Annotated in this window: 56 protein-coding genes and 2 tRNA genes (1 of these 58 cut by a window edge); 33 read left to right on the top strand and 25 right to left on the bottom strand. The window is 61.9% G+C overall.

The features are described from left to right. The 3 genes from AAHE99_RS21160 to AAHE99_RS21150 form a co-directional block, all read left to right on the top strand. A protein-coding gene (locus tag AAHE99_RS21160; RefSeq protein ID WP_342119339.1) for a substrate-binding periplasmic protein crosses the window boundary here: on the top strand, positions 1-34 show its final stretch. It extends 698 nt beyond the left edge of the window; the window shows 34 of its 732 coding nt (coding positions 699-732); the start codon falls outside the window, past its left edge; it ends in the stop codon at positions 32-34. 79 nt (positions 35-113) lie between these two features. Then, positions 114-1,166, top strand: coding sequence for a sensor histidine kinase (locus AAHE99_RS21155; protein WP_342119338.1), 1,053 nt, complete (start codon positions 114-116; stop codon positions 1,164-1,166). After that, positions 1,163-1,861 carry a LytR/AlgR family response regulator transcription factor gene (locus tag AAHE99_RS21150; RefSeq protein ID WP_342119337.1) on the top strand — a complete coding sequence of 233 codons (699 nt, stop codon included), beginning with the start codon at positions 1,163-1,165 and terminating at the stop codon, positions 1,859-1,861. Before AAHE99_RS21155 ends, AAHE99_RS21150 begins: the two co-directional genes overlap by 4 nt. On the opposite strand, the gene AAHE99_RS21145 is transcribed toward AAHE99_RS21150, so the two are convergent. The 6 genes from AAHE99_RS21145 to AAHE99_RS21120 all read right to left on the bottom strand — a co-directional run bounded on the left by AAHE99_RS21145 (position 1,858) and on the right by AAHE99_RS21120 (position 9,768). After that, positions 1,858-5,376: an ABC transporter permease/M1 family aminopeptidase gene (locus tag AAHE99_RS21145; RefSeq protein WP_342119336.1), complete on the bottom strand. Its 3,519-nt coding sequence runs from the start codon at positions 5,374-5,376 to the stop codon at positions 1,858-1,860. The two genes, AAHE99_RS21150 and AAHE99_RS21145, sit on opposite strands and share 4 nt — an antisense overlap. A 10-nt stretch (positions 5,377-5,386) precedes the next feature. After that, entirely contained in the window at positions 5,387-6,256 is an 870-nt protein-coding gene (locus AAHE99_RS21140; RefSeq protein WP_342119335.1) for an ABC transporter ATP-binding protein, read from the bottom strand. 183 nt (positions 6,257-6,439) lie between these two features. Next, positions 6,440-6,515 (bottom strand) — tRNA-Lys (locus AAHE99_RS21135). Between the two features lie 55 nt (positions 6,516-6,570). Further along, the gene (locus AAHE99_RS21130) at positions 6,571-8,334 is read right to left on the bottom strand and encodes a GspE/PulE family protein (RefSeq protein ID WP_342119334.1); all 1,764 of its coding nucleotides are present in this window, start codon (positions 8,332-8,334) and stop codon (positions 6,571-6,573) included. An 8-nt stretch (positions 8,335-8,342) separates the two neighbouring features. Further along, complete coding sequence (locus tag AAHE99_RS21125) at positions 8,343-9,140, bottom strand: spermine/spermidine synthase domain-containing protein (protein ID WP_342119333.1); 798 nt, start codon at positions 9,138-9,140, stop codon at positions 8,343-8,345. A gap of 118 nt (positions 9,141-9,258) precedes the next feature. Then, on the bottom strand, positions 9,259-9,768 hold the full coding sequence (locus AAHE99_RS21120; protein ID WP_342119332.1) for a glycine zipper 2TM domain-containing protein: 510 nt from the start codon (positions 9,766-9,768) through the stop codon (positions 9,259-9,261). A 308-nt stretch (positions 9,769-10,076) separates the two neighbouring features. Here AAHE99_RS21120 and AAHE99_RS21115 point away from each other — a divergent pair, with 308 nt between their 5' ends. From AAHE99_RS21115 to AAHE99_RS21095, 5 genes are all read left to right on the top strand, one after another. After that, positions 10,077-10,475 (top strand): barstar family protein, encoded by a 399-nt coding sequence (locus tag AAHE99_RS21115; RefSeq protein WP_342119331.1) that lies wholly within the window; start codon positions 10,077-10,079, stop codon positions 10,473-10,475. Between the two features lie 80 nt (positions 10,476-10,555). Then, positions 10,556-11,164 carry a phosphoribosylglycinamide formyltransferase gene (purN, locus tag AAHE99_RS21110; protein ID WP_342119330.1) on the top strand — a complete coding sequence of 203 codons (609 nt, stop codon included), beginning with the start codon at positions 10,556-10,558 and terminating at the stop codon, positions 11,162-11,164. 15 nt (positions 11,165-11,179) lie between these two features. Further along, positions 11,180-12,478: an RsmB/NOP family class I SAM-dependent RNA methyltransferase gene (locus AAHE99_RS21105; protein WP_342119329.1), complete on the top strand. Its 1,299-nt coding sequence runs from the start codon at positions 11,180-11,182 to the stop codon at positions 12,476-12,478. 140 nt (positions 12,479-12,618) lie between these two features. After that, positions 12,619-13,911: a mechanosensitive ion channel family protein gene (locus tag AAHE99_RS21100; protein ID WP_342119328.1), complete on the top strand. Its 1,293-nt coding sequence runs from the start codon at positions 12,619-12,621 to the stop codon at positions 13,909-13,911. Positions 13,912-14,001: 90 nt separating this feature from the next. Beyond that, complete coding sequence (locus tag AAHE99_RS21095; protein ID WP_342119327.1) at positions 14,002-15,198, top strand: DesA family fatty acid desaturase; 1,197 nt, start codon at positions 14,002-14,004, stop codon at positions 15,196-15,198. 42 nt (positions 15,199-15,240) lie between these two features. Here AAHE99_RS21095 and AAHE99_RS21090 read toward each other — a convergent pair whose 3' ends face one another. After that, a complete protein-coding gene (locus AAHE99_RS21090; protein ID WP_342119326.1) occupies positions 15,241-16,053 on the bottom strand; it encodes a hypothetical protein in 813 nt (270 codons plus the stop codon). Positions 16,054-16,166: 113 nt separating this feature from the next. Here AAHE99_RS21090 and AAHE99_RS21085 point away from each other — a divergent pair, with 113 nt between their 5' ends. Further along, positions 16,167-16,643, top strand: a complete 477-nt coding sequence (locus tag AAHE99_RS21085; RefSeq protein WP_342119325.1) for a hypothetical protein — start codon at positions 16,167-16,169, stop codon at positions 16,641-16,643. Positions 16,644-16,727: 84 nt separating this feature from the next. Further along, complete coding sequence (locus AAHE99_RS21080) at positions 16,728-17,540, top strand: substrate-binding periplasmic protein (protein ID WP_342119324.1); 813 nt, start codon at positions 16,728-16,730, stop codon at positions 17,538-17,540. Between the two features lie 45 nt (positions 17,541-17,585). On the opposite strand, the gene rpmG is transcribed toward AAHE99_RS21080, so the two are convergent. From rpmG to AAHE99_RS21060, 4 genes are all read right to left on the bottom strand, one after another. Next, positions 17,586-17,756 carry a 50S ribosomal protein L33 gene (rpmG, locus tag AAHE99_RS21075; RefSeq protein WP_028101815.1) on the bottom strand — a complete coding sequence of 57 codons (171 nt, stop codon included), beginning with the start codon at positions 17,754-17,756 and terminating at the stop codon, positions 17,586-17,588. Between the two features lie 11 nt (positions 17,757-17,767). Continuing rightward, positions 17,768-18,004, bottom strand: coding sequence for a 50S ribosomal protein L28 (gene rpmB / locus AAHE99_RS21070; protein ID WP_008451488.1), 237 nt, complete (start codon positions 18,002-18,004; stop codon positions 17,768-17,770). A 117-nt stretch (positions 18,005-18,121) separates the two neighbouring features. Beyond that, entirely contained in the window at positions 18,122-18,796 is a 675-nt protein-coding gene (gene radC, locus AAHE99_RS21065) for a RadC family protein (protein WP_342119323.1), read from the bottom strand. 78 nt (positions 18,797-18,874) lie between these two features. Then, positions 18,875-20,779: a sialate O-acetylesterase gene (locus AAHE99_RS21060; RefSeq protein ID WP_342119322.1), complete on the bottom strand. Its 1,905-nt coding sequence runs from the start codon at positions 20,777-20,779 to the stop codon at positions 18,875-18,877. 229 nt (positions 20,780-21,008) lie between these two features. On the opposite strand from AAHE99_RS21060, the gene AAHE99_RS21055 reads away from it, so the two are divergent. The 6 genes from AAHE99_RS21055 (at position 21,009) to AAHE99_RS21030 (ending at position 26,200) form a co-directional block, all read left to right on the top strand. Further along, entirely contained in the window at positions 21,009-21,452 is a 444-nt protein-coding gene (locus AAHE99_RS21055; RefSeq protein ID WP_342119321.1) for an FKBP-type peptidyl-prolyl cis-trans isomerase, read from the top strand. A gap of 6 nt (positions 21,453-21,458) precedes the next feature. Continuing rightward, positions 21,459-22,409, top strand: a complete 951-nt coding sequence (gene ispH / locus AAHE99_RS21050) for a 4-hydroxy-3-methylbut-2-enyl diphosphate reductase (RefSeq protein WP_342119320.1) — start codon at positions 21,459-21,461, stop codon at positions 22,407-22,409. Positions 22,410-22,541: 132 nt separating this feature from the next. Beyond that, positions 22,542-23,471 (top strand): branched-chain amino acid ABC transporter permease, encoded by a 930-nt coding sequence (locus AAHE99_RS21045; RefSeq protein ID WP_342119319.1) that lies wholly within the window; start codon positions 22,542-22,544, stop codon positions 23,469-23,471. Between the two features lie 13 nt (positions 23,472-23,484). Further along, the gene (locus AAHE99_RS21040) at positions 23,485-24,696 is read left to right on the top strand and encodes an ABC transporter permease subunit (RefSeq protein ID WP_342119318.1); all 1,212 of its coding nucleotides are present in this window, start codon (positions 23,485-23,487) and stop codon (positions 24,694-24,696) included. An 11-nt stretch (positions 24,697-24,707) separates the two neighbouring features. Then, positions 24,708-25,478, top strand: coding sequence for an ABC transporter ATP-binding protein (locus AAHE99_RS21035; RefSeq protein ID WP_342119317.1), 771 nt, complete (start codon positions 24,708-24,710; stop codon positions 25,476-25,478). Next, positions 25,478-26,200 carry an ABC transporter ATP-binding protein gene (locus tag AAHE99_RS21030; protein WP_342119316.1) on the top strand — a complete coding sequence of 241 codons (723 nt, stop codon included), beginning with the start codon at positions 25,478-25,480 and terminating at the stop codon, positions 26,198-26,200. The genes AAHE99_RS21035 and AAHE99_RS21030 overlap by 1 nt, the downstream gene beginning before the upstream one ends. Positions 26,201-26,324: 124 nt before the next feature. Here AAHE99_RS21030 and AAHE99_RS21025 read toward each other — a convergent pair whose 3' ends face one another. The 3 genes from AAHE99_RS21025 to AAHE99_RS21015 are packed head-to-tail and all read right to left on the bottom strand — an operon-like array spanning position 26,325 to position 28,899. Then, on the bottom strand, positions 26,325-27,281 hold the full coding sequence (locus AAHE99_RS21025; protein ID WP_342119315.1) for a threo-3-hydroxy-L-aspartate ammonia-lyase: 957 nt from the start codon (positions 27,279-27,281) through the stop codon (positions 26,325-26,327). Between the two features lie 12 nt (positions 27,282-27,293). Then, entirely contained in the window at positions 27,294-28,277 is a 984-nt protein-coding gene (locus AAHE99_RS21020) for an ornithine cyclodeaminase family protein (protein WP_342119314.1), read from the bottom strand. Beyond that, positions 28,267-28,899: a helix-turn-helix transcriptional regulator gene (locus AAHE99_RS21015; protein WP_342119313.1), complete on the bottom strand. Its 633-nt coding sequence runs from the start codon at positions 28,897-28,899 to the stop codon at positions 28,267-28,269. The genes AAHE99_RS21020 and AAHE99_RS21015 overlap by 11 nt, the downstream gene beginning before the upstream one ends. Before the next feature lie 66 nt (positions 28,900-28,965). On the opposite strand from AAHE99_RS21015, the gene AAHE99_RS21010 reads away from it, so the two are divergent. Together AAHE99_RS21010 and AAHE99_RS21005 are read left to right on the top strand one after the other, a co-directional pair. After that, positions 28,966-29,130 carry a hypothetical protein gene (locus AAHE99_RS21010; protein ID WP_342119312.1) on the top strand — a complete coding sequence of 55 codons (165 nt, stop codon included), beginning with the start codon at positions 28,966-28,968 and terminating at the stop codon, positions 29,128-29,130. 185 nt (positions 29,131-29,315) lie between these two features. Then, positions 29,316-29,591 (top strand): hypothetical protein, encoded by a 276-nt coding sequence (locus AAHE99_RS21005; protein ID WP_342119311.1) that lies wholly within the window; start codon positions 29,316-29,318, stop codon positions 29,589-29,591. A gap of 330 nt (positions 29,592-29,921) precedes the next feature. Here the strand turns inward: AAHE99_RS21005 and phaP are convergent, their stop codons facing one another. Beyond that, positions 29,922-30,476: a TIGR01841 family phasin gene (gene phaP / locus AAHE99_RS21000; protein WP_342119310.1), complete on the bottom strand. Its 555-nt coding sequence runs from the start codon at positions 30,474-30,476 to the stop codon at positions 29,922-29,924. Between the two features lie 230 nt (positions 30,477-30,706). Here phaP and AAHE99_RS20995 point away from each other — a divergent pair, with 230 nt between their 5' ends. The 3 genes from AAHE99_RS20995 (at position 30,707) to AAHE99_RS20985 (ending at position 33,472) form a co-directional block, all read left to right on the top strand. Then, on the top strand, positions 30,707-31,576 hold the full coding sequence (locus AAHE99_RS20995; RefSeq protein ID WP_342119309.1) for a DMT family transporter: 870 nt from the start codon (positions 30,707-30,709) through the stop codon (positions 31,574-31,576). Next, positions 31,573-32,268: a nitroreductase gene (locus AAHE99_RS20990; RefSeq protein ID WP_342119308.1), complete on the top strand. Its 696-nt coding sequence runs from the start codon at positions 31,573-31,575 to the stop codon at positions 32,266-32,268. The genes AAHE99_RS20995 and AAHE99_RS20990 overlap by 4 nt, the downstream gene beginning before the upstream one ends. A gap of 154 nt (positions 32,269-32,422) precedes the next feature. Continuing rightward, positions 32,423-33,472, top strand: a complete 1,050-nt coding sequence (locus AAHE99_RS20985) for a serine hydrolase (protein WP_342119307.1) — start codon at positions 32,423-32,425, stop codon at positions 33,470-33,472. Here the strand turns inward: AAHE99_RS20985 and AAHE99_RS20980 are convergent. After that, positions 33,457-34,239 (bottom strand): IclR family transcriptional regulator, encoded by a 783-nt coding sequence (locus AAHE99_RS20980; RefSeq protein WP_342119306.1) that lies wholly within the window; start codon positions 34,237-34,239, stop codon positions 33,457-33,459. The genes AAHE99_RS20985 and AAHE99_RS20980 overlap by 16 nt on opposite strands. Positions 34,240-34,326: 87 nt before the next feature. Here AAHE99_RS20980 and AAHE99_RS20975 point away from each other — a divergent pair, with 87 nt between their 5' ends. The 3 genes from AAHE99_RS20975 (at position 34,327) to AAHE99_RS20965 (ending at position 36,448) form a co-directional block, all read left to right on the top strand. Then, positions 34,327-34,710, top strand: a complete 384-nt coding sequence (locus tag AAHE99_RS20975) for a diacylglycerol kinase (protein ID WP_342119305.1) — start codon at positions 34,327-34,329, stop codon at positions 34,708-34,710. Between the two features lie 93 nt (positions 34,711-34,803). Beyond that, a complete protein-coding gene (locus tag AAHE99_RS20970) occupies positions 34,804-35,817 on the top strand; it encodes a sulfate ABC transporter substrate-binding protein (RefSeq protein ID WP_342119304.1) in 1,014 nt (337 codons plus the stop codon). A gap of 10 nt (positions 35,818-35,827) precedes the next feature. Then, positions 35,828-36,448, top strand: a complete 621-nt coding sequence (locus AAHE99_RS20965; RefSeq protein ID WP_342119303.1) for an RBBP9/YdeN family alpha/beta hydrolase — start codon at positions 35,828-35,830, stop codon at positions 36,446-36,448. Positions 36,449-36,500: 52 nt separating this feature from the next. Here AAHE99_RS20965 and AAHE99_RS20960 read toward each other — a convergent pair whose 3' ends face one another. Next, a complete protein-coding gene (locus AAHE99_RS20960) occupies positions 36,501-36,827 on the bottom strand; it encodes a hypothetical protein (RefSeq protein ID WP_342119302.1) in 327 nt (108 codons plus the stop codon). Positions 36,828-37,041: 214 nt separating this feature from the next. On the opposite strand from AAHE99_RS20960, the gene AAHE99_RS20955 reads away from it, so the two are divergent. From AAHE99_RS20955 to AAHE99_RS20925, 7 genes are all read left to right on the top strand, one after another. Then, positions 37,042-39,459: a TonB-dependent receptor plug domain-containing protein gene (locus AAHE99_RS20955; protein WP_342119301.1), complete on the top strand. Its 2,418-nt coding sequence runs from the start codon at positions 37,042-37,044 to the stop codon at positions 39,457-39,459. A gap of 127 nt (positions 39,460-39,586) precedes the next feature. Further along, positions 39,587-40,360, top strand: coding sequence for a sulfite exporter TauE/SafE family protein (locus tag AAHE99_RS20950; protein ID WP_342119300.1), 774 nt, complete (start codon positions 39,587-39,589; stop codon positions 40,358-40,360). 86 nt (positions 40,361-40,446) lie between these two features. Further along, positions 40,447-41,325, top strand: a complete 879-nt coding sequence (gene cysT, locus AAHE99_RS20945; RefSeq protein WP_342119299.1) for a sulfate ABC transporter permease subunit CysT — start codon at positions 40,447-40,449, stop codon at positions 41,323-41,325. Continuing rightward, positions 41,322-42,194, top strand: coding sequence for a sulfate ABC transporter permease subunit CysW (gene cysW / locus AAHE99_RS20940; protein ID WP_342119298.1), 873 nt, complete (start codon positions 41,322-41,324; stop codon positions 42,192-42,194). Before cysT ends, cysW begins: the two co-directional genes overlap by 4 nt. 1 nt (position 42,195) lies before the next feature. Next, positions 42,196-43,266, top strand: a complete 1,071-nt coding sequence (locus AAHE99_RS20935) for a sulfate/molybdate ABC transporter ATP-binding protein (RefSeq protein WP_342119297.1) — start codon at positions 42,196-42,198, stop codon at positions 43,264-43,266. Beyond that, positions 43,263-44,195, top strand: coding sequence for a CysB family HTH-type transcriptional regulator (locus tag AAHE99_RS20930; protein WP_342119296.1), 933 nt, complete (start codon positions 43,263-43,265; stop codon positions 44,193-44,195). Before AAHE99_RS20935 ends, AAHE99_RS20930 begins: the two co-directional genes overlap by 4 nt. 15 nt (positions 44,196-44,210) lie before the next feature. Continuing rightward, positions 44,211-45,914 carry a methyl-accepting chemotaxis protein gene (locus tag AAHE99_RS20925; RefSeq protein ID WP_342119295.1) on the top strand — a complete coding sequence of 568 codons (1,704 nt, stop codon included), beginning with the start codon at positions 44,211-44,213 and terminating at the stop codon, positions 45,912-45,914. 20 nt (positions 45,915-45,934) lie between these two features. On the opposite strand, the gene AAHE99_RS20920 is transcribed toward AAHE99_RS20925, so the two are convergent. Beyond that, positions 45,935-46,981 carry an aldo/keto reductase gene (locus AAHE99_RS20920; protein WP_342119294.1) on the bottom strand — a complete coding sequence of 349 codons (1,047 nt, stop codon included), beginning with the start codon at positions 46,979-46,981 and terminating at the stop codon, positions 45,935-45,937. A gap of 2 nt (positions 46,982-46,983) precedes the next feature. Continuing rightward, positions 46,984-48,024, bottom strand: coding sequence for a quinone-dependent dihydroorotate dehydrogenase (locus tag AAHE99_RS20915; protein ID WP_342119293.1), 1,041 nt, complete (start codon positions 48,022-48,024; stop codon positions 46,984-46,986). A 60-nt stretch (positions 48,025-48,084) separates the two neighbouring features. Here AAHE99_RS20915 and AAHE99_RS20910 point away from each other — a divergent pair, with 60 nt between their 5' ends. Further along, positions 48,085-49,398: an amidohydrolase gene (locus tag AAHE99_RS20910; RefSeq protein ID WP_342119292.1), complete on the top strand. Its 1,314-nt coding sequence runs from the start codon at positions 48,085-48,087 to the stop codon at positions 49,396-49,398. Here the strand turns inward: AAHE99_RS20910 and AAHE99_RS20905 are convergent. From AAHE99_RS20905 to AAHE99_RS20895, 3 genes are read right to left on the bottom strand one after another with little or no spacing between them, the layout of a single operon-like run. Then, on the bottom strand, positions 49,367-50,125 hold the full coding sequence (locus AAHE99_RS20905) for an arginyltransferase (RefSeq protein WP_342119291.1): 759 nt from the start codon (positions 50,123-50,125) through the stop codon (positions 49,367-49,369). The two genes, AAHE99_RS20910 and AAHE99_RS20905, sit on opposite strands and share 32 nt — an antisense overlap. A 26-nt stretch (positions 50,126-50,151) precedes the next feature. Beyond that, positions 50,152-50,859, bottom strand: a complete 708-nt coding sequence (gene aat / locus AAHE99_RS20900; protein ID WP_342119290.1) for a leucyl/phenylalanyl-tRNA--protein transferase — start codon at positions 50,857-50,859, stop codon at positions 50,152-50,154. After that, positions 50,856-51,434, bottom strand: coding sequence for an NUDIX hydrolase (locus AAHE99_RS20895; protein ID WP_342119289.1), 579 nt, complete (start codon positions 51,432-51,434; stop codon positions 50,856-50,858). Before AAHE99_RS20895 ends, aat begins: the two co-directional genes overlap by 4 nt. A gap of 124 nt (positions 51,435-51,558) precedes the next feature. Between AAHE99_RS20895 and AAHE99_RS20890 the strand changes: the two genes are divergently transcribed. Beyond that, positions 51,559-51,635: transfer RNA gene (locus tag AAHE99_RS20890), tRNA-Met, on the top strand. A gap of 379 nt (positions 51,636-52,014) precedes the next feature. Here the strand turns inward: AAHE99_RS20890 and AAHE99_RS20885 are convergent. From AAHE99_RS20885 to AAHE99_RS20875, 3 genes are all read right to left on the bottom strand, one after another. Beyond that, on the bottom strand, positions 52,015-53,028 hold the full coding sequence (locus AAHE99_RS20885; protein ID WP_342119288.1) for a MerR family transcriptional regulator: 1,014 nt from the start codon (positions 53,026-53,028) through the stop codon (positions 52,015-52,017). Between the two features lie 59 nt (positions 53,029-53,087). Next, complete coding sequence (locus AAHE99_RS20880) at positions 53,088-53,996, bottom strand: DNA-3-methyladenine glycosylase 2 (RefSeq protein WP_342119287.1); 909 nt, start codon at positions 53,994-53,996, stop codon at positions 53,088-53,090. Then, positions 53,993-54,916 (bottom strand): DMT family transporter (locus tag AAHE99_RS20875; protein WP_342119286.1); only part of this gene is annotated, 924 nt, incomplete at its 5' end. The genes AAHE99_RS20880 and AAHE99_RS20875, both read right to left, overlap by 4 nt.

Genomic DNA, 54,916 nt, shown 5'->3' with positions numbered 1-54,916 from the left:
GATCTACAAGCGCTATGGGTATGAGGAGAAGTAGCTTACTGTCCTTGGGGTGGTAGTAAATTTGCAAGCCTGCTGCTACCATTCCGCAGGATTGAACTTCCCTCGACAGGACCATGCAGGATCATTCAACGCAGCGCGATTACTGGCTTTGCCAACTGGCGGGGTGGGGCGGCATGACGGCCATTGCCCTGCTGTCTTCCTCGCAAAGCAATTTCAAGGTGGCCATGCAGTTCGCGATGGCCAAGACCTTTTGCATGGTGACTGGCTTCGGCTTATCCCACTTGTGGCGCTGGCGCCTGAAGCGCGGCGCCTGGTTGTCCGCGCCCGAGTTGCCGTTCGGACGCCTGCTGGCAGGCTTGTCCGTGCTGGCGGCGTTGCAGACCGGCTGCCTGCTGCTGGCCGACATCCTGTTCCGCAACGGCGCGCTGGTGCGCGATCCCGATACCGGCCTGGCCGACTACGCGCTGCTGCTGGTGATGTGGTTCCTGGTTTTTTCCGGCTGGACCTTGTGCTATGCGGTAGCGCTTTCGCGGCGGCGCGCGCAGCAGGCCGAACTCGCGCGCCTGGAGCTGGAGGTCAACGCCAAGGACGCCGAGCTGCGCGCCTTGCAATTCCAGGTCAACCCGCATTTCTTCTTCAATAGCCTGAACAGCATACGCTCCCTGGTCTATGACGACGCGCAGGCTGCGGCGCACGCGCTGGGCCAACTGGCCGGCATGATGCGCCAGCGTCTGCAGGCCGGGCAGGCCGGCACCATCACATTGGCGGAAGAGCTGGCTGCCGTCAGCGCCTACCTCGGCATCGAAAAGCTGCGTTTCGATGAGCGCCTGGCGGTGTCGATCGACGTCGATCCGGAGCTGGCTGCCACGCCGCTGCCGCCGATGGTGGTGCAAACCCTGGTGGAAAACGCGGTCAAGCACGGTGTCGAGCGCATGGTGGCGCCGTGCCAGGTGCAGATCAGCGCGCGCCGCGCTGGCGATGGCCTGGTGCGCGTCGAAGTGCGCAATCAGGGCCGCCTGGCGGCCGACAGCACCTCCACCCGTCTGGGATTGGCCAACGCGGTGCGACGGCTGGCGCTGCAATGCGGGCCACGTGCCGGCTGCGTGCTCGCCGAACAAGAGGGCTGGGTCCTGGCCACCCTTACCTTACCGGAGGCGGCAGCATGAGAGTCGCGATCATTGATGACGAACGCTTGGCCCGCAATGAGCTGCGCCGCCTGCTCGACGCCTACCCTGAAGTGGATGTGGTGGCCGAAGCGGCCTGTGTGGCGGATGGCCTGCATGCCATCCGCGCCATGGCGCCCGACCTGGTGTTCCTGGATATCCAGATGCCCGATGGCAGCGGCTTTGACCTGCTGGCCGCGCTGGAGCAGGCGCCGGCCGTCATCTTCACCACCGCGCACGACCAGTTCGCGCTGAAGGCTTTCGATGCCAACGCGATCGACTACCTGCTCAAGCCTATCGAAGCGCCGCGCCTGGCACAGGCGCTGCAAAAGCGCAGCCCGGAGATGGGGCCGCGGCCGTCCAAATCCAACGACGGCAAGGTCTTCATGCAGGACGGTGAGCGTTGCTGGTTCGTCGACCTGGAGCAGATCGTACTGTTTGAATCGGAGGGGAACTACACGCGGGTCTACTTCGACAACAACCGTCCGCTGCTGCTTCGTTCACTGAGCCAGCTGGAGGAACGCCTCGATCCGCAGCATTTCATGCGCGTGAACCGTCGCCATATCGTCAACCTGCGTTTCGTGCGCGAGGTCGGGCCTTCGCAAGCGGGCGGCCTGGTGTTGACTTTGGAAGGCGGCTTGAACGTGGACATGTCGCGTCGCCGCGCAGTCCAGTTCAAGCAGCTCAAACGCCTTTAATTGGCGACTTCGACGGCCTTGCGGTTATCGCCCGGCACGCGGTCGATCAGCAGCTGGCGCGGATCGAGCGCTACTTCGGTCGGCCGCTCGGCCACCGTCAGCACCAGCCGCGATTCGCCTGAAGGCAGCGTGTGCCGCGCCGATTGCAGCTGGCGCTGTCCCGCAAATACGGCCACCTCCACCGGCTCGTCGTAAGCACGCGCCGTTTCCTTGCCCTGGCCGGCGGCCTCGGTCTTCGCCAGGCGTAGCGCTACTTCCACATCCCAACGTCCGTCCGCACGCCGGCTGGCTTGCGCCGCAGTGATGCGGTTGTCGTAGAACACGATGCGTTCGAACAGGTCCGTCACCAGCGCCTGGCTGGCGGCCGGAGTCTCTGCGCGGATGAATTCCAGCAGTTCAGCGGCGGTGGTATATGGTGTGCTGCGGTAGCGCGTCGCCTCCAGGAAGCGCCTGATGGCGCGGTTCAGCGCCGCCTCGCCAATGGCATCGCGCAGGCGGTAGAACGCCAGGCTGGCCTTGCGGTACTGCAGGTAGGTCTGGCTCTCGTTGCGCACCAGCGGCTGCTCCTCCGCGCCTTCGGCGGCGCGGCCGCGCAGGTATTCGTCCAGGTCGAAGCGCAGGATGCTGCGCACCTTATCGGCGCCGTGGCGCTGCTCCATGACCATCAGCGCGGAATACTCGGCCAGCGATTCCGTCACCAGGCCGCCGCCCTGCATATTGGCCGCGATGGCCTGGTCGCCCCACCACTGGTGCGCCAGCTCATGCGCCGTGACGTAGTACACGTGGTCGGCGGCGGTCTGGTCGCGCAAATCGCTGATGAAGCCGAGCGATTCGGAGAATGGCGTCAAGGTCGGGAAGGCGCGCGCATAGCTGGTATACAGCGGCGTTTCGGCAATGCGCACCTGGCCGAAGGGATAAGGGCCGAAGTTGCTGGTGTAGTACTGCAGCGCATCCTTGGCGCCGGCGATCATGCGCTCGACGTTATAGGCGTGGCGGGCGTCGTAGTAGACCTCGATCGGTATGCCGCGCCATTGGTCGCGCTTGACTTGCCAGCGCGCCGACAAATAGCCGAAGAATGGCAGGGCCGGGCGATCCATCTTGTAGTGGTAGAAGTTGCGGCCATCCTTTTGCCAGCTTTTCTGCAACGCGCCAGGCGCCAGGGCCACCTGGTCGGCGCTGGTCGAGACGGTGGTTTCGAAGTCGACCATGTCGGCATCGATGCCAAACAGCTTCCAGTAGTTCTTCGACTGCGCCTGGCGCTCTTCCAGCTTGGGCATGCGGTGGGCTGGGCCCAGACCGCGCTCCTTGCGCGCCTTGTTGTCATCCAGCTCCATCGATTGGTTGTAGCCGAATTTCGGGAAATAGTCCTCGAAGGCGAAGGCGGTACCATTCTCGCTGACCAGTTCCGGCTTGCCGTCGGCGCTGAAGCCCTTGCGCGCCACCTCGACGGTGAAGTCGAGCTCAAGGCGTGCGCCGGGCGCCAGTGGCTGCTCCAGCTTCCAGTCCATCACGCCGTACTGCTTGTCGTCGCGCACCATGCGGCCCGCCGGCAGGCCGTAGAACCGCGTGGCGCCGCGCAGGTCGGTCTGGATGCGCAGCACCTGCAGCGCGGCCTGTGTCTTGTTCTGCAGGACGTAGTGGCCGCGGATGCGCAGCGCCTGGGTGGCAGGGTAGATGTCGACGTCGGCGCGGATGGCGGTCAGGCTTGGCATCGGCAGATTCATGTCCTGGCGGTAGGCCTTCTCGTATCCGGCGCGGTAGTCGAGCCAGGCCTGGCTTGACCGGTACTGGTTGAGGGTGTTGGTGTTGTGGTAGATCCAGCTGCCGCTGGCGCCGGCGGCGGCCAGGCACAGCATGCAGGCCGCGCGGGCAGCACGGGCGGCACGCGCCTGTGTTGCGCACAGCAGGGCTGCCGCCAGCAGGGCCCAGTACACCACGAACCAGGACCAGCCGGCCAGGTAGTGGCCGTAGCCGTTCATATCCGAGTAGCGCAGCGATGGCAGTGCGGCGAAGACCGCCAGCGGATGGTCGATGCCCATGCCGCGCAGGAGCGGGCCGGATGCCAGCAGGGCGATGCCCAGTGCGTAGCCGGCGAACTTGTTGCCGGTCGCCAGTTGCAGGGCCAGCAGGGCCATTGCCAGCAGCAGGAAATAGGCCGAGGCGATCAGCGTGCCCTGGACGTAGAGCCCGAGCTCGATCGGTGCGCCGCCCACCACCAGCTGGATGCCGATGGCAGCTGCCACGCCCACCAGCAGGAAGGCCAGCACCACGGCAGCCAATGCGCCGCATTTGGCCAGCAGCGGCGCCCAGGCCGGCACCGGCAACGCGCGGGTCAGGCCATCGATACGTGTCTGGCGGTCGCGGTGCACCAGTTCACCGGCGAAGAACAGCAGTACGATGACCAGCATATCGTTCATGCCGCCGGCCAGCTCCTCCAGCATCAGGCGGGTGAGCGGATAGGGCACGCTGTCGAAGCGCATGCCGCCAATCGTATAGTTGGCGAAGAAGTTTGCCAGGGCCAGCAACAGCATGACCAGGAAGGGCAGGCTGCGCAGGATGGCGCGGGTGTCGGCGCGCAGCAGGCTGGCCGCTTGCTGCCATGCGGCCAGGCCACCGAAGCGCGGCAGCTTGCGCGGCAAAGTACGCGCGGCAAAGGCGGCGGATGCCGATGCCGCCGGCGCGGCGCTGCGGAACAAGCGCCACGCACGGCCGGTGCCTGCACGGACAGGCTTGAACAGCAGCAGGGTCAGGCCGAACATGCCCAGCGCCAGGCCGCTCCACAGTACGCGGTTCGCGAGCAATGCGCCTTCCAATGCCGGCAGGTGCGCATTGGTATCCGCGCTGGTGAAATAGCGCGTGGCTTGCGCCAGAACGCGCACGCCGAACGGGTCGAGTAGCACAGCCAGCGCCGCACTGTCCGCCCGTCCGCCGAGAAAGCCGGCGATACCCCACAGCGAAATGAAGCCCAGCACGCCCACGTACACCATCATCATGGAACGCGTGGTGGCCGCCAGCAGCATGAGCAGCGCCGATACGAACAGCAAGTTGGGCGCGGCATAGACCAGGAAAGCCCAGGCATAAGGCTGGAACGAGAATGGCCCGACACGCGCCGGATCGATGCCAGGCATTTGTGCGCCAGCCATCATGGCAACCGTGATCAGCGCGAACACCAGCAGGCAAACCGAGAAGCCGGCCAGGAAGCGGCCCAGCAGGTAGTCGGCCTTGCGCATCGGCGTGGCGAACAGCAGGTCGGCGATGCCGGCCTCGTTATCGCGCAGCAGCGCGCCCGCCACGAAGAAGGTCACCAGGAACAGTGCCATGATGCTCAATACGCCCACCTGGTTGGCGATCACCACCGGCGCATTCAGGTGCGCATTGCCGATTGAGCCGCCAATGCGGGCGGTGTCGCTGCCGGCGGACATGAAGGCCAGCAGCACCAGGGGCAGGGTGCTAAGCCAGAGCAGTGGCTGGCGCAAGTGGTAGCGCAAGTCGAACGTGAAGAATGATTTCCACATGATGCGATCCTCAGGCGGCAGCGCGCAGTTGCAGGAAGTAGACGTCCTCCAGGCCGGGTTCCACCTGGCTGAAGCCCGAATCCGGCTGGCTGTCCGCATAGATATTGATTTGCGGCTTGCCACCCACCAGGCGCGAGGACAGCACGGTGAAGCGCTGCTGCAGCTCCGGCAATTGCGCATCGTTGACCGCGCCGCGCCAAATGCGGCCGCGCAGGGTGGCGATGGCCGCTTTCGGCTCGCCCTCCACCAGCACACGACCCTTGCCGATCACCGCCATGCGCGTGCACAGGTCCGTCACGTCTTCCACGATGTGGGTGGACAGGATGACGATCACTTGCTCGCTGACGCGGGCCAGCAGGTTGAGGAAGCGGTTGCGTTCATCGGGGTCGAGGCCGGCGGTCGGCTCGTCCACAATCACCAGGCGCGGCGCGCCCAGCAACGCCTGGGCGATGCCGAAGCGCTGGCGCATGCCGCCCGAATAGCTGGCCACGGCACGCTTACGCGCATCCCACAGGTTGGTCTGCTGCAGCAGCGCTTCCACCATTTCCTTGCGCTCGCCGCGCTGCACCAGGCCTTTGAGGATGGCGAAGTGGTCCAGTAATTCAAGTGCGCTGACCTTGGGGTAGACACCAAAATCCTGCGGCAGGTAACCGAGCTTGCGGCGCAGCGCCTGCGGATCGCGCAGCACATCGACGCCGTCCAGATGAATGGAGCCGCTGTCCGGCTCCTGCAAGGTGGCGATGGTGCGCATCAGGGTCGACTTGCCGGCGCCATTGGGTCCCAGCAGGCCAAACAGGCCGGTCGGGATATCAAGGCTGATGTCGTTGCTGGCGTGGACGCCGTTGGCATAGGTTTTGTTCAGGTGGCGAAGCGAGAGCATGGCTGTTTCCAAAGAGTGGGACACAGCATGCAGGCTACGGGGCGCGCCATTCGTCCGCCAGCGCGCCGATACGAACGCTCGCAAGCCGTGACGAACGGCAAAAATCAGGGATGAACGGCGAGGGGGGAAATGAAAACGGAAACAAAAAAGCCTCGTCCGAAGACGAGGCTTTTCCGTTCATTCTGGTAGGCCGTGCGGGGCTCGAACCTGCGACCAACGGATTAAAAGTCCGCTGCTCTACCAACTGAGCTAACGACCCGAAAGAGGCCGTATTATATACAAGGTTCCCGGCATTTGCCAAGTGGGTTTTTACATCACCCCAAGGCGGTGACTTTGAGCACTTCCTCCGCCGTGGTGACGCCGTCGCGTACCTTGAGGGCGCCGGCGATGCGCAGCGGCTTCATGCCTTCGGCCACCGCCTGCTTGCGCAGGGCGTTGATATCGGTTTCCTCCTCCACCAGGGCGTTGAAGGCTTCGCTGGTGGTGAGCAGCTCGTAAATGCCGGTTCGGCCGCGGAAGCCGGTCTGGCGGCACTCCGGGCAGCCCACCGGGCGGTAAACCTGCTCCGGCTTGGGGATATCCCAGCCGCTGCTCAGGCCCTGCCAGATATCGTCGGCGATCTCGCCGCCGGCTTCCTTGCAGTCCTCGCACAGGGTGCGCACCAGACGCTGCGCCATGATGCCGATCATGGTCGCTTCCAGCATGTAGTAGGGTACGCCCAGCTCCAGCAAGCGCATCACGGCGGACGGCGCGTCGTTGGTATGCAGGGTGGACAGCACCAGGTGGCCGGTCAGCGCGGCCTGGATCGCCATTTCCGCCGTCTCCAGGTCGCGGATCTCGCCGACCATGATGATGTCCGGGTCCTGGCGCATCAGCGCGCGCACGCCGTCGGCGAAGGTGAGGTCGATGCCGGGCTGCACCTGCATCTGGTTGAACGAGGCTTCCACCATCTCGATCGGGTCTTCCACCGTGCAGACGTTGACCTCCGGCGTCGCCAGCGCCTTCAGCGTGGTGTACAGCGTGGTGGTCTTGCCCGAGCCGGTCGGACCGGTGACGAGGATGATGCCGTGCGGGCGGTTGGTCAACGCATCCCAGCGCGCCGCGTCTTCCGGCGGGAAGCCCAGCTCGGGTAGCGTCTTCACCACTACGTCCGGATCGAAGATACGCATCACCAGCTTCTCGCCGAAGGCGGTCGGCAGGGTAGACAAACGCAGCTCGATTTCCTGCCCGCCGGCGGTGCGGGTCTTGATGCGGCCATCCTGCGGGCGGCGCTTCTCGATCACGTCCATGCGGCCCAGCAGCTTGATGCGCGCCGTCATGGCGATCATCACCACCGCCGGCACCTGGTAGACCTGGTGCAGCACGCCGTCGATGCGGAAGCGGATGGTGCCGAGGTCTCGCTTGGGCTCCAGGTGGATGTCCGACGCACGCTGCTCGAAGGCGTACTGCCACAGCCAGTCGACGATATTGACCACGTGCTGGTCATTGGCATCGACCGTCTTGTTGGTCTTGCCCATCTCGACCAGCTGCTCGAAGTTATTGCGCAGCGCGAGATCCTGGCCGGTGTTCTTGTTGGCGATCTTGATCGACTTGGCCAGCGAGAAGAACTGCGAGGTGTACTGCGAAATATCGAGCGGGTTAGAAATCACGCGCTTGATGATGCGGCGCGACACCTTGGCGATCTCCGCCTCCCATTCCAGCGCGAAGGGATCGGCGGTTGCCACCGTCAAAGTATCCAGCGTGATCTCCACCGGCAGGATATTGAAGCGCGCCGCATAGCTGGCCGACATCACGTCCGCCACCTTGGTGAAGTCGATCTTCAGCGGATCGATGCGGTAGAAGGGCAGGCGCGAACGCTGCGCCACCCATTCGGTCAGCGCGTCCAGTGTCAGCAGCTTGCCGCTGGTGAGCGAAACCAATTTGCAGTGCGCCACGGCGCTGAGGGGATGCATCGAGCCCGGGGTGTTGCGCATGATGCCCTGGGCTTGCGCGTAATGCGCTTTGACTTCGGCTTTCTCGACCATTCCATCAGCCAGCAGCCAGGTGAAGATAACTTGAAGATCGAGAGCTTTTGCCATGTGGGACCTTATGCGAGTGCGGCTTTCAGTCCCTTGATCCAGGACTTGGCGGGCAATTTGGTATCGGCGGCGATCTGCGCGGCGCGTTCGGCCAATGCTTCCAGGTCGATTGCGCGGCGTGTCTTGAAGGCGATCGCCACCACGTTCCCGTCATGCACCTGCGGCAGCGGGATCACCTGGGCGAAGGCGAACTTCATCGCCTTCAGGTTCTTGGCATAGCTTGGGTGGTCGCCGAACAGGTTGATGGTCATGATGCCATCGTCCGCCAGGCAGGCGGCGCAGGCCTGGTAGAACTCGGGCGTATCAAGCACCGGGCCGCGCGCGGTGGCGTCGTACAGGTCGGCCTGCAGCGCGTCCAGGGTGCCATGGTTGTCCGGGTTGGTGACGTAATCCATTGCATCCATTTCCACCACGTTCAGGCGGCCGTCGTTATCGGGCAGCTTGAACATGGAGTAGCAGATGCTGATTACCGAGGGATTGAGCTCGATGGCGGTGACTTGCGCTTCGGGGAAGGTCTTGTACGAGAATTTGGTCAGCGCGCCCGTGCCGAGGCCCAGTTGCGCGATGTGGCGCGGCGCGTCGTTCCACAGCATCCAGGCCATCATCTGCTGGGCGTATTCCAGCTCCGGCCAGTCCGGCTTGCGGATGCGCATGGCGCCCTGCACCCACTCGGTGCCGAAATGCAGGTAGCGCACGCCGTCCAGCTCGGACAGGGTGACGGGGGCGAACTTCGGCTTGCGCGTGGCAGGCTTGGAGGCCGGGCGCGAAGACTCTTCTTTTTCGATGGATTTACGTTTGATCAGCATAGCGGCATTATCCTTGCTTCCCAGCAAGCGCACAAACGAAAAACGCAAAACCGGGACGGAACAGGTTTTCCGCTAGGGGAAAACCTGTTCCGTCCCGGGTTTGCGTTATTCGGCCGACTTAATTGTGCATCGGCTCGACCGAAACCCGCAGGCGGATGCGCTGGCCCGGGTCGTAGCTCATGAAGTTGGTATAAACGCGGCCGCGATAGTCGTACTCCACGTTATAGCCGGTGGTACGGGTTTCGTAGGCATCCACCATGCGGCACTGCTTGACGGCCTGTTCCTGCACCGCGCCCGGCTGTACGTTGGCATTGGCGCTGCGGTCGCCGATCACGGCGCCGGCAATGGCGCCGGCGGCGGTGGCGGCGGTCTTACCGCTGCCGGAGCCAACCTGGCTGCCGACCACGGCGCCCAGCACGCCGCCCAGGATCGCGCCGCCCGGGCTGCGCTCGGCCGGCTGCTGCACCTGTACGTACTCGGTACGGCACTCCTGGCGCGGACGGTTGATCTGCTCGGTCACCGGGGTGACGCGGGTAACGCGGCCATAGTCTTCAAAATCGGTCGCTTGTGCCAGCGGCAGAGTGCCGAGGCTCAGGGCTGCAAAAAGCAATTTAGTTTTGGCGTTCATTTTGTTTACCTCGTTTTCTGATTTTTGGCAGTTCGCTTTGGATAAATAGGAATTGCACGTCTTAATAGTAACGCCGGCGTCTGTATCCTTGGGGGAAGTAAGGCAACAAAATGTAACCCCATGCTTTTGGGTTAATATGGTAAGTTTTTAACAAAACTTGCGTTAGGACTCACTTTCGGGTTGATTCATAGAGTACAACACGTTACCCTTATGGCGTGGAATCAGATTGACAGGGAGAAACGAAAGCTCCGGCCCCGGCGCATTGACCCGCCTGCGGCTTGTATTTGATAGGTCGATTTGAGGGAAAGATGAGTTTGTTGATAACTGTGCCGCCTAATTTAGTCCAGTCTATTCGCGCTTTTCGCGTGGCAGAGCTGCAGGACGAGGCAGCGCGCCTGGGGCAGCACTTCTTATATGCGCATTGCCATGCCGGCCTGACCAAACAGCAAGTCCTGGGCATTATTGGCGAGTCTTTCCATATTCCTAAGCCGCACAGCAAGAATTTCGACACCCTGCGTGAAACCCTGACTGAAACGATGGCCAAGGCAGGCGAGCAGCCCGGTTTCCTGATCGTTCTCGAGCAATTGCCAAATACACAAAAGTTTGACCGCGAAGCCCGCGAGTGCCTGCTCGATGTATTCCGCGATGCGGCCGATTACTGGGCCGAAAAGAAAGTCCCGTTCCGCGTCTTCTACTCCTTCGAGTAAGCCTTAAATCCCTCTTGCATTGCTTGCTGCGCCGCAGCATAATGTCGCCTTGGCTCGCCTGAGCAGGTACAATGGCGGCCATGAAAAACATCGTCATCCTCATTTCCGGACGCGGAAGCAATATGGAAGCGGTGGTCCGTGCAGCAAAGGCCGAACAATGGCCAGCGCGCATCGCCGCCGTCATCAGCAATAAGGCGGACGCCAAAGGGCTCGAATTCGCTGCCCAGCACGGCATCCCGACCGCAGTAGTCAGCAACAAGGATTACCCAAGCCGCGAAGCATTCGATGCTGCGCTGCAGGAAGTCATTGACGGCTTCAGCCCCGACCTGGTCGTGCTGGCCGGCTTCATGCGCATTTTGACGCCGGGTTTCGTGCAGCATTACGAAAACCGCATGCTGAATATCCACCCATCGCTGCTGCCGCTGTTCCCAGGACTGCACACGCACGAGCAGGCGCTGGCATCGGGCGCAACCACGCACGGCGCCACCGTGCACTTCGTGACCGCCGAGCTGGACCATGGACCGCTGGTGGACCAGGTGTCCGTACCGGTCCTGCCGGGCGACACCGCCGATGTGCTGGCGGCGCGTGTGCTGGAACAGGAATGGGTTATGTACCCGCGTGCTATCCGCTGGTTCGTCGAAGGCCGTTTGCAGGTCGAGGATGGCAAGGTCAATATTGACCGCAACTAAATAAGAAAGAACATCATGCGTTTGCCTCCATACGTCCTCACCAACGCGGAAAACGTGCTGCGTGAAATCATGCGCTTCACCGCGCCGGCCGACACCGTCCTGTCGCACTTCTTCAAATCGCACCCGAAGCTGGGCGGCCGCGAGCGCGGCGCCATTGCCGAAGCGGTCTACTGCGTGCTGCGTAACAAAGCCTTCTTCACCGACCGCGCCGAAGCCGGCTCCGGCGGCGCCACCATGCGCCGCCTGGTGCTGCTGGGCATGGCCGATGCCGTCGGTTTCGACGCGCTGCCGGGCCTGAGCGAAGACGAATCCGAATGGCTCAAGCGCCAGCTGGAAATCGACCGCTCGCTGCTGCACAAGTCGATGCGCGCGAATATGCCGAAGTGGCTGTTCGACAAGCTGGTCGAGCAATACGGCGAAGACGAAACCCTGGTGCTGGCCGATGCGCTGAACACCCCGGCGCCGCTGGACCTGCGCGTCAACGCCATGAAGACCGACCGCGACGCCGTGATCGCCGAACTGGCGACGGCACCGATCATTGCCGAGCCGACGCCTTTCGCCCCGCTGGGCCTGCGCCTGAAGAAAAAGCCAGCGCTGCAGAATCTGCCGCTGTTTAAATCCGGCGCGATTGAAGTGCAGGACGAAGGCAGCCAGCTGCTGGCCCAGATCCTCGGCGCCAAGCGCGGCGAGATGGTGGTGGACTTCTGCGCCGGCGCTGGCGGCAAGACGCTGGCGCTGGGCGCGCAGATGCGCAATACCGGCCGCCTGTATGCGTTCGACGTCTCCGAAAAGCGCTTGAGCAAGCTGAAGCCGCGCCTGGCGCGTTCCGGCCTGTCCAACGTGCACCCGGTGGCCATCGCCCACGAAAAGGATGCCAAGGTCAAGCGCCTGGCCGGCAAGATCGACCGCGTGCTGGTCGACGCGCCATGCTCCGGCATGGGCACGCTGCGCCGCAATCCCGACGTGAAATGGCGCCAGCCGGAAAGCGCGATCGCCGAAATGCACGAGAAGCAGATCTCGATCCTGGACGGCGCCGCCCGCCTGGTAAAAGGCGGCGGCCGCCTGGTGTACGCCACCTGCTCGCTGCTGAACGAAGAGAATGACGCCGTCGCCAAGCAGTTCATCGAAACCCACCCGGACTTCGAGCTGGTGCCAATGAGCAAAGTGCTGGCCGAGCAAAAGATCACCGGTCTTGAGATGGACGACTACCTCAAGCTGCTGCCGCACAAGCACCAGACCGACGGCTTCTTCGCCGCCGTCTTCGAACGCAAGCCAATGGCCAAAGCCGCCAAGGCCGACGCCGACGAAGAGTAACAGCCGAGCCCGTGTCCCACCTTGGGGTCACACCCCAATCGAGACACGGGCTCGAGCGCAACGCTGCTGGGCCCGTGTCCCACTTGGGGTGTGACCCCATGGTGGGACACGGACTGAACCATTAAGGAGAGTCTCGAACGATGCCGCTGGCGAATTTGCTGAATGATTTGTTGGGGGATCTGCGCGATCCGGGTTTTGTGTGGCAGGTGGGGGCGATTGCGCTGTCTATCTTGCTGGGCTGGGCCTTGTCGCGCTTCCTGCGCCGGAATGTGGCGTCGCATGAGGCCAGCACCGGCGTGGCGCGCTTTGGCGTGGAGAGCTTCAGCCGCGTCGTCGGTCCGCTGGCCATCGTGGTGCTGCTGTGGACGTCGCAGAAGATCCTGGGCCGCTGGCACCATACCAACCTGTTCAGCCTGGCGCTGCCGATCTTCAGCTCGCTGGCCGTGATCCGTTTCGGCTTTTACCTGCTGCGCCGCGTCTTTGTGCGCGATGGCGTGATGGGCGAGGGCATGCAAACCTTCGAGAAGGTGTTCCAGCTGCTGGTGTGGCTGGCCTTCGTGCTGTACATCACCGGCCTGTGGCGCGAGATCTTCGACTTCATGGAGAGCACCAAGCTGCCGATCGGTAAGCCGCGCATCTCCATTGCGGATGTGGTGCAGGGCGCGATCTCGGTACTGCTGCTGGTGGTGCTGGCGCTGTGGGCCGGCGCTGCGTTGGAAGAGCGTCTGATGAACGTGCCTTCCATGCACTCCAGCCTGCGCGTGGTGCTGGCGCGCGTGGTGCGTGCGCTGCTGATCGTGGTGGCAGTGCTGGGCTCGCTGGCGCTGGTGGGGATCGACCTGACCGTGCTGTCCGTATTTGGCGGTGCACTGGGTGTCGGCCTTGGTCTTGGTTTGCAGAAGATCGCCAGCAACTATGTCTCCGGCTTCATCATCCTGCTCGATCGCAGCCTGACTATCGGCAATGTGATCACGGTCGATAAATACAGCGGCCAGGTCACCCAGATCAACACCCGCTACACCGTGCTGCAAGGTACCGACGGTGTGGAGGCCATCGTGCCGAACGAAATGCTGGTTTCCGGCGCCGTGCAGAATTCTTCGCTGACCAATAAATCGGTGGTGATCACCACCCGTGTCACCGTCGGCTACGAATGCGATGTGGACTTCGTGATCAAGCTGATGGAAGACGCCGCGCTCTCCATCGAGCGCGTGATGAAGGACAAACCGCCATCCGGCATGCTGCAAGCCTTCGGCGCCGATGGCCTGGAAATGGCGCTGGCCTTCTGGATCAACGATCCTGAAAACGGCCGTGGCGGCGTGACCTCCGATGTCAATCGGGCAATCTGGAAGGCTTTGAAAGAAAACGGGATATCTGTACCGTTCCCGCAACGTGAGGTGCGCGTGCTGGGCGCTATGCCGGGCGCCGTCGCCTAAAAAATAATCAGTTCCGAAGGGCAACCTTCCGCTAATCACTATCGAATGCGCGTACAATGACGGCATTCGTCGTAATCACTTGGAGTTGTAATGGATTTAAGTGCAGTTCTTGATTTCTTCAGTAACGGTGTGACCGGCCTGGGCGTTTGGGGCACGGTAGCAGTCACGCTGATCCTGACCCATATCACTATCGCCAGTGTGACGATCTTCCTGCATCGCCACCAGGCGCACCGTGCATTGGAACTGCACGCGATCCCGTCGCATTTCTTCCGCTTCTGGCTGTGGCTGACCACCGGCCAGGTGACCAAGGAGTGGGCTGCGATCCACCGCAAGCACCACGCCAAGTGCGATACCGAAGAAGATCCGCACAGCCCGGTGACCAAGGGCATCAAGACCGTGTTCTGGCAGGGCGCCGAGCTGTACCGCGCTGAGTCCAAGAACAAGGAAACCATGGAGAAGTACGGCCATGGCACTCCGGACGACTGGATCGAAAAGAACCTGTACACCCGCTTTTCCTGGCAGGGCGTGGCGCTGATGCTGATCCTGGACGTGATCCTGTTCGGCGCCAAGGGCATTACCGTATGGGCGGTGCAGATGCTGTGGATTCCTGTGACCGCCGCCGGCATCATCAACGGCATCGGCCACTGGTGGGGCTACCGCAATTACGACTGCTCCGATGCAGCCACCAACATCATCCCTTGGGGCATCATCATCGGCGGCGAAGAGCTGCACAACAACCATCACACCTATGCGACTTCGGCCAAGCTGTCGTCCAAGTGGTATGAGTTCGACATCGGCTGGGGCTATATCCGCGCGCTGGAAATCGTGGGCCTGGCCAAAGTGAAGAAGATGCCGCCGAAGGCCAAGTTCGACACCACCAAAGTGAAGGCAGACTTCGAAACCCTGCAGTCCGTGATCGCTAACCGCTACGACGTGATGGCCAAGTACGCCAAGTCGGTCAAGTCGGCCTGGAAGGAAGAGTTTGAACACCTGAAAGACAAGGCGCAATTGGAATCGCGCTTCCTGAAGTCCTCGCGCAAACTGCTGCAGCGCGAGCCAGCCAAGCTGGCAGAACCGCAACAGCAGCAGCTGGTGGAACTGTTCCGCCACTCGAAGGCACTGGAAACCATGCACAATATGCGCGTGGAACTGGGCGTGCTGTGGGAGCGTTCGCACTTCTCGCGCGATGAGCTGGTGCATAAGCTGCAAGATTGGTGTGAGCGCGCGGAAGCGTCGGGCATCAAGTCGCTGCAGGAGTTCTCCCTGCGCCTGCGTAGCTACGCTTAAGCTGCAAAGCGCTTCACTGAAACGGCCCTGCGGGGCCGTTTTTCATTTCGCGATGCCGTGTTCGGCCAGCACGGGCAGCCAGTGCCGTTCGAAGATCTTCCGGAAACCAGCACTGGTCGGATGCAGTTCGTTAGTCCAGTCTGTCTTGTGGTTGTCAGGGAAGTGCTTCAGCGTGCCGCGGCTGTCGATGTGGTAGATCTCGTTGTCGTCCGAATCGAACTGGGAGAAGACTTCGTCGTTCAGGCGGTCGATCAGGATTTTCATAATGCCGAAGCGCAGCGCCATATCCTGTGCGACGAACTTGGCGTCCATCGCCGGCGCCAGCCATGGGCCGGAAGCGAAGCCGGCGCCGCGATTGTCCGGGGTCGGGTAGTCATAACCATGGATGAAGATGGGGCGCGTCAAACTGTCGTTGCGATAGGCCCAGCGGATATTGTGAATCAGCGCGCCCAATGCTTCGGATACTTTGCGCAGCAGTTCATCCATGCCGGCCTGGTCGATGCAAGCGCTTGGCGTGGTGATGCCAGTGCAGTTCGGTTTGAGGGCGAGCTTGTAATCGACCGCATCATTGCCGGCCCCGCTGATATAGAACTCGGAGAAGCCGTCGTTGAAGTTGGGCGACAGCCAATGCCGCACTTCCTTGGCGTAGCGCCCGCTGCCGATGTAGTCCTGTAGCAGGGCGCCGTTATAGCCGACGCGGCGGATGTTGGCGTGGTCCCCCGACGTGTGCTGATGCCGCACCAGGGTCTGCAGGATATTGTTATTCGGGTACCAGAACCACGAGTCGCCGATCGCCAGGGCGGAACAGAATTCGCCCGGTTCTTCGAAATCGTTGGGGCCATAAACTCTTCCCATCACAGCCTCCCGCCGCCTTGGACATTCTCTAAATTATGCCTCCGTACGGTGTTGGCGTGGCGAGCGGGACAGGAGTATGCTGTTGCTATAAGTAAATATTTTCGGAGGCAGGAGTGAAATGGTTGATCTTGCCGCTGGCGATGATGCTGGCGGGTGGTGCGCAGGCCAAGTCCTGGCAGATACGGCCCGATGGGCTGGGGCCGTACAAGGTGGGCGCGCGGTATGAGAATCTTGGCAAGACTTTCGGCGGGCTTGGCCCGGCAACGCTTAGCGAGGATAAATCCTGCCGCGTGGCGCGCTCGCTGCGCTATCCGAATATCGAAGTGACCTTCGTGCGCAAGATAGTGGCGCGGGTCGATGTGGCCGGTGGCTACAGTACCGACCGTGGAGTACATGTCGGCGATGGACTGGCCAAGCTGCAGCGCGTGTATGGCGAAGCGGTCAAGCCGCATCCTCAGCACGCGGACTGGTTGATGGCCGATACGGGCGACCGTGAGCTATCGATCCGCTACATCATGCGCGAGGGCAGGGTGGCTGCCATCCACGCCGGCAAGCGCGAACAGTTACAAACGGTTGGCGGCTGTTCCTGACTTCCCGGCGGCAGCGTAAAATGGGTGCTCCATCGCCCATAACAAGGAAGTGCCCAATTGCCCCAACCGGCATGCCACCAAACCATGCGCCGCAAAAGCAGCTTGCTGGTGTTGTCGCTTGCGTTGCCGGTCCCCTTGCTGGCTAGACCGGCTCCGGAATTGGCGGTGGTCTACCCCGGGCCGCGTTCGGACAACGACAAGCGCGCCGGGTATTACCACCGACTGCTACGTATGGCGCTTGAGCAGTCGGGCGCCCGCTTCACGCTGCGCGCCAATCCCATGCCGATGGTGGGAGCGCGTGTCGTGCAAGAGATGACGGGCGGGCAGGGTATCAATATCACCTGGTTGCCGACCAGCCGGGAGTTGGAGCGCTTGCTGATTCCGGTAAGGGTGCCGCTGGACAAAGGGATTCTTGGCTGGCGCGTGTTCCTGATCCGAAAAGACGACCAGGCGCGCTTCTCCGCCATCCGCTCCCTCGATCAGTTGCGCAAACTTTCGGCGGGTTTGCAGCGTGATTGGCTGGATACCGAAATAATGCGGGCCAACGGCATGAATGTCACGACCTCGCCCACTTATGAAGGTTTGTTCCAGATGCTGGCCGCGGGCCGTTTTGATTATTTCCCGCGCGGCATTGGCGAGATCTGGCGTGAAGCGGAGCTGTACAAGGAACTGGGGCTGGTGGTGGAGCAGCGTCTTGCGCTGCATTACCCGTTCCCGAATTACTTTTTCGTCAGCCCCGGCGAACCGCAATTGGCCGCCGCGCTGTCACGCGGGTTGGAGGTGCTCGAGCGCAATGGCAGCATGGCCCGCCTGTTCGACGAGTACAACGGCGACAGCATCCGTCGCGCGCAGACCGACGCGCGTCGCGTGTTTGAGCTGAAGATGCCGCACCCATAAAAAAACCGCCCAAGTGGGCGGTTTTTCGTTCGAACCGAAGATCGATTACTTGATCTTGGTTTCCTTGTACATCACGTGCTTACGTGCTTTAGGATCGAACTTCATGATTTCCATTTTGGAAGGCATGGTGCGCTTGTTTTTGGTAGTGGTGTAGAAGTGACCAGTACCAGCGGTCGATTCCAGCTTGATCTTGTCGCGGCCAGTTTTTGCCATGATTCAGCTCCCTATTAAACTTTCTCGCCACGCGCACGCATGTCGGCCAGGACGGCGTCGATGCCGACCTTGTCGATTACGCGCAGACCGGCGTTAGACAGACGCAGGGAGACCCAGCGGTTTTCAGATTCAACAAAAATGCGACGGTTCTGCAGGTTTGGCAGGAAACGACGCTTGGTTTTGTTGTTTGCGTGGGAAACGTTGTTGCCGACCATCGGCTTCTTCCCAGTTACTTGGCAAACACGTGCCATGGCACACTCCTTGAATTACTTCCGAAATTGGAAAAACAAGAGTATATGGAAATTTCCCAAGATTTTCAAGCACTTGCGAAAAACAATTGTGTCACGAATTAACGTGAAATTTAACATTTAGATTTGACCGTGTTCGGCGAAGGAATGCACCTGGTGTCCCGCTACGACGAAGTGGTCCAGGATGCGGATATCCACCAGGGCCAGCGCCTGCACCAGCGCCCTGGTCAGCAGTACGTCCGACTCGCTCGGCAGGGGCGAGCCGGAAGGGTGGTTATGGGCCAGCATGACGGCGGCGGCGTTGCGCGCCAGGGCTTCCCGCACCACCTCTCTCGGGTAAACGCTGGTGTGGGTGAGGGTGCCGCGAAACAATTCGCAGGCTTCGATCAGGCGGTTTTTCACATCCAGGAACAGGACGTGGAAAGATTCATAAGGCTGGCCAGCCAGCGACAGCCGCAAGAAGTCCTTCACGGCGTGCGGCGAACACAGCTCCTCACCGGCCGACATTTCCTCGGCAATCGCGCGGCGTGCCAGTTCGACAACGGCTTGCAGCTGGGCGTATTTGGCGGCGCCCAGGCCGGGCATGGCGGTAAAGTCGGCGCGGCTGGCGTGGATCAGGGCGCGCAGGGAGCCGAAGCGCCCCAGCAGCTCGCTGGCCAGCGCCACCGCGTCTTTGCCGGGAATGCCGACGCGCAGGAAGATGGCCAGCAGCTCGGCATCGGACAGGGCTTGCGGGCCCGCTTTTAACAATCGCTCGCGCGGCCGCAGTTGTTCTGGCCAGTCGGAAATACCCATGGTCGCCTCCCTTGTGCCGTCCATCGCCCATTATCGGATGGGGCAGGGGAGGCGCCTTTGCGCTGGCTCAGTGTTTATCTACGCGCCTGGCTGCGCCCACACCAGGTCGGCCAGTTTGGTGGCGTTGCTGCGCAGGCTCGGGTCGGCGGCCAGTTTCTGGCGGTAGGTCGCGATTTCCGTAGCGGACGGCTGGCGCAGCACCGCTTTCAGGAAGGCGGCGCGGATCTTGTATTCGTCGCTGGAGGCCAATTCGTTCGCGATGGTGATCGACGGCTTGCCGCCCTGGTAAGCCGCCACGAGGGCGACGAACTCGGGCGCCTGGATGTCGATTTCCGCCGCTACGCGGTTCAGCGCGTAGACATGCAACAACCAGATTTGCTTTTGCGCTGGCGTCAGGCCGACCTCGGCGGCGGCCTGGGCGCGCAGGCTGGACTCGGCGGCGCCAAGCGACAAGCGCTTGACGTAATACGCGACTTCGCTCGCTGTGGGCGCGCGGTTGACTACTTGCGGGAACCAGTTGCGCAGGCGGTATTCGTGCGAGTCCTGCATCAGCGGCTTGATGACGGCGTTGGCGTGGGCCACGATGTCGGCATCGGTCTGCAGGTTCTGCAGCGCCAGGTACTGCACCCAGTAGGTGAAGCCGCTGTCGGACAGGATCTCGTCCGGCGTGCGGCGCAGCACTGTGCTGAACAAGTCCCACACCGCCTTCGCTTCCGGCACCATGGTTTCCGTCGCGGGCAGCGGCGAGCTGAAGCCCATCGCGCGCGCCACCTGGTCGGCCCACATCTTGCCGTGCAGGGTCAGCGACTTGCGGCGGAAGTGCAGGCCGTCCGGGCGGTATTTGTGCTGGCCGTCGCGCATATAGCCCGCCATCAGGTCGGTGTCCGGACCTTGCAGGAAGGTGACCTGGCCGGGCACGGCGCCGCGCGTCGGTAGGTAGTTCTGGGCGCGGCGGATCGCCTGTTCGCCAGCCCATTTGTATTGCACGTATTCCGGCTTGGCGTACCAGTGCTCGTTGGTATAGCTGGCGCGCGCCACCATCCACGGCTGGCCGCAGCCGGTGCGGCGCTTGAACTCCTCGGCCACCTTTTGCAGGTCGCGCGCGTAATTGTTGCGGAGGTTGGCGTAGTCGCGATCCTCCACGGGATTGCTGAGCGCATCGCCTTCGCCCTGGTGCCACAGCACGGCACGGAAGCTGCAGTAGACCGAGCCGTTGCCAAGGTAATTGGCGAGCGCGGCGCCGGCTGGCCGCAGCCTGCCTTCGAACAGGTTCATCTGCTGGCCGGTAATCGGGTCGGAGGCGGTCGAGCCCGGCAGCCAGAAGCGCACTGCCGTGCCGCCGCGCGCCACGTTGATGATGGCCACCGGCACCTGGGTGCGGGCGCCCAGTTCGTCGGCAAAGGCAATCCACGGCGTCCCGGAGCGCGCCAGGTCCCAGGCGGTGGCGAACTCCATCGTCTCCTTCAGTGGCGACCAGGCCTTGGTCAGCGGATTGGCCATCATATGGAAGGAGTTGATATCGGCCACGGCCGGTGCGCCATCCAGGGTGCCATGGCTGGCGGCATTGCTCTGGCCCGCCACCAGGAATACATCGCCCACAGAAAACGCCGGGCTATCCCAGCGCAAGCGCTCGGTGCTGCCCTCGAAGAAGGACACGCGCACCCGCCGCTGGGTCTTGCCGGTCGCCAGGGAAAACTCCAGCAGCTTGCCAGGCTGATAAGCCGTGGCCGGCACCAGCGTGCGTTCGACGGCGCCGGCCGGCGTCAGCAGGGAAATCGTGTAGCGGCTGTAAGTGGCCGGGATTGCGCTGGTAGGCTGCAAATACACCGTCCCAGGCGAGCTGGGCAAATTGCCATTACGCTGGAAAACCTGGTTGGGCTTGATGCCGACCATGCTGAGTGACGATTGGGCATAGACGGGCGCGGCCACCGCTGCGACGAGCAGGGCTAAGCAGGCAGCATGCCTGCGAGCAACAAAACGCATGATTTGTCCGAATGTATTTAAAACGAAAAAGATGACATTCAGCCAAACTTGCGTCTGGCCGCTGTTGCCTAGCGGGGAGTTTTGTGGATTTTTGGAATTCCAGCTGGTGCGGAGAAATAGTACCACAGGGCAAGTTGCCGTCTAGCATCACGAAAGCAACAGTGTGGCGCGGCCCGCAGCCTGCCGCCTTGGCTTACAATAGAGGTTTGCCCGTTTACGCAAGTCTGCCATGTCCAACGTTGTTACCGCTTCGGCTTACCTCACCCTGCATTACCGCCTTGCCTCCATGGATGGCGTGAATATCGTCTCCACTTTCGAAGGCAATCCAGCCACGCTGATGCTGGGCCAGGGCCAGTTGGCGCCGAACCTGGAAGCGCTGTTGATCGGCCTGCCGGAAGGCACGCACAAAGTGTTTGAACTGGAGCAGGGCGCCGCCTTCGGCCCGCGCAACCCGGACCTGATCCAGGCCGTGTCGCGCGCCACCCTGGACGAGAACTCCGATCCGGACAATGAATACAAGGTCGGCGACCTGGTCGACTTCAACGCCCCGAACGGCGGCCGCTTCGCCGGCGTCCTGCGCGAACTGCGCGACGACGTTGCCATCTTCGACTTCAACCACCCGCTGGCAGGCCAGCCGGTCAAGTTCGAAGTGAACCTTATCTCTGTGCTGTAAATAGACATGGAAAAAGAAATCCTCCTCGCCCAGCCGCGCGGCTTCTGCGCCGGTGTGGACCGCGCCATCGAGATCGTCGAGCGCGCGCTGCAGCAGTTCGGCGCGCCGATCTACGTGCGCCACGAAATCGTGCATAACGCCTATGTGGTGGAAGACCTGCGCGCCAAGGGCGCCATCTTCATCGAAGAACTGGACGACGTCCCGGCCGGTAATACCCTGGTGTTCTCGGCCCACGGCGTATCCAAAGCCGTGCGCGCCGAAGCGGAAGCGCGCGGCCTGTCGATCTTCGACGCCACCTGCCCACTGGTGACCAAGGTGCACGTGGAAGTGGCCAAGATGCGCAAGCAGGGCTGCGAGATCATCATGATCGGCCACGACGGCCACCCGGAAGTGGAAGGCACCATGGGCCAGACCGAAGAGGGCATGTACCTGGTCGAAACGGTGGAAGATGTGGCCGGCCTGCAGGTCCAGAATCCGGACCAACTGGCTTATGTGTCGCAAACGACACTTTCCGTGGATGATACGGCACAAATCATCGAAGCCCTTAAGGCAAAATACCCGAATATTATTGAGCCGAAAAAAGGCGACATCTGCTACGCCACCACCAACCGCCAGGAAGCCGTGAAATTCATGGCGCCGCAGGTGGAAGTGGTGATCGTGGTGGGCTCGCCGAACAGCTCCAATTCCAACCGCCTGCGCGAAGTGGCGGAGAAGAAGGGCACCCCGGCCTATATGGTGGACAACGCGTCGCAGATCGATCCAGCCTGGCTGGAAGGCAAGCTGCGCGTAGGCGTGACGGCTGGCGCCTCGGCGCCGGAAGTGCTGGTCGATGCGGTCATCAACCGCCTGAAAGAACTGGGCGCGCGCAGCGTGCGCACCCTGGACGGCGTGGAGGAAGCGGTGACTTTCCCTCTGCCAAAAGGTCTTGATGGCGGTAAAAACAACAGCGCCCAGTGAAAATTTTGTAAAAAGCTAATTTTCCACGATTAGTTTTCCGGAAACCTCGCTATTATGGCGAACGCTTCCAAATGGCGGCACCACGAGGGCAACCTTGGGTGCCGTTTTTTATAGTCTTAAAGGGCATACTCGATGGATACGTTTATCCAACAAATTCTTAACGGCCTGGTGCTGGGCAGTATGTATGCGCTGGTCGCCCTCGGTTATACGATGGTGTACGGCGTGCTGAACCTGATCAACTTCGCCCACGGCGACGTGCTGATGATTGGTGCGATGATCGGCCTCTCCATCCTGAATTTGCTGGGCGTGTATGCGCCGGACCTGCCGGGGTATATGAAGCTTGGCATCGCGATTATTGGCGCCATCCCGGCCTGCATGATCGTGAATATCCTGATCGAACGCATCGCGTACCGCCGCCTGCGCAACGCGCCGCGCCTGGCGCCGCTGATTACCGCCATCGGCGTGTCCTACCTGCTGCAAACCTTCGCCATGATGATCTGGGGCCGCAACCCGCTGCCGTTCCCGCAGCTGCTGTCGTCTGACCCGATCATGGTGGGCGGCGCGGTGATCACCGTGACCCAGGTGTTGCTGCTGGTGCTGGCCGCCGCTTCCATGTTCGGCCTGGTGATGCTGGTGGAGCGTACCCGCATGGGCCGCGCCATGCGCGCCGTGGCAGAAAACCCGCGCGTTGCAGGCCTGATGGGCGTGGACTCCAACCGCATCATCGTCGCCACCTTCGCCATCGGCGCCGCACTGGCCGCCGTGGCGGGCGTGATGTGGGGTGCCAATTACGCCTCGATCCAGTTCGCCATGGGCTTCATGCCTGGCCTGAAAGCCTTCTGCGCTGCGGTGCTGGGCGGTATCGGCAATATTTATGGCGCCATGATCGGCGGCATTGTGCTGGGCATTATTGAATCGCTTGGCGCAGGCTATATCGGTGAACTGACTGGCGGCTTCCTCGGTTCGCACTACCAGGATATCTTCGCCTTCATCGTGCTGATCCTGGTGCTGACGGTGCGTCCATCGGGCATCATGGGCGAACGCGTGGCCGACCGCGCTTGATGGGGATGTGACAATGCTGAATTTCGACGTACAAAAGAATCCAAAGCAGGCCTACATCAGCATGGCTGTGGTGCTGGCTGTGCTGATCATCTTCCCGTTCGCCGCCGCGCCGTTCGGTAACTCGTGGGTGCGAATCGCCGACCTGGCGCTGCTCTATATCATGCTGGCGGTGGGCTTGAATATCGTGGTGGGCTTTGCCGGCCTGCTGGACCTGGGCTACATCGCGTTCTACGCGGTGGGCGCCTACATGACCGGCCTGCTCGCATCGCCGCAGTTTGCGACCGTGCTGGAATCGCTGATCAATATGCATCCGGCCTTTGGCGAGGCGCTGGCCGCCATGCTGGGCGAGGATATCCGCACCAACGGCATCCACTTGTCGGTATGGGTGATCGTGCCGATGGCGGCAGCCCTGGCGGGCTTCTTCGGCGCGCTGCTCGGCGCCCCGACCCTGAAGCTGCGCGGCGACTACCTGGCCATCGTCACCCTGGGCTTCGGTGAAATCATCCGTATCTTCATGAACAACCTGAATGATCCGGTCAACATCACCAACGGCCCGCAGGGTATCAACCTGATCGACCCGATCCGCGTGTTCGGCGTGAACCTGGCTGGCGAAGCCGGCTCGCGCGCCACCGTGGTGGTGGGCGGCTTCTCGATGCCTTCGGTGAACGCCTACTACTTCCTGTTCCTCCTGCTGACCATTGCGACCGTGTTCATCACCTCGCGCCTGCAGCACTCCCGCCTGGGCCGCGCCTGGGTGGCGATCCGCGAAGACGAGATCGCGGCCAAGGCCATGGGCATCAATACCCGCAACGTGAAGCTGCTGGCGTTTTCCATGGGCGCGACCTTCGGCGGCGTGGCGGGCGCCATGTTCGCTTCCTTCCAGGGCTTCGTGTCGCCGGAATCGTTCTCGCTGACCGAGTCGATCGCCGTGCTGGCCATGGTGGTGCTGGGTGGTATCGGCCATATCCCTGGCGTGGTGCTGGGCGGCGCGCTGCTGGCGGCACTGCCGGAAATCCTGCGCCACGTGGTGGAGCCGCTGCAAATGAAACTGTTCGGCAAAGTGCTGATCGAGTCGGAAGTGCTGCGCCAGCTGCTGTACGGCCTGGCCATGGTGGTGATCATGCTGACCCGTCCGGCGGGCCTGTGGCCTTCGCCCAAGCATGAAGACCGTCCGGATGCGGACGCGGACTCCAAAGGCCAGTCGACCGGCGTAATGGCAGCATGAGGTGTGGTGAGATGAGCGAACAAGTAATCCTGAATATCGAAGGCGTCAACAAACGATTCGGCGGCCTGCAGGCGCTGACCGATGTGCGCATCAAGATCAACAAAGGCCAGATCTACGGCTTGATCGGCCCGAACGGCGCCGGCAAGACCACCTTCTTCAACGTGATTACCGGCTTGTACCAGCCGGACACCGGCACCTTTGAGCTGGCCGGCAAGACGTACTCGCCATCCGCGCCGCACGCGGTGGCCAAGGCCGGCATTGCCCGTACCTTCCAGAACATCCGCCTGTTCGGCGAGATGACCGCGCTGGAAAACGTGATGGTGGGGCGCCACGTGCGCTCGCACCAGGGCGTGTTCGGCGCGATCTTCCGCCACAAGGCTGCGCGTGAAGAAGAGGCGGCGATCCGCCAGCGCGCGCAGGAGCTGCTGGACTTCGTCGGCATCGGCCAGTTTGCCAGCCGTACTTCGAAGTATCTGTCGTATGGCGACCAGCGCCGCCTGGAAATCGCCCGTGCGCTGGCGACCGATCCGCAGCTGCTGGCGCTGGACGAACCGGCGGCCGGCATGAACGCCACCGAAAAACTGGCGCTGCGCGAGCTGCTGGTCAAGATCAAGAACGAAGGCAAGACCGTGCTGCTGATCGAGCACGATGTGAAGCTGATGATGGGCCTGTGCGACCGCATCAGCGTTCTCGAATACGGCAAGCTGATTGCCGAAGGTTTGCCAGCCGAAATCCAAAGTAACAAAGCAGTGATTGAAGCCTATCTGGGAGGAGCGCACTGATGGGCGCCAATGTGTTGAAAGTTTCGGGCCTGAAGGTCGCGTATGGCGGCATCAAGGCAGTCAAAGGCATCGACCTGGAAGTCAATGAAGGCGAACTGGTAACGCTGATCGGCGCCAACGGCGCCGGCAAGACCACCACGCTGAAGGCGATCACCGGCACCCTGCCGCCGTGCAAGGTGGAGGGCACCGTGTCGTACATGGGGCAGTCGCTGAAAGGTTCGCAGTCCTTCCACCTGGTGGAGAAGAAGCTGGCCATGGTGCCGGAAGGCCGCGGCGTGTTCACCCGCATGACCATCACCGAGAACCTGATGATGGGCGCCTACACCATGAACGACAAGGCTGCGATTGCAGCCGATATCGAGAAGTGGTTCAGCGTTTTCCCGCGCCTGAAAGAGCGCGCCAACCAGCTTGCCGGCACCCTGTCCGGTGGCGAACAGCAGATGCTGGCGATGGCGCGCGCGCTGATGTGCCATCCGCACTTGCTGCTGCTGGACGAGCCATCGATGGGCCTGTCGCCGATCATGGTGGAGAAGATTTTCGAAGTGATCCGTGACGTGCACAAGCAAGGCATCACGATCCTGCTGGTGGAACAGAACGCCAAGCTGGCACTGCAAGCCGCCAACCGCGGCTACGTGATGGAATCCGGCGCGGTCACCATGACCGGCAACGCCGAAGACATGCTGCACGACCCCCGCGTCAAAGCCGCCTACCTCGGCGAGTAAGCTACAGCAGAGCCCGTGTCCACCTTGGGGTCAGGCTCTTTGGTAGACACAGACTCAAGCGCGTTGCGCTTGAGGTCGTGTCTACCAAAGAGCCTGACCCCAAGGTGGACACGGACTCGGCCGTTTAGGCGAGCAGGGCGGCGAAGCGTTCGATGTCGACGTTGCCGCCGCTGATCAGCACGCCGACGCGCTTGCCGCGCAGTTGCTCTTTCATCTTGCGCGCCGCTGCGAAGCCCAGGCAGCCGGTCGGCTCCACCACAATCTTCATGCGCGATGCGAAGAAACGCATTGCATCCACCAGCTCGGCATCGCTGACGGTCAGGATATCGTCCACATCGCGCTGGATAATTGGGAAAGTCAGCGAGCCCAGATGCTGCGTCTGCGCGCCATCCGCAATCGTCTTCGGCGTGTCGATATGCACAATCGACCCGCTACGGAACGATTGCTGCCCATCATTGCCCGCTTCCGGCTCCACGCCATACAGCTTGCACTTCGGCGATAGAGCGCGTGTGGCCAGCGCCGAACCGCCCAGCAGGCCGCCGCCGCCCAGGCAGACGAAGAAGTAATCCAGCTCGCCCGCTTCCTCGAATAGTTCCTTTGCCGCCGTACCCTGGCCGGCAATAACGTCCGCGTGGTCGTAAGGCGGAATCAGCGTCATGCCTTTTTCCTCGGCCAGCTTGCGGCCGATCGCCTCGCGGTCTTCCTTGTAGCGGTCATAGGTCACCACATTGCCGCCATAGCCGCGCGTGGCAGCGATCTTCGATGCCGGCGCATCCTCCGGCATGATGATCGTGGCCGGAATGCCCATCAGCTTGGCCGACAGCGCAATCGCCTGCGCGTGATTGCCCGACGAGAAAGCCACCACGCCTGCCTTGCGCTGCGCCTCGTTAAAGCGCGACAGGGCATTGAAGGCGCCACGGAATTTGAAAGCGCCCATGCGCTGCATGTTCTCGGCCTTGAAGAACACTTCCGCGCCAAGTTCCTCGTTGGCGGTGCGGGAGGTCAGCACCGGCGTGCGGTGGGCGTGGCCTTCAATGCGGCCTGCTGCCGCAACGACGTCTTCATAAGTTGGGATGGTCATAAGTCTCTCTCTTTACCAGGGCCAGGCAATGTTCTGGCCGATATTGTTGGCGAGGGCGCGCTCGTACAGCATGCGCACCGTGGTCAGGTCTTGCAGGGCAATGCCCGTCATGTCGAAAATCGTGATGTCGCCGGGCGCGCGCACGGCCGGGGCGGCCAGCAGTTCGCCCAGTTCGGCGGCCGGCAGCTCGTGCCCCCATTGCAGCTCGCCGATGCGCCGTGCTTGCGGCAGGTCGTCGGCCCATACGCGGGCGCGTTCCAGCAGGCCTGCTGGCAGTTCGCGCTTGCCTTGCGTGTCGGCGCCGACGGCGTTGATGTGGGTGCCTGCGCGGACCGCGTCGGCGCTGAACAGGGCTTCACGGCCCGGCGTGGCGGTGATGACCACATCGGACGCGGCCACCGCTGCATCCGCTGCCGCCGTGCGTGCGGCGCCGGCCAGTGCGATGTCGCAGCGTCTGGCGAACCGCGCCTCAAAGGCGGGCTCCTGACGGCCATCGGAAGTCACATAGCGCACGCGCTTGAGCGAGGGCAGGGCGTGCAGCGCATATTCCACGTGACCGCGCGCCTGCACGCCGGTGCCGAACACGCAAAGCTGCTCGCTATCGGCGCGCGCCAGCAGCTGCAGGCCAATCGCGCCGGCAGCGGCGGTGCGGGCGGTGGTGACGGCATTGCCATCGGCCACGCACAGCGGGCGTCCGGTGCGCGGGTCGATCAGCATGATGGTGGCCTGATGCGCCTCGCCCCCGGCCTCGCGGTTGCCTGGCCAGAAGCCGGCGGCCTTGAAGCCAAGCAGCTCCTGCGATGGCACGTCGCCCGATTTGATGCCGAAGATGGCGCTGCCTGGCAGCTCCTCGCGCACCAGCGGGAACACGCGCGCCGAACGCGCGGCATGCAGTGCGAAGGCTTCGCGCACGGCGGCGCGCACATCGTCGGGCTGCAGCAGTGCGGCGACGGCATCGCGGTCCAGCATCAGCAGGCGGGCATCGTTATTTCGCATAGTTGTACACCGTGGCACGGGAGACGCCCAGGTGGGCGGCAATGGTTTCCATCGAGCGTCGCATTTCGAGCAGGCCGGCGTCGCCCAGTTCGCGCATCAGGGCGCGGCGGTCTTCTGCCTTCAACGCGCGCGGCGTGGTGGAGAGGCGGGCGGCGAATTGTTCGATATGGGTGCGGATCGCGTCGGCACCTGCTGCTGGCGCCAGCGATTCGATTACGGCCGCCGCCGGGTCGACATTGCTGAACTGGCCCAGCATCGCTTGCAGGCTGCGGAACAGGTTCAGGTCCACGTTCAGGCACAGGGCGGCGATGTATTGCTGGTTCTGGTCCTTGATACCGATCGAGGTACTCTTGGCGGGACGGCCGTCGGGGAAGGTGTTGGGATAGTTGGCCAGCACCTGCGGGAAGGCCGGATCGGCAATCCGCGCCAGGCCCAATTCCGTCGCCGGATCGCCCACCGCGCGGCCCGAAAGGTTGTTGTGGATCGCCAGCACGGCGTGGCTGGGATCGAGCAGGTCGTGCAGCACTACCTCGGTGAAGGGCGCCAAGGTGCGGCCTAGTCCCTCGGCCACATGTTTCATCTGCTCCAGCAGGTGCTGCTGGTCGGGAGTGCGGATTGTCATCAAGACAGATTATCTCAATTTAGATTGAATGTCTAATTTTTACGCCGCCCCCGGCAATGTAGCGATATGAAAATCACATCGATCGGCCCCATCGTGGTCCAAGAACTCAAAGACGCTCCTCGCGCCACCGGCAAACCTTTCGCCAGCCCCCTGGCGCAAGAGCTCGAGAACTATATGAAGCTCACGCCCGCCCAGCGCATCCGCGAAGCGGTGCTGAAAAGCTTGGCCTGACTGAGGAGGAGCTGGCCGCCATGTCGCCCGCTGCCCGGAAGGGGATTGAAGACAAGATCGGCCAAATGGTGAAAGAAATGCTGGCCGAATCAAACAGGATTGATCGTCCTCAAAGTCCAGTCCCGCTTGCTTGAAATGCAAGCCGCCCCCACCCATACTGAAGTATCAAGAGGGAGGACGGAGAGATGGAAGGCAAATCCGATGGAGTTTTTGTTCCGCTGAACATGGCGCAGCGGGAATCGCTTGAACGCTTTGCCGCCGAATTTGGCATGCCGGTTGGCGACTTTCTTCGTTCGGCAGCGGAATGCATGTTTTTCCTGGAACGTAACGAAGTACTGAGCCGCGCCTTGAGCAAGGCCCGCGGGGTCTCAGACGACGCAGAATGGCAGCGATCAATGGAAGAAATTGATGCGTCTCAAAAGCGTGTCTGGGACATGCTAAACAGCCATCCGGTGAAATGATGGGCCTATTCAGCGGGCTCGCGAATGCAGTCTACACTTCGCTAAATGCCCCAGCGGTTGGACGCATTGAATGCCAGGGTCATTGAGCAGCAGAAAGCGATCACGCTACTTACGGAGCGCGTGATCCGGCTGGAAGTCCTGGTGGAAGGAAGCCGGACCCGGCGGCGGGATGATTCGAACGACCGGCCAGTTTGAATAAAAAAAGCCCCGGACTATGCCGGGGCTGATGAAGGACACCCGCTGAGAGGAAACCACGGATGCCGAGGAGACCTTTAATACAGCGTTGCTTCATCGCAGCCGGCCGCTGGGGCCGCTGCGGGTATTTCTTGATTACTGCTTCTTCGCGGTGGTAGCTGCGGCGGTGAACTGGTTCACAGCTGCGTTTACGTTGGCTTCGAAGGTTTCAGCAGCAGCCTTGGCGCTCTTGGTGAACTGCTCGTAACCGGCGTTGGCGTTGTTCAGGGCGGACTTGAACAGGGCAACGGCGCTTTCGCTACCGGCTGGGGCGTTCTTGCTCACTTCGTCAACCAGGGAGATCACCTTGCGGTTGGTCTCGGCGATCTGCGACTCAGCGGCCTTGCTGAACTCAGCGCTGGCGCCGGAAGCGATCGATGCCAGGTGACGGCCGTAAGCGATAGCTTTTTCGGCGGCTGGCTGGGCCTGGGCAGCGCTCAGGGTGAAGAACTCTTGCGGGTCCTTGGCAGCCAGCAGCTGCTTGGTGGCGACCGACGATTCTTCCAGCGAAGCCTTGGCTGCGGTGATGTTCAGGTCGACAAACTTCTCAACGCCTTCAAATGCCTTGTTGGTCAGCGAAGAAAACAGTGCAAACTGGCTTTCGAAGTTTGCCTTGGTGGCATTGGAAAACTGCTCAGGAATCGCAAACATTGGACTCTCCAAAATTAAATTAGTCGTTGAAACTTGCTGCTTCTACAACGGAAAACAACGTATTGTGCAACGCAACAAAGGTGATTATCCGGGTTCGGGAATCAAAGTCAAGAATTTTTTGTGCATTGCACAAAGGTATCAACTCCTTGCCACTACAGGCTTTCTGGCCCGAAAGGCGGAAAATATTGCTGCCCAGCAGGGGTTGTTCACCCAATGCTAGAATCTCAGGGATGCGCTCCCTCTTTTCCCCGATTCCGCTGTTCTTTGTATTCCTGTGGAGTACGGGCTTTATCGTCGCCCGCTACGGCTTGCCATATGCGCCGCCACTGACTTTCCTGCTGCTGCGCTTCCTCGGTGTGCTGGCGATTCTCGGGCCGGCGGTCGTGCTGCTGCGCGCGCCCTGGCCGAAAGGGAAGGTGGGTCATGTCGCCATCGCCGGATTGCTGCTGCAAGCCGGCTATCTGAGCGGTGTCTGGTGCGCCATCAAACTCGGCATGCCGGCCGGCCTGTCGGCCCTGATCGTCGGCATGCAGCCGATCCTGACGGCCCTGGCCGCGCCCCTGATCGGCGAGCGCGTGCGTCCGCGCCAATGGATCGGCCTGGCATTCGGACTGGGCGGTGTCGCTCTGGTGGTTTATGCGAAGATCCTGGTTGGCCTCAGTTGGCAGGCAATTGCGCTGGCCGTGTTCGCGCTGCTGTCGATCACCGCCGGTACCCTGTACCAGAAGCACTTCTGCCCGCAGTTCGACCTGCGCACCGGCACGGTGATCCAGTTCGCCGCGTCGATGGCGGTCGTGTTGCCGCTGGCCTGGGCGCTGGAAGACATGGGCTCGGTCCAGTGGACGCCGCAATTCCTGGGTGCATGGGCCTGGTCCGTGCTCGCCTTGTCCATCGGTGCGATCTTCCTCCTCTTTAAGTTGATCCGTCGCAGCGATGCGACCCAGGTCACCAGCTTGCTGTACCTGACGCCGCCGACCACGGCCCTCATGGCCTGGGCCATGTTCGGTGAAGTGCTCAATTGGATGGGCATCGCCGGTATGGCCTTGGCGGTGATTGGGGTACTATTTGTAGTTAAGCAATCCAAACAATTAAAGCCATGATCCGTACTCCAGACCAGCAAGCCGTCGACACCGCCATTACCTCGCGCCGCTCGATGCGCGCCTTCCTGCCGACCCCGGTGGACCAGGAAGACATTGAGGCCATCCTGGAAGTGGCGGCGCGCGCGCCCTCCGGCACCAATACCCAGCCGTGGAAAGTCTATGTGCTGACCGGCGCCATGAAGGAAGCCTTGTCATCCAAAATCATGGCCGCATATGCCGATCCGGAACAGAACAAGCTCCACACCGAGGAATACGCCTACTACCCGCGCGAATGGGTCTCGCCGTACATTGACCGCCGCCGCAAGGTCGGCTGGGACCTGTACTCCCTGCTGGGCCTGACGCGCGAGAACAAGGCCGGCATGGCAGCCCAGCATGGCCGCAATTTCGCTTTCTTTGATGCGCCGGTGGGCATGATTTTCACCATCGACCGCATCATGGAGCAGGGCTCCTGGCTGGACTATGGGATGTTCCTGCAAAATATTATGGTGGCAGCGCGCGGCCGCGGCCTCGATACCTGCCCGCAGGCGGCATTCACCCAGTACCACCGCATCATCAGTGAGGTGCTGGGCCTGCCGGCCAGCGAAACTGTTGTATGTGGAATGTCGCTTGGATTCGCAGATCGTGGCAAAATTGAAAACACCTTGGTAACTGAGCGCGAGCCTATTGCGAATTTTGTTAAATTTATGGAGTGAACAAGCTTTCGTTGCAGCCCAGCGTCACTATGGGAAATGTGTATTAATGGGCTGAAAACATTGGTGCAGAAAAGATCGATTTTCGCTTGCGCGGGAATCTGATTTTGCTACACTGCAACTAGCGATTCTGCTGCTTCACTCCGGGGAATGACGAATGAACAAACTTGCTATCAGCGTGCTTGTATCCGTGTTTTGCGCAACGGCTTCTATTGGTTCTGCGCAGGCAGCGGTCAAGAAGGCTGGTACCCGCTATGCTGCGCCTGCCGTCAAGCAGCAATACGTGAAGCGCACCATGAAGGTTCGCGGCAAGAACAAGGTCGTTTTCGCGCGCGTCACCAATGCCAATGATATTGGCGGCCGTCCTACCATGGGCGACCTGGCCGGCCTGAACCTGGTCCGGGACCCCCTGGACCTGAAATCCAATGTGGCCCTGGTGCTGGACCAGGCCAATTCCGAAATCCTGTTCGAGAAAAATGCCGGCGTTGCGCTGCCGATCGCCTCGATCACCAAGATGATGACCGGCCTGGTGGTGGTGGAAGCTAACCAGGACCTCGACGAAGTGCTGACCGTGACCGAGGAAGATGTCGACCGCGAAAAATTCAGCTCCTCGCGCCTGAAAGTCGGCGACCGCCTGACCCGCCGCAATATGCTGCATATTGCGCTGATGAGTTCCGAAAACCGCGCCGCCTCGGCGCTGGGCCGCAACTACCCGGGCGGCCTGCCAGCCTTCGTCTCGGCCATGAACGCCAAGGCGCAGCAGCTGGGCATGAACGACACCCATTATGTGGATTCGAGCGGCCTGTCCAAGCTGAACGTGGCCAGCGCGCGCGACCTGGCCAAGCTGGTCCAGGCTGCCTACGAACACCCGATCCTGCGCGAATTCTCGACCGACCCGAAAGCCGTGGTGGAAAACAATGGCCGCCCAGTGACCTTTGGCACCACCAATCGCCTGGTGGCGCCTAATTCGGGTTGGGAAATCGGCCTGCAGAAAACCGGCTTCATCAACGAAGCCGGCCGTTGCCTGATCATGCAAGCCATGGTGGAAGGCCGCGCCGTCATCATGGTGCTGCTGGATGCCAAGGGCAGCGCAGCGCGTGTGGCCGATGCCACCCGCATGAAGAAGTGGCTGACCGCGCTCAAGCCAAGCTTTGGCGACAGCGTCAGCGGCGCCAGCGCTGGCGCCCAGACTTATTCGGGGATGTAACCCAGGGTAGCGGAGATCTGGTTGGCGGTGTTGACCAGGTCTTCCAGCCATTCTTCCTGCAGCCGGTCGGCCGGCGCGGAAATCGACAAGCCTGCCACCAGTTTGCCGGAATCGTCACGGATGCCGGCCGCCATGCAGCGCACACCCAGTTCCAGTTCCTCATTGTCACGCGCATAGCCGCGTGCACGCACCAGGCTCAGCTCGCGCTCCAGGCGCGCCAGGTCGGTAATCGAATTCTTGTTGTGGCCAGCCAGCCCGGTACGGGTAGCGTAGGCGCGGATCGCCTTCGGCTCGTCCACCGACAGGAACAGCTTGCCGGTCGAAGTCAGGTGCAGCGGTCCGCGTGCGCCGATCGCACGCACCACCTGCATGCCCGAGCGTTCCGAGTAGGCGCGGTCGATATATACGATCTCGTCGCCCTGGCGCACCGACAGGTTGATGGTCTGCTGCGTCTTCTTGTGCAGCGCACGCATCGAATCCAGCGCAGCCTCGCGCACCGACAGGCGGCTCTTCACCACATTACCCAGTTCCAGCAGGCGCATGCCCAGGCGGTAGGTACCCGGTTCCACACGGTCGACAAAACGCGTCACGACCAGGTCGTTCAGGATGCGGTGCGCAGTGGAGGGGTGCAGGCCGGACACCTTGGACAGCTCTTTCAGGGGGACCGGATCGGGGTACCTGGCCAGCGCGTCGAGCAGGGCCGTCATGCGGTCGATAACCTGGATGGTCGTCTTCGGTTCCTGTGGGGGCAGGATTTCGCTTTTCATAATATGGTTGGTGCGGTGCGGTATAAGCAGACTTATTTATACCATGATGTGAAAAAAATGGGAATTCTGTCGCTATAATCCGTCACCATGGAACCTGTCAGTGAATTTAAAAGCAAGAGTGGCCTGAAACGCATTTTTTCGGCCTTTTTCTACTCCATGGATGGCCTGAAGACCGCCATCCGGTCCGAACACGCCTTCCGCCAGGAACTGGTGCTGTTTGTGGTGGGCAGCATTGCCGCGCTGCTATTGCCGGTGTCGGCTTTCCAGAAGCTGGTGCTGATCGGCAGCATGGTGATCGTGCTGATCGTGGAACTGGTCAATTCGGCAATTGAGGCCGTGGTCGACCGCGTCTCGCTGGAACGCCACCCTCTGTCCAAGAATGCCAAGGACTTTGGCAGCGCCGCCGTGCTGCTGGCCTGCCTGCTGTCGGGCGCTACCTGGGCGGTCGTCCTGTTCAATCGCTTCTATTAATTACTTTCTGGTATAACGAACGAAGAAAGTATTCGTTCATGTTTATATAGAACACCGGTAATCTGGCGTCTCCAAACACAAAGGGGAATCCAGATGCTGTCCAAGAAACTGATTGCTGCCGCCTTGTTCGCCACCGCCGCTGTGGCGCAGGCTGCCGACGTGAGCTTGCTCAACGTCTCTTACGATCCGACCCGCGAGCTGTACCAGGACGTGAACACCGCCTTCGCCAAGGAGTGGAAGGCCAAGACCGGCGACAACGTCAAGATCAAGCAGTCGCACGGCGGCTCCGGCAAGCAGGCGCGTGCCGTGATCGACGGCCTGGAAGCCGACGTGGTGACCCTGGCCCTGGCCTATGACATTGACGCCATCGCCGAGCGCGGCCTGCTGAGCAAAGATTGGCAGAAGCGCCTGGGCCACAATGCGGCGCCGTACAGCTCCACCATCGTGTTCCTGGTCCGCAAGGGCAACCCGAAAGCCATCAAGGACTGGGGCGACCTGGTCAAGCCGGGCGTGGCGGTGATTACCCCGAATCCTAAAACCTCCGGCGGCGCGCGCTGGAACCACCTGGCCGCCTACGGCTACGCCCTGCGCCAGCCAGGCGGCAGCGACGCCAGCGCCAAGGAATACCTGAAGAAGCTGTACAAGAACGTACCGGTGCTGGATTCCGGCGCACGCGGCGCCACAACCACCTTCGTGGAGCGCGGCATCGGCGACGTGCTGATCGCCTGGGAAAACGAAGCCCTGCTGGCGATCAAGGAGCTGGGCCCGGACAAGGTGGAAATCGTGGCGCCGTCGGTCTCAATCCTGGCCGAACCGCCAATCGCCGTTGTCGACAAGGTGGTGGACAAGCGCGGCACCCGCAAGGTGGCCGAGGCTTACCTGCAATTCCTGTACACCGACCAGGCGCAAGCCATCATCGCCCAGAACTACTACCGCCCGAGCGTAGAGAAGGAAGCGAAGAAGTACGCCGCCCAGTTCCCGAACGTGAAACTGTTCAAGATCACCGACGTTGCCGGCGACTGGACCACCGCCCAGAAGACGCACTTTGCCGACGGCGGCGTGTTCGACCAGATCTACCAGCCTGGCGCCAAACTGGCCGGCCGATGATTGAGCTGTCATGGCGATCCAACATTTGAACGAATTCCGCGTACTGGTGGCCCCCGGCCTGCACAACAGCGGCCCGGAACACTGGCAGTCCCGCTGGCAGCGCCTGTACCCACGCTTCGAGCGTGTGGAGCAAGACCGCTGGAGCGATCCGGTCCTGCGGCGCTGGGCCGACCGGCTGGATGAAGTACTGGACCAGGACCGCCGTCCGACCCTCATCGTTGCACATAGTTTCGGCTGCCTCACCACCGCACTCAGCCTGTCGCGTGCATCCTCCCCCCATGTGGCGGGTGTGCTGCTGGTGGGGCCTGCCGATCCCGATAAATTCAAGGTCAGCGCCTTGCTGCCGCACGGCCAGCTGCCTTGCCCCTCGATCATGGTGGGCAGCACCAACGACCCGTGGATGACGGCGCCGCGCGCCGAAGTGTGGGCGCAGCGCTGGGGCAGCGAGTTTGTGAATGCCGGCGCCCTCGGCCATATCAATGCCGATTCCGGCTTGGGCGACTGGCGCTTCGGCCAGCGCCTGCTGCAAGTGCTGGCGCAGCGCGCCAGCAACGAGCGAGCAGTAGCGCCGCGTGCGCTCCCTCGGGTCGCACGGCGCGTCGCGTCGCAGGCTGGCCTGCTAACGGTTTAGGAAATATGCCAGCCGGGAAGGGGGGATTACGATCACCAGGCCCCCGGAACGGCTAGTGCAGATGTTCTTGCAAGCGCCCTTCGGGGCGCTTTTTTTCTTTCAGCATTTCGCGCAAGGCCGCAATTTCGTTGCGGGCGCTGACGATGCATTGGGGATTGTTCTTGCCGCCTGGCGGGGCAAATTCGACGGCGGCCAGGATGCTGGCCTGGATCGCTTCCAGTTTCTCGAAAGCCGCCAACGGCAGGCCGGCATCTTCGAAATCCGTCATCAGGTGCTTGGCGGTGCAGTACACCGTAGCCTTCTCGAATTTGGTGTAGGCCTGCAGGGCCATTTCGGTCAGGTCGCACAAGCGGTCGGTCAGCAACAGAGCATCAGTCATTACACTTCCTCCCCTTAAATCGCTTGGAGACAATGTAGCACGCTTGCAAACCACTTGCCAGAATAAGCTATTTCCTCACGGAAATTTTGAGAATTACTAAATATTATTCAATTAAACAACAGTAACAGTAAAATAATTGCTTTCGCTCTTGGCCGCTCCAATCGTGCGCGTTAGTATTTTTGCACCCCTGCAACAATTTGATTGGATCACCAGAATGAAGAAAGCAGTACGTTTCAAACGCACCCTCATTGCCAGTGCCATCCTGCTGGCGACCTCCCCGGCTTTCGCACAAACTGCGACCGATGAACAACAAACCGTGGTCGTGCTGGGTTCCCGCTCGACCGCCAAGACCGCGCTCGATACCGCAGCGCCCGTCGGCCTGATCAGCATGAAAGACATGCAGGGCGCCGGCCCGCTGGAGCTGGGCAAGCTGCTGCAGACCCTGGACCCATCGTTCAACTTCTCCACCACCTTCATCAGCGACGGTACCGACATCATCCGTCCTGCCACCCTGCGCTCGCTCGGCCCGGACCAGCTGCTGGTGCTGGTGAACGGCAAGCGCCGCCACCAGCAGGCGCTGGTGAACGTACAGCAAACCATCGGCCGCGGTTCGGCCGGTACCGACATCAACGCGATCCCGCTGTCGGCCATCCACCACATCGAAGTGCTGCGTGACGGCGCCGCCGCCCAGTACGGCTCGGATGCGATTGCCGGTGTGATCAACATCGTGCTGAAGTCCAACGTCAACGAAACTACCGTCAGCGGCCAGGTCGGCACCACCAAGGAAGGCGACGGCGACATGATCTCGGGCAGCGTCAACCACGGTTGGGCGCTGGGCGAGAACGGCGGCTACGTCAACCTGTCGGCCGAATACCGCAAGCGCGACGAAACCAACCGCGCCGGCCCTGACTCGCTGCGCGTAGACCCGCCGCGCGTGACCCAGCGCATCGGCGACAGCGATGCCAAGGACGCATACCTGTGGTGGAATGCCGCTCTGCCAATCGACAAATCGAGCGAGTTCTACGCCTTCGGCGGCTTCTCCAAGCGCAAGGGCGATTCGTCCGGCTTCTTCCGCTCCAAGGGCGATGGCCGCAACGTGCCGTCGGTGTATCCGGAAGGCTTCCTGCCGAACATCCGCACCACCGTGAAAGACGGCTCCTACGCCTTCGGCTACCGCCGCGACCTGGCGAACGACTGGAAGGCCGACCTGAGCATCAACCACGGCATGAGCGAGCTGGACTTCCACGAAGCCCAGACCATCAACATCTCCTACTGGTACGAGCCGAAACCAGGCGGCGGCATCTACGCCCAGTCCCCGTTCTCGGCCGACACCGGCAAGCTGAAGTTCAACCAGACCACCATCAACGCCGACGTCAAGGGCCCGATCAAGTTTGGCGACAAGGAAGTGTTCGTAGCGACCGGCTTCGAATACCGCCAGGATAATTACGAGATCGTCGCGGGCGATCCGGTGTCCTACCAGTACGGCCGCACCAACAACCCGGCGATCGTGATCAAGGACCAGAACGGCGGCGTTGCCGCAGCCGGCACCCAGGGCTTCCCAGGCTACACCCCGGCCACCGCCGTGGACGAAGGCCGCCACAATATCGCCCTGTTCCTGGATACCGAGTACCGCCCATTCCAGGAACTGCTGCTGGCCGGCGCCGTGCGCTACGAAAAGTACTCCGACTTCGGCAGCACCACCACCGGCAAGCTGAGCGCGCGCTGGGATCCGAGCAAGGAAGTGGGCGTGCGCGGCAGCGTATCGACCGGCTTCCGCGCACCGGGCGTGCAGCAGAAGTTCTACAGCTCGGTATCGACCAACCTGAACCAGGCTGGCGAACTGACCGAAACCCTGACCGCACGTGAAGGCAGCGCCGTCACCACCGCGCTCGGCATCAAGCCGCTGAAGGAAGAAACCTCGCGCAACGCCTCGATTGGCCTGGTGCTGCGTCCGGCCAAGAATATGTCGCTGGCAGCGGACGTGTACCAGATCAAGATCAAGGACCGCATCGTGTTCTCCAGCGAGATCGCACCGGAAGCCGGTGGCGGCCCGATCGCCAACGTACTGAATCCGCTGAAGGTCGGCCAGGCGCAGTTCTTCACCAACGCGGTCGACACCACTACCCGCGGCCTGGACATTGTGGCAGACCACACGACCCGCTTCACCGGCTCCACCCTGGTGCTGTCTGGCCAGTTGGGCTTCAACAAGACCGAAGTGACCAAGCGCCACTCTCCATCCAGCCTGCTGACCGGCGAACAGCTGTTCAGCCAGGCCCAGGTAACCCTGATCGAGCGCGGCCAGCCACGCAAGCACCACGTAGTCGCGGCTGACTACACCTTCGGCCAGTGGAACGTGAACACCCGCGCCAACTATTACGGCGAAGTGCAGGGCGAAGGCTTCAGCCCGCTGCAAACCTGGGACGCCAAGTGGCTGGTCGACATGAGCGGCCGCTACAACTTCAGCAAGCGCACCAGCGTCTCGGTCGGCGTCAACAACTTGTTCGACACCTACCCAAGCGAATGGACCAACGGCGGCGCCTTCCCGAAACTGGGCTTCAAGTACTGCTGGGAAACCTGCCCATTCGGCGTGAATGGCCGTTCGATGTACGTGAAGTTCGATACCGTGTTCTAAGCTAACCGGCATTCCCCTACAAAGCGCCCTCCGGGGCGCTTTCTTTTTTGCATAAGCAAATAAGGATTGCGTTGTTTGGATTTCAAGCTCATCCGCATACCCTAGCCAGTCTTGGGAAGGAATGCGCATGGATCTGTCATACATCGTTTCTGGCTTTGTCGTAGGCCTGCTGGTTGGCTTGACCGGCGTGGGCGGTGGTTCGCTCATGACGCCTATCCTGACCCTGATGTTCGGCGTTTCGCCTTCGGTGGCGGTCGGCACCGACCTGGCCTTTGCTTCCATCACCAAGACTGCCGGTACCTTCACCCATCGCTTGCGCGGCACCGTGCGCTGGGACGTGGTGCGCCTGCTGTGCTACGGCGCCTTGCCTGCTGCCTTGCTGGCAACCTTGGGACTTAAACAATTCGGCGCGCTGGACCAGCAAATCGGCCACCTGATCCGCATCTGCATCGCCGGCTCCGTCATGCTGACCGTGCTGGCCATCCTGTTCCGCGGCAAGATGCTGGCCTGGATGCTGGCCCATCCGGAACGCCAGTTGCAGGGCAGGACCCTGGCCGTCGCGACAGTCGTTGCCGGCGCCGTGCTGGGCACCCTGGTCACCATCTCTTCGATTGGCGCGGGTGCTGTGGGCGCCACGCTGCTGGTGCTGATGTATCCCCGCCTGACTCCGGCCGAAGTGGCGGGTACCGATATCGCCTACGCCGTGCCGCTGACCGCCATCGCGGCCGTCGGCCACTGGTGGCTGGGCTCAATCAACTGGATGCTGCTGGCGACGCTGCTGGTCGGCTCCGTCCCTGGCATCACTATCGGCTCCTGGTTTGCGCGTTCCATGCCGGAGCGCTTGCTGCGCGGCGTGCTCGCTACTGTTCTGGTGACGGTGGCCGCCAAGCTAGTGGCATAAGCAAATGAGAAATGGTTAGTTTGGTTTATAACGCATGAATGCCAACATGCGCTCCTAATAGTCGAAATTGTAATAAGGGAGCGAGCATGTCTGCAGTAGCGTTGCCAGCGAATGCGCCGGCAGGGGAGGTCAAGGCACGGAAGGCGCCCTATCGGGTGATGCCGGGCTTTAACCTGTCGCTGGGGTTCACGATCCTGTACCTGACCCTGATCGTCCTGATCCCGCTGTCGGCGATCTTCCTCAAGACCTTCACCATGACCTGGGACGGCTTCTGGGCCGCTGTCACGTCGGAGCGCGTGGTCGCTTCCTATAAGCTGACTTTCGGCGCCTCGTTCATCGGCGCGGTGTTTAACGTCTTCTTCGGCGGCATCGTGGCCTGGGTACTGGTGCGCTATAAATTCCCCGGCAAGCGCATTATCGACGCACTGGTCGATTTGCCATTCGCGCTGCCGACCGCCGTCGCCGGCATTACGCTGACTGCGCTGTATTCTTCCAATGGCTGGTTTGGGCGCTTTATCGAAGGCGTGCTGGGCGTCAAAGTCGCATTTACGCCGCTGGGCGTGGTCGTCGCGCTGACCTTCATCGGCCTGCCATTCGTCGTGCGTACCGTGCAGCCGGTGCTGGAGGACGCTGAACGGGAGCTGGAAGAGGCGGCGGCCAGTCTGGGCGCTTCGGCCTTCCAGACTTTCCGCCGCGTGGTATTTCCGACCATTCTGCCTTCGCTGCTGACCGGCTTTGCGCTGGCGTTTGCGCGCGCTACCGGCGAATTCGGGTCGGTGATTTTCATCGCCGGCAATATGCCGCTGGTGTCCGAGATTACGCCGCTGTTCATCATCACCAAGCTGGAACAATACGACTACGCCGGCGCTACCGCGATTGCGGTCGTGATGCTGGTCGCGTCCTTCATCATGCTGCTGGCGATTAACCTGCTGCAGGCCTGGTCGCGCGGGAGGAATGGCAAATGAGCGGCACACCGGTCCCAATCCGCCGCGGCGAACTGCCGCAACGCCATGACGTGCTGGAGCCGCGCTGGGTGCGCTGGACCCTGATCGCGGTGGCGCTGACCTTCCTGACCCTGTTCCTGTTCGTGCCGCTGGTGGCTGTATTCACCGAAGCGCTGAAGAAGGGTTGGGACGTCTACGCCGAAGCCATCCTGGACGATGACGCGATTTCCGCCATCAAGCTGACGCTGTTGACCGCTGCGATTGCGGTGCCGTTTAACCTGGTGTTCGGTGTGGCAGCTTCCTGGGCCATCACCAAGTTCGAGTTCCGCGGCAAGAGTCTGCTGCTGACGCTGATCGACTTGCCGTTCTCGGTGTCGCCGGTGATCTCGGGCCTGATCTACGTGCTGCTGTTCGGCGCGCAAGGCTGGTTCGGTCCATGGCTGGCGGAGCATGACATCAAGATCCTGTTCGCGGTGCCGGGCATCGTGATCGCCACCGTCTTCATCACCTTCCCGTTCGTGGCGCGTGAACTGATTCCGTTGATGCAGGCGCAGGGCAGTGAGGAAGAGGAAGCGGCGGTGGTGCTGGGCGCCAATGGCTGGCAGACCTTCTTCCGCGTGACGCTGCCGAACATCAAATGGGGCTTGCTGTATGGCGTGATCCTGTGTAACGCCCGTGCCATGGGCGAATTCGGTGCGGTGTCGGTGGTGTCGGGCCATATCCGTGGCGAGACCAACACCATGCCGCTGCAGGTCGAAATCCTCTACAACGAATACAACTTTGCCGCAGCCTTCGCCGTGGCTTCGCTGCTGGCGCTGCTGGCGCTGGTCACCCTGGCGGTGAAAACCTTTATTGAATGGCGTTTGCAAGAGAACGCGCAGGAGCACTGATATGACGATCGCAGTCAAGAACATCAACAAGCGTTTCGGCGACTTCGTCGCCCTGGATAATGTGTCGCTCGACTTCCCGCAGGGCGAGCTGACCGCATTGCTGGGCCCTTCGGGCTGCGGCAAGACCACGCTGCTGCGTTGCATCGCCGGCCTGGAACATCCGGACTCCGGCTCCGTGCTGCTGGATGGCGAAGACGCTTCCGACCGCCACGTGCGCGAGCGCCAGGTGGGCTTCGTGTTCCAGCACTACGCGCTGTTCAAGCACATGACCGTGTTCGAAAACGTCGCTTTCGGCCTGCGCGTCAAGCCGCGCAAGGAGCGCCCGTCGGAAGACCAGATCCGCCGCAAGGTGAAAGAGCTGCTGGAACTGGTGCAGTTGGACTGGCTGGCCGACCGCTATCCGCCGCAGCTGTCCGGCGGCCAACGCCAGCGTATCGCCCTGGCGCGCGCGCTGGCCGTTGAACCGCGCGTGCTGCTGCTGGACGAGCCGTTCGGCGCGCTGGACGCCAAGGTGCGCAAGGAATTGCGCCGCTGGCTGCGCCGCCTGCACGACGAGCTGCACGTGACCTCCATCTTCGTCACCCACGACCAGGAGGAAGCGCTGGAAGTGGCGGACCGTGTGGTGCTGATGAACAAGGGCCACGTCGAGCAACTTGGTTCGCCGGACGAGGTGTACAACCATCCCGCATCGCCTTTCGTGTATGGCTTCCTGGGCAACGTCAACGTGTTCCATGGCCGCGTGCATGAAGGCGTGCTGGCCAGCGACGGCGTCGAATTCGACGTGGCGGGCCACGGCGGCGGCAGCGGCAAAGGCACGGCCTATATCCGCCCGCACGACCTGGAAGTGGAACGCTACGCGCCGGGCTCGGAAGGCATCGTGGTCAAGCTGCGCCGTGCGCACGCGATTGGTCCGCTGGCACAGCTCGACCTGGAACGCGCCGACAATGCGCAAATTATCGAGGCCACCATTTCCAACGAGCGCTATGTGGCGCTGAACCTGCAGGACGGCGAGACCCTGGTGGTGCGTCCGAAGCGCCTGCGCGTATTCGTCGATGAGGGCGCCCACGCATGAACTTCCAACAGCTACGCTCCGTGCGCGAGGCAGCGCGCCGCAACTACAACTTGACCGAAGTGGCCAATGCGCTGTTCACGTCCCAGCCGGGCGTGAGTCGCCAGATCCGCGAACTGGAAGACGAACTCGGTGTCATCATCTTTGAACGCAATGGCAAGCGCCTGACCGGCTTGACCGAACCAGGCAAGGGTATCCTGAAGATCGTCGACCGCCTGCTGGTGGAGGCGGAGAACCTGCAGCAGGCCAGCCTGGAATTCACCGGCCAGAAAAGCGGCACGCTGACCATTGCCGCTACCCATACCCAGGCGCGCTATGCGCTGCCGAAAGCCGTTTCGCATTTCCGCAACGAGTTCCCAGATGTGCGCATCGCCCTGCAGCAAAGCGCGCCTGACCACATCGCGGAATGGGTCCTGTCGGGCAAGGCCGATATCGGCATCGCTACCGAAGGCCTGTCGCAATTCCCGGACCTGGTGTCCTTCCCTTGCTACCGCTGGAGCCATTTGATCGTGGTGCCGGATGGCCACCTGCTGCTGACACGCTCCCCGATCCGGCTGGAAGACCTGGCCGAGCACCCGCTGATCACCTACGACGTCGGTTTCACCGGCCGTGGCCATATCGATGCGGCCTTCGACAAGGCGGGCGTACGTCCCGACATCGTGCTGACGGCAATGGACTCGGACGTCATCAAGCAATACGTGTCGCTCGGCCTGGGCGTTGGCGTTGTGGCGTCGATGGCATTCGACCATGGCCGAGACAAAGGCCTGCGCGCGATCGAGGCTTCGCATCTGTTCGCGGTAAATACAACAAGACTTGCTTTGCGCAAAGGTGCATACTTGCGTTCATATGCCTATGAGTTCATCTCGCAGTTCGCCCCGGATCTGAAACGCACCGAAATCGAGCAAGCCTTGCAGGGAGGCGATGCCCTGTAACCTTGAGGAGGTTTTATGGGAATCGGTAACTGGAAAATTGGCGTGCGCCTGGCCGCCGGCTTGGGTCTTGCACTGGCCTTCATGATTGGCATTGCCGTCACCGGCATCGTCAACCTTGGAAAACTGAATGATGGTACCGAGGATATCGCTACCGATAAGGTACCCAAGGTGGTCCTGGCCTACGAGGCCATCGGCGGTGTCAACGACATCGCGCGCGCCATGCGCAACGCTATGCTTTCCACCGAGCCGGAAACGGTGAAGAAGGAACTCAAGCGTGTGGAGGACAAAAAGGTCGAGATCGATGGCAATCTCGATAAGCTTGCCAAATTGATTGCGGACGATGTAGATGCGGAAAGCAAGGCCAAGCTAAAGACCGTGCAGGAAGCGCGCGAGCGTTACCTGGTCGTCCAGTCTAGCTTCCTGCAAAAGTCCGCCGACGACAGCAAGCGCGATGAAAACGTCAAATACCTGCTCACTGCCGTGCGCAAGGAGCAAACAGCTTTCCTGACGGCCCTGACCGAGCTGGTGAAATACCAGTCGCAAGCTGTGAACACTGCCAGCGATGTCGCCAACCAGGCATACGCCAGCTCGCGCAACCTGATGATCGTGCTCACCGCCGCTGCGGCCGCCCTGGCAGCCTGGGTCGCCTGGTGGGTCACGCGCAGCATCACGCAGCCGTTGAACCGCGCTGTCGGTGTGGCGGAAGCGGTGGCAGGCGGCGACCTGACGCAGCGCATTGAAGTGACCAGCTCCGACGAAACCGGCCAGTTGCTGAAAGCCCTGGCGAATATGAATGAGAGCCTGGCTCGCACGGTCGGCAAGGTGCGTACAGGCTCGGACGTCATTACCACCGCATCGAACGAAATCGCCAGCGGCAACCTTGACCTGTCTTCGCGCACGGAGGAACAAGCCAGCTCGCTGGAAGAAACCGCGTCGTCGATGGAAGAACTGACTTCGACCGTGCAGCAGAACGCGGAGAACGCGCGCCAGGCCACGCAGCTAGTGGTGACGGCATCAGACTTCGCCACGCGCGGCGGCTCGGTTGTAGGGCAGGTGGTGAGCACCATGGGCGCGATCAAGGAGTCGTCGAACAAGATCGTCGACATCATCGGTGTGATCGACGGTATCGCGTTCCAGACCAATATCCTGGCGCTCAATGCTGCGGTGGAAGCGGCCCGTGCGGGTGAGCAGGGCAGGGGCTTTGCCGTGGTGGCGTCGGAAGTGCGCAACCTGGCGCAGCGCTCGGCGGCGGCGGCCAAGGAAATCAAGGAACTGATCGGACGCTCGGTGGAGACGGTGGATGAAGGCTCGCGCCTGGTCGACCAGGCTGGCGAAACGATGGATGGCATCGTCAAGGCGGTGCAGCAAGTCAGCGCGATCATGCAGGAAATCAGCTCCGCCAGCCAGGAGCAAAGCAACGGCATCGCCCAGGTGAATCAGGCGATTGTTTCGATCGACGATGTGACGCAGCAGAACGCGGCGCTGGTGGAGGAAGCTGCGGCGGCCGCGCAATCGATGCGCGACCAGGCTGAAATGCTGGCCGAAGCGGTCAGCGTGTTCCGCCTGGCCGACCAGCAGGCTGCGCCGCAGCGCCTGGCTGCGCGCGCAATTGTCAAGGCGGCTACGCGTCCGGCTCCCGCTCCGGCAGCACCGCCTGCAGCCAAGCCAAAGCTGGTAAAGTCTACCGCTAAAGCGGACGGCGATTGGGAAGAGTTCTGATCCGGCGCAGCCAGGCCGGTTTATTGGCCCGGGTTAGGCAGCTGGGCGTGGATGGCGTCGATAGCGGCAACGATTTCCGGCGACAATTTCACGCTCAGCGCATTGATGTTCTCTTCCAGCTGCGCTAGCGTGGTGGCGCCGATGATGGTGGAACCGACGAACCAGCGCAAGTAGCACCACGCCAGCGCCATCTGCGCTGGTGTCATGCCGTTGTCTCGCGCCAGTTTGGCGTATTGCGCCACCGCGTCCAGCACGCCCTGACGCAGGTAGCGCGGGCTCCAGCTGGCCGGGAAGATGGTCAGGCGGCCGTGCGCTTTCGGATTGTCCAGGTACTTCGCCGTCAACTGGCCGAACGCCAGCGGGCTATACGCCAGCAGGCTGACTTGCTCGCGGAAGCAGGTCTCGTCCAGGAAACTGGTTTCGAAATGGCGTGCGGTCAGGTTGTACAGGTTCTGGATGGTGGCGATGCGCGGCAGGCCCTTCATCTCGGCCTGCTTGACGAATTCCGACACGCCCCAGCAGCTCTCGTTCGATACGCCGATGTGGCGGATCTTGCCTTCCTTGATCAACTCGCCCAGCACGGCCAGCGATTCTTCCACCGCCACCGCGTGGCGTTCCTTTTCCGGATCAAACACGCTGTTGCCAAAGATCGGCACATTGCGGCTTGGCCAGTGCAGCTGGTACAGGTCGATATAGTCGGTCTGCAGGCGCTGCATGCTGGTCTCCACCGCCGCGCGGATGTTGGCGGCGTTGTGGTTGCTCTTGCCCTTCCTGATCCAGTGCATATAAGGATTCGGGCCGGCGATCTTGGTCGCCAATACTACTTCGCTGCGGCGGCCGGATTTTTTCAGCCAGCTGCCGATGAAGCGTTCAGTTGCACCCTGCGTCGCAGCGGACGGCATCACCGGATACAGTTCGGCCGTGTCGATGAAGTTGATGCCGCGCTCCAGTGCGTAATCGAGCTGCGCGTGCGCGTCGGCTTCGGTGTTCTGCTGGCCGAAGGTCATCGTGCCGAGGCAGATCTTGCTGACCTTAAGGTCGCTGCGGCCCAGGGTGATTTTTTCCATGCTTAGCCTCGCAGAGCTTCTGCGCAATCACGTACCAGCGCAGGGCCGGCGTAAATCAGGCCGGAGTACAGCTGCACCAGCTGCGCCCCCGCTTCGATCTTGGCCTTGGCGTCCTTGCCCTGCATGATGCCGCCCACGCCGATGATCGGCAGCGCATCGCCCAGTTCCGCTTTCAACAGGCGGATCACATTGTTGGATAGCTCGAACACCGGCGCGCCGGACAGGCCGCCCGCTTCCGCGCCATGCGGCATGCCTTCCACAGCGGTGCGGCTCAAGGTGGTGTTGGTGGCGATCACGCCGTCGATCTTGTGGCGCAGCAGTGCGTCGGCGATGTTCTTTACCTGGTCGCCATCCATATCCGGTGCGATCTTCAGGGTCATTGGCACATAGCGCTTGTGCTGGTCGGCCAGGCGCAGTTGCGCTTCCTTCAGCTGCGACAGCAGGCCATCCACTTCGGAGGCGCCTTGCAGCTGGCGCAGGTTCTTGGTGTTCGGCGAGGAGATGTTGACCGTCACATAGCTGGCATATGGGTAGACCTTTTCCAGGCAGTGCAAGTAATCGTCGACTGCGCGCTCGATCGGCGTGTCGGCGTTCTTGCCGATGTTCAGGCCCAGCACACCTTCGCGGTTCCGGTAGAAGCGCGACGACTGCACGTTGGCGACAAAGGCATCCACGCCGCCGTTATTGAAGCCCATGCGGTTGATGATGCCATGCGCTGCCGGGATGCGGAACATGCGCGGCTTCGGGTTGCCGGGCTGCGCGCGTGGCGTCACCGTGCCCACTTCGATGGAGCCGAAGCCAAGGTCGGCCAGCGCGTCGATGAAGGCGCCATCTTTGTCCAGGCCAGCCGCCAGGCCGACCGGATTGCGGAAGGTCAGGCCCATCACGGTGCGCGGGTCGTCTTTCGGGCGGCGCACCATGGCGCGCGTCAGGCCCAGCGCCGACAGGCGTTTCAGTGCAGGCAGGGTGAAATGGTGGGCGGATTCCGCGTCCATCGAGAACAGGATGGGGCGGGCGAGGGAGTACAGGAATTTATCGGACATTATTGGGCAGCTTTGGTGTATTTTGTAGCATTTTACACTGCACCATTCGGAGGACCTTACGTGATCAAGCCCGGACTTGCCTTGCTGGCCTGCCTCGCCTTACCGGCCATCGCCACTGAAAACCAGCTCGCAAGCGCCATTGCGCGCGACTACAAAGCCACGCTGGAGCCGCTGTTCAAGCACTTCCATGCCAATCCGGAGCTGTCCTATATGGAGGTGCAGACTGCCGCGCGGCTAGCCAGAGAGCTGCGCGCCTCCGGCTTCGAGGTGACGGAAGGCGTGGGCAAGACCGGCATCGTGGCCATCCTGCGCAATGGCCCGGGCCCGACCGTGATGGTGCGCGCCGATATGGATGCGCTGCCGGTGGAAGAGAGGTCCGATGCGCCGCATGCCTCCAAGGTCAAGATGAAGGACATGAGCGGCACCATGGTGCCGGTAATGCACGCCTGCGGCCACGACGCCCACATGACCAGCCTGGTCGGTACCGCGCACCAGATGGCGGCGCGCAAAGGCGAATGGAAAGGTACCCTGATGCTGGTGGGCCAGCCGGCCGAGGAGCGCACCGGTGGCGCGCTTGACATGATGGCCGACGGCATCTTCAAGCGCTTCGGCAAGCCGGACTACGCCATGTCGCTGCACGTGATCGCCGATGTGGAAGCGGGCAAGATCGACGTCAGTGAAGCGCCATTCTCCGGCGCCGACTTGATGGAAATCGTGGTGCACGGCATCGGCACCCACGGCGCTAGCCCCCACATGGGCAAGGACCCGGTGGTGATCGCTTCGCAAATCGTGCTGGCGCTGCAGACGGTGGTCACACGCGACATCGCCCCGCGTGAAGCGGCCCTGATCACGGTTGGCTCCTTCCACGCCGGCAGCAAAGGTAATGTGATCGGCGACAGTGCCCGCCTGGAACTGACGGTGCGCTCGGAAAGCGACGACACCCGCGCCAAGCTGCTGGCCGGGATCAAACGCGTGGCCGAGAACACCGCGCGCGCGGCGGGCATGCCGGAAGATAAGCTCCCTGAAATCCGCCACACCGACCGTCCGGTACCGCCGACCCTGAACGACAATGCGCTGATGCAGCGCCTGCGCGGCGTGTGGTCGGCCAAATTGGGCGAGGGGATTTTCGACAAGGGCTACCAGCGCGGCGGCATGGTGGGCGAAGACTATGCGCACTTCATCTACGGCCAGGGCATTCCGAGCGTATACTTTGTCGTCGGCGCAACGCCGGCCGAGCAGGTGGCGGCTGCGCGTGCCGGCAAAGGCACGCTGGCATACAACCACAGCCCGCTGTTCAAGGTAGAAGCGGAGAAAGCAATCCAGACCGGCGTGCTGGCGACGACTACGGCGTTGCTGGACCTGATGAAGAAGTAGACGGCAGCAGCGGGCCCCAAACGCCCTTGATGCGGGCCTGCAAGGGCTGGAATTTGATCTTGTAATTCATCTTCGGGCTTTCTTCGATCCAGTAGCCCAGGTAGACATAGTCCAGCCCCAGCTCGTGCGCTTGCGCGATCTGCCACATCACGTTGAAGGTGCCGAAGGAGGCGCCCGGCACGTCAGGATCGAAGAAGGTATAGACCGACGACAGCCCATCCGACAGCACGTCGATGATGGACACCATGCGCAGCGTGCCATCCGGCTCGCGGAATTCCACCAGGCGCGTATTGACCCGGCTTTGCAGCAGGAACTGCGCGTACTGGTCGCGCGAATCCTGGTCCATGCCGCCGCCCGCGTGGCGCGTACTCTGGTAGCGCAGGTAAAGATCGTAATGTTCGTCCGAGAACGACAGGCTGGCCACGCCCGCAGTCAGGTTGCTGTGGCGCGCCCAGGCCCGGCGCTGGCCGCGCGTCGGCGAGAAGCCGCTGGTCACCACGCGCACCGGGATGCAAGCCTGGCAGCCATCGCAATATGGACGATAAGTAAAGATGCCGCTGCGGCGGAAGCCGTTCTTCACCAGCTCCGAATAGACGTCGGCGTTGATCAGGTGCGATGGTGTGGCGACCTGCGAGCGCGCCTGTCGTGCATCGAGATAGCTGCACGGATAAGGCGCCGTTGTATAAAACTGCAACGTTGCAAAGGGGAGGTCGTTAAGCTGCGTCATGCTTCATATCATAACGCGGTCTGGGCCTAGAACGGTGCGGTAGGGCACCAATCGCGTATCTGAGGCATCACAATGCACTTTTGCAAGTGGCTGATGAACTCCTTGCGCGGTATAGGGCGCGCTCCCAGGGATGCGAGGTGGCCGGTCTCTTGCTGGCAGTCGATCAACTCAACGCCATTCTGTCGTAAAAAGTGTACGAGATAGGCCAGCGCGACTTTCGAACCGTCGGTCACACGCGCGAACATCGACTCGCCATAAAACATGGTGCCGATTGACACCCCATAAGCGCCACCCACCAGTTCCCCATCCAGCCATAACTCGGAAGAATGGGCGTAGCCCTGGCGGTGCAGGCCGGTGTAGCCGGCGATGATTTCTTCGGAAATCCAGGTGCCGGGACCGTCGCGGCGCGGGGCGGCGCAGGCGCGCATCACCTGTTCGAAGGCGCTGTCGAAGCGTACTTGCCAGCGGTCGCTGTCGCGCGCCACTTTTTTCAGGGTCTTTCTCAGGCTCTCCGACACTTTGAACTCGGCCGTGCGCAGGACCATGCGCGGGTCCGTGCTCCACCAAAGGATAGGCTGGCCTTCCGAAAACCAGGGGAAAATGCCGCGCTGATAGGCGGCCAGCAGGCGCTCCGGCGACAGGTCGGCACCTGCGGCCAGCAATCCCGGCGCATCCGTGGTGAGGGCTTGGGAAACGTCGGGAAAGGGGGAGTTGGCGTCGAGCCAGGGGATCATGTTGCGGCAGGCAGGCGCATCGGCTGGGTGATGTCCTGCTCGTGGAAGCCAAAGCTGCCGCCATCGCGCACCTTGGCGCGGTCGGCGAAGAAGAATTCCAGCGTGGTGCGGATGGTGGGGAAGGCCAGGTCATCCCACGGGATTTCCGCTTCCGTGAACATTTTGACATCCAGGCTTTCTTCGCCCGGTGCGAAGTCCAGGTCACGCAGGGTTGCCATATAGAACATATGGACTTGATGCACGCGCGGCACGTTCAGCAAAGTGAACAATTTGCCAAGTTTGATGTTGGCGCCGGCTTCTTCTTCGGTTTCACGCTGGGCGGCCTCGGCCGTGGTTTCGTTGTTCTCCATGAAACCTGCGGGCAGGGTCCAGAAACCGCGGCGCGGTTCAATCGCACGTTTGCATAGCAAAATTTGCAACTCACCATCGCGCTCCCAGACGGGGATCGAACCGATCACCATCTTGGGGTTTTGATAATGGATTGCCGAACAGTTGACGCAAACGTAACGCGGCCGGTTGTCACCGGCCGGCACCATCAACTCAACAGGGTGGGCGCATTCTGAGCAAAATTTCATGGTCTCTACTTTACACCGAATGGCTGCTTCCCGGCATCCGGTGAAATATATTCGATCTATCGTGCGATCGAGGGGGATAAATATTGCCTAAAGCGGCGCGTTGCCCTATAATACTCGCATCAGACGCGGGGTGGAGCAGTCTGGCAGCTCGTCGGGCTCATAACCCGAAGGTCACAGGTTCAAATCCTGTCCCCGCAACCAGAATTCTAAAAAACCGTCATTTGCAAATTGCGATGACGGTTTTTTTTCGTCCATATTTTCCTGAATATCGCATCGCGCAGCGGGCGAGATGTTTTCCCCCTCCTCTAATGTCATCGCCTCGCCCGATTATTTGGCTGGCGGCGCACAGGTGTTAGATCGCTGAGCAGACTTTCGTGGCGCCGCAATATACGGCGCAGCTCGGCATTCATTCAATGGAATATGGCGGCAGTCCGCGCAGGCACGATACCTGAAATGGCCAAATTAACGTGCACGCTGAATTGGGCTATTTCTTTCAAACTGAAAGCCGATTGGCGCACGCGGGCCCACGTGCGCCAACTTGCGGCTTGATCGCGCCAATATATGGCACGAATTGGGGCGATTATGCCCCTGCGTGGGCCTGGCGGAGGAAATCGAGCAGGTCTTCGGTCATCAAGCGCCCCGCATTCAATGCCGGTTCATTCTCATGGGCTCGACGGAAACGCAGCCGTGCGTCGGGTGCCGTGCCCACCATATCGGTGAATAATTCGAACCATTTATGCGCCAATTCCCGGGCGGCCGGCGCCGCAGGCGAAGGATCGGAAGACATTTGCGCGCGAATAGCGCCGATTAATTCCGGCCATTCGCGTGCGCGGCATTGGAAATGTTTTCTCATGGTCGCAATTTCCGCCGGGAGCATATATTTGGCGTAAATCGCCAATTTCGCCTCGCCATTGGCGGCAGCAATATATCCGCGCATCTCGGGGGTAATGCCGGATTGGGCGCGGACTGATTCTTCGCGCGCCCACATATTGTCCAGCCGCTGCATGATTTGGGGATTGTCGCCAGCGTGCTGGGAAAATGTCGCCATCCATTGCTCGGCCAATTGCTGTACCGCCGGATCTGCCGGAGAAATTCCTGCTGCCATTTTTTCGCCAACGGCAGCGACCAATTGTGCCCACTCATCACGCGCCGCCGCATCGTGATAAATTGGCATCTGTTCCAGTTCCTGTTTAGAGAAGTATTTGTCGTACACGGTCATTTGCTCCAATGTGTTTAGCCAGGAAGCCAGCTCAGGCTCCTCACCTGCAAGCAACTGTCCACGCAGGTCCGAAAGCTGCTCGCGCAGCTTCGCGGCCTCAGCAATTTGCTGATCGAGGGAATCGATTTGGCGGGCAATCAGGTCGGGTAGGGAAGCGCCGGGCTGGGCCAGGAAATGACCGATGTCGGCCAACGCCATGCCGAAACGGCGCAGTGCCTGCACCTGGTGCAGGCGGGCCACGTCGTCCCGGTTGTATAGACGATAGCCGGCATCGGAACGCCCCGATGGCTTGAGCAAGCCGATGCTGTCGTAATGGTGCAGGGTGCGGACCGTCAGGCCAGCACGGCGCGCCAGTTCACCTACTTTCAACATCATGTTTAGCTCCTTCACATCGTTACGTTACCGACATGCTGGAGCCTGACGTTAGGTGAGGGTCAAGCGCTTTCGTTGGGGCGGTCGGCGAGGCTGGCCCACAAATGGGCAGCCGCCATTGTGCGATGAGGTTGCCATTGCTGCAAGATCAGTTCGGTGCGGGCCATATCGGGCTTGGTTTCCTCGCCGAGCAGGCGCTGCAGGGCGGCGCGGATTGCCACGTCGCCATGCAGGGAACAGTCGGCATAGCCATAACCGCGCAGCAGGGCGTAGTTGACGGTCCAGGGGCCGATGCCTTTTACCGCCAGCAGGTTCTTGCAGATGGTGGGGATGGGGTTGTCCTCGCGTTCCTCGATATCGAGCTCGCCCGCCGCGACCAGTTGGGCGAAGCGGATCAGGGTTTCGGCCTTGGCGCGGGAGAATTTGCGGCTGGTCAGGTCGTCCACCTCCAGCCGCGCCACGTCGGCAGCTTCCGGGTAGCACCACAAGCCATTCTTATGCTGGCGGCCAGCCTGCAGGATGAAAGTACGGCGCAGGGCGATGGCGAAGGACAGGTTGATCTGCTGGCCGATGATGGCCCAGGTCAGTGCCTCGAACACCGTTGCCGATTGCACAATGCGCAGGCCCGGCTGGCGCGCCGCCAGAGGGCCGAGCAAGGCATCGCCACGCGCGAAAGCGACGAAAGGCGCCGGGTCGATATGCAGGCCGAGGATATTTTTGGCCGCCGCTTCGATCTGCCTGGCCAGCTCCGCCGGCACTTTGCGCGCGCGCGGCAGGTCGATATCCGCCTCGCAAACGCCCGACGGCAGTGCGGCGCTCAGCACGACTGGCACGCCGCCCAGCAACATGCCTTTGCGGATCGCGTCCGGACTGACTTGCTCGCCGACGCTCTCGCTATCGCGGCTATGGAAGGCCAGCACATCCTGCACGCGGTAGCCCGCCGGCAGGTCGAGCGAAAACGTGTATTTCATGCCGCCTCGGTCTTTTGCATCCAAGGCAACTTAGGCTTATATCCGGTGACCAGCATGGTGCCCAGGATGACGGTCGCCGCCCCTGCCAGGGTATGCCAACCCACCACCTCACTGAGGAACAGCGAGCCCCACAGGATGCCGAACAGCGGGTTCAGGAAGGTCACCGTCAGCGCCGAGGTCGGCCCGACATCGCGCACCAGGCCGAAGTACAGCAGGTAAGCGATACCGCTGCACAACACACCCAGCGCCAATGCCGCGCCCATGATGCCGATGGTCGGCTCGCCAGGCTGCGGGAAAATCGCCAGCGAAGGAATGGTCAGCACGGCCGCCGCCCACATGCTGCCGTGGGCATTGGCAAACGGCTCCACGCCCAGGGCCGACTTGGCCACCTTGGTATAAGTCGTCGCAATGCTGTAGCTAAAGGCAGCGAAAGTCGCGGCTGCAATCGCCAATGCCGCGCCCTCCTTGCTGCTGACATGGTCAAAGCCCACCAGCATCGCCACGCCGGCCGTGCCGAGACCCAGGCCCAGCAACACCCGCCCGCTGACCATATGGCGGTGCCAGACCGCGCCCACAATTGCGCCCCAGATCGGAGCGGTCGCATTCAGCACCGACAGAACGGAAGCGGTCAACGTCTTCGCCGCAAATGCGAACAGCAGGAAAGGCAAGGCCGAATTAAAGAATCCCAGCACCAGGTAATGCTTCCAATGCTTACGCCAGTCCAGGCGCTTGCGCAGCACCAGCCCGACGATGGCCAGGAAGATTGCCGCAAAGGTAACCCGATACTCAATCAGCACCCCCGGCCCCAACACCGGTGCCGCGATCCGCATAAAAATAAACGAGCCGCCCCAGATAGCAGCCAGCAAAATCAGTTTAAGAAGATTCGAAGTATTCATATGGTTCAGTTCGTGTCCACCTTG

This window comes from Pseudoduganella sp. OTU4001, assembly GCF_038440195.1.
In the GTDB taxonomy this organism is placed as follows: Bacteria; Pseudomonadota; Gammaproteobacteria; order Burkholderiales; family Burkholderiaceae_D; genus Rugamonas.
This window is presented reverse-complemented; position numbering and strand designations above follow the sequence as displayed.

Excerpts from the sequence above, each read along its gene's own strand:
- AAHE99_RS20920 (WP_342119294.1), bottom strand. The coding sequence starts at position 46,981 with ATGGAAAAAATCACCCTGGGCCGCAGCGACCTTAAGGTCAGCAAGATC.
- AAHE99_RS21045 (WP_342119319.1), top strand. The coding sequence starts at position 22,542 with ATGGATACGTTTATCCAACAAATTCTTAACGGCCTGGTGCTGGGCAGT.
- AAHE99_RS20905 (WP_342119291.1), bottom strand. The coding sequence starts at position 50,125 with ATGACGCAGCTTAACGACCTCCCCTTTGCAACGTTGCAGTTTTATACA.
- AAHE99_RS20880 (WP_342119287.1), bottom strand. The coding sequence starts at position 53,996 with ATGAAATACACGTTTTCGCTCGACCTGCCGGCGGGCTACCGCGTGCAG.
- AAHE99_RS20885 (WP_342119288.1), bottom strand. The coding sequence starts at position 53,028 with ATGATGTTGAAAGTAGGTGAACTGGCGCGCCGTGCTGGCCTGACGGTC.
- AAHE99_RS21035 (WP_342119317.1), top strand. The coding sequence starts at position 24,708 with ATGAGCGAACAAGTAATCCTGAATATCGAAGGCGTCAACAAACGATTC.
- rpmB (WP_008451488.1), bottom strand. The coding sequence starts at position 18,004 with ATGGCACGTGTTTGCCAAGTAACTGGGAAGAAGCCGATGGTCGGCAAC.
- AAHE99_RS20970 (WP_342119304.1), top strand. The coding sequence starts at position 34,804 with ATGCTGTCCAAGAAACTGATTGCTGCCGCCTTGTTCGCCACCGCCGCT.
- AAHE99_RS21010 (WP_342119312.1), top strand. The coding sequence starts at position 28,966 with ATGAAAATCACATCGATCGGCCCCATCGTGGTCCAAGAACTCAAAGAC.
- AAHE99_RS20930 (WP_342119296.1), top strand. The coding sequence starts at position 43,263 with ATGAACTTCCAACAGCTACGCTCCGTGCGCGAGGCAGCGCGCCGCAAC.
- purN (WP_342119330.1), top strand. The coding sequence starts at position 10,556 with ATGAAAAACATCGTCATCCTCATTTCCGGACGCGGAAGCAATATGGAA.
- AAHE99_RS20935 (WP_342119297.1), top strand. The coding sequence starts at position 42,196 with ATGACGATCGCAGTCAAGAACATCAACAAGCGTTTCGGCGACTTCGTC.
- AAHE99_RS20995 (WP_342119309.1), top strand. The coding sequence starts at position 30,707 with ATGCGCTCCCTCTTTTCCCCGATTCCGCTGTTCTTTGTATTCCTGTGG.
- AAHE99_RS21005 (WP_342119311.1), top strand. The coding sequence starts at position 29,316 with ATGGAAGGCAAATCCGATGGAGTTTTTGTTCCGCTGAACATGGCGCAG.
- AAHE99_RS21115 (WP_342119331.1), top strand. The coding sequence starts at position 10,077 with ATGAGTTTGTTGATAACTGTGCCGCCTAATTTAGTCCAGTCTATTCGC.
- AAHE99_RS21055 (WP_342119321.1), top strand. The coding sequence starts at position 21,009 with ATGTCCAACGTTGTTACCGCTTCGGCTTACCTCACCCTGCATTACCGC.
- AAHE99_RS21015 (WP_342119313.1), bottom strand. The coding sequence starts at position 28,899 with ATGACAATCCGCACTCCCGACCAGCAGCACCTGCTGGAGCAGATGAAA.
- AAHE99_RS20960 (WP_342119302.1), bottom strand. The coding sequence starts at position 36,827 with ATGACTGATGCTCTGTTGCTGACCGACCGCTTGTGCGACCTGACCGAA.
- AAHE99_RS21125 (WP_342119333.1), bottom strand. The coding sequence starts at position 9,140 with ATGCTGATCAAACGTAAATCCATCGAAAAAGAAGAGTCTTCGCGCCCG.
- AAHE99_RS21130 (WP_342119334.1), bottom strand. The coding sequence starts at position 8,334 with ATGGCAAAAGCTCTCGATCTTCAAGTTATCTTCACCTGGCTGCTGGCT.
- AAHE99_RS21020 (WP_342119314.1), bottom strand. The coding sequence starts at position 28,277 with ATGCGAAATAACGATGCCCGCCTGCTGATGCTGGACCGCGATGCCGTC.
- AAHE99_RS21105 (WP_342119329.1), top strand. The coding sequence starts at position 11,180 with ATGCGTTTGCCTCCATACGTCCTCACCAACGCGGAAAACGTGCTGCGT.
- AAHE99_RS21095 (WP_342119327.1), top strand. The coding sequence starts at position 14,002 with ATGGATTTAAGTGCAGTTCTTGATTTCTTCAGTAACGGTGTGACCGGC.
- radC (WP_342119323.1), bottom strand. The coding sequence starts at position 18,796 with ATGGGTATTTCCGACTGGCCAGAACAACTGCGGCCGCGCGAGCGATTG.
- AAHE99_RS20975 (WP_342119305.1), top strand. The coding sequence starts at position 34,327 with ATGGAACCTGTCAGTGAATTTAAAAGCAAGAGTGGCCTGAAACGCATT.
- AAHE99_RS20985 (WP_342119307.1), top strand. The coding sequence starts at position 32,423 with ATGAACAAACTTGCTATCAGCGTGCTTGTATCCGTGTTTTGCGCAACG.
- ispH (WP_342119320.1), top strand. The coding sequence starts at position 21,459 with ATGGAAAAAGAAATCCTCCTCGCCCAGCCGCGCGGCTTCTGCGCCGGT.
- AAHE99_RS20915 (WP_342119293.1), bottom strand. The coding sequence starts at position 48,024 with ATGTCCGATAAATTCCTGTACTCCCTCGCCCGCCCCATCCTGTTCTCG.
- AAHE99_RS20955 (WP_342119301.1), top strand. The coding sequence starts at position 37,042 with ATGAAGAAAGCAGTACGTTTCAAACGCACCCTCATTGCCAGTGCCATC.
- AAHE99_RS21040 (WP_342119318.1), top strand. The coding sequence starts at position 23,485 with ATGCTGAATTTCGACGTACAAAAGAATCCAAAGCAGGCCTACATCAGC.
- phaP (WP_342119310.1), bottom strand. The coding sequence starts at position 30,476 with ATGTTTGCGATTCCTGAGCAGTTTTCCAATGCCACCAAGGCAAACTTC.
- AAHE99_RS20895 (WP_342119289.1), bottom strand. The coding sequence starts at position 51,434 with ATGAAATTTTGCTCAGAATGCGCCCACCCTGTTGAGTTGATGGTGCCG.
- AAHE99_RS21120 (WP_342119332.1), bottom strand. The coding sequence starts at position 9,768 with ATGAACGCCAAAACTAAATTGCTTTTTGCAGCCCTGAGCCTCGGCACT.
- cysW (WP_342119298.1), top strand. The coding sequence starts at position 41,322 with ATGAGCGGCACACCGGTCCCAATCCGCCGCGGCGAACTGCCGCAACGC.
- AAHE99_RS21100 (WP_342119328.1), top strand. The coding sequence starts at position 12,619 with ATGCCGCTGGCGAATTTGCTGAATGATTTGTTGGGGGATCTGCGCGAT.
- AAHE99_RS21080 (WP_342119324.1), top strand. The coding sequence starts at position 16,728 with ATGCGCCGCAAAAGCAGCTTGCTGGTGTTGTCGCTTGCGTTGCCGGTC.
- AAHE99_RS20950 (WP_342119300.1), top strand. The coding sequence starts at position 39,587 with ATGGATCTGTCATACATCGTTTCTGGCTTTGTCGTAGGCCTGCTGGTT.
- aat (WP_342119290.1), bottom strand. The coding sequence starts at position 50,859 with ATGATCCCCTGGCTCGACGCCAACTCCCCCTTTCCCGACGTTTCCCAA.
- AAHE99_RS21025 (WP_342119315.1), bottom strand. The coding sequence starts at position 27,281 with ATGACCATCCCAACTTATGAAGACGTCGTTGCGGCAGCAGGCCGCATT.
- AAHE99_RS21140 (WP_342119335.1), bottom strand. The coding sequence starts at position 6,256 with ATGCTCTCGCTTCGCCACCTGAACAAAACCTATGCCAACGGCGTCCAC.
- AAHE99_RS20990 (WP_342119308.1), top strand. The coding sequence starts at position 31,573 with ATGATCCGTACTCCAGACCAGCAAGCCGTCGACACCGCCATTACCTCG.
- AAHE99_RS21030 (WP_342119316.1), top strand. The coding sequence starts at position 25,478 with ATGGGCGCCAATGTGTTGAAAGTTTCGGGCCTGAAGGTCGCGTATGGC.
- AAHE99_RS20925 (WP_342119295.1), top strand. The coding sequence starts at position 44,211 with ATGGGAATCGGTAACTGGAAAATTGGCGTGCGCCTGGCCGCCGGCTTG.
- AAHE99_RS21150 (WP_342119337.1), top strand. The coding sequence starts at position 1,163 with ATGAGAGTCGCGATCATTGATGACGAACGCTTGGCCCGCAATGAGCTG.
- AAHE99_RS21145 (WP_342119336.1), bottom strand. The coding sequence starts at position 5,376 with ATGTGGAAATCATTCTTCACGTTCGACTTGCGCTACCACTTGCGCCAG.
- cysT (WP_342119299.1), top strand. The coding sequence starts at position 40,447 with ATGTCTGCAGTAGCGTTGCCAGCGAATGCGCCGGCAGGGGAGGTCAAG.
- AAHE99_RS20980 (WP_342119306.1), bottom strand. The coding sequence starts at position 34,239 with ATGAAAAGCGAAATCCTGCCCCCACAGGAACCGAAGACGACCATCCAG.
- AAHE99_RS21060 (WP_342119322.1), bottom strand. The coding sequence starts at position 20,779 with ATGCGTTTTGTTGCTCGCAGGCATGCTGCCTGCTTAGCCCTGCTCGTC.
- AAHE99_RS21090 (WP_342119326.1), bottom strand. The coding sequence starts at position 16,053 with ATGGGAAGAGTTTATGGCCCCAACGATTTCGAAGAACCGGGCGAATTC.
- AAHE99_RS20965 (WP_342119303.1), top strand. The coding sequence starts at position 35,828 with ATGGCGATCCAACATTTGAACGAATTCCGCGTACTGGTGGCCCCCGGC.
- AAHE99_RS21155 (WP_342119338.1), top strand. The coding sequence starts at position 114 with ATGCAGGATCATTCAACGCAGCGCGATTACTGGCTTTGCCAACTGGCG.